This is a genomic window from Nitrosophilus labii (assembly GCF_014466985.1).
GTDB lineage: Bacteria > Campylobacterota > Campylobacteria > Campylobacterales > Nitratiruptoraceae > Nitrosophilus_A > Nitrosophilus_A labii.
The window spans coordinates 1787815-1845485 of record NZ_AP022826.1; the positions used below are offsets into that span (position 1 = coordinate 1787815).

60 protein-coding genes and 1 pseudogene (2 of these 61 only partly in view) are annotated in these 57671 nt (G+C 33.8%); 16 read left to right on the forward strand and 45 right to left on the reverse strand.

Annotated elements, in window-relative coordinates:
- Nucleotides 1-334: the start of an aspartate aminotransferase family protein gene (locus NIL_RS09000; protein ID WP_187647442.1), read on the reverse strand. 494 nt of this gene lie to the left of the window's left edge; the window shows 334 of its 828 coding nt (coding positions 1-334); its start codon is at nt 332-334; the stop codon falls past the left edge of the window.
- A 109-nt stretch (nt 335-443) separates the two neighbouring features.
- Here NIL_RS09000 and topA point away from each other — a divergent pair.
- From topA to NIL_RS09020, 4 genes and pseudogenes are all read left to right on the forward strand, one after another.
- Nucleotides 444-2656: pseudogene (gene topA / locus NIL_RS09005) on the forward strand (type I DNA topoisomerase).
- Between the two features lie 28 nt (nt 2657-2684).
- The gene (locus NIL_RS09010; protein ID WP_187647443.1) at nt 2685-3179 is read left to right on the forward strand and encodes a YfcE family phosphodiesterase; all 495 of its coding nucleotides are present in this window, start codon (nt 2685-2687) and stop codon (nt 3177-3179) included.
- A gap of 37 nt (nt 3180-3216) precedes the next feature.
- On the forward strand, nt 3217-4056 hold the full coding sequence (locus NIL_RS09015) for a biotin synthase (protein ID WP_187647444.1): 840 nt from the start codon (nt 3217-3219) through the stop codon (nt 4054-4056).
- The gene (locus NIL_RS09020; RefSeq protein WP_187647445.1) at nt 4049-5206 is read left to right on the forward strand and encodes a cation:proton antiporter; all 1158 of its coding nucleotides are present in this window, start codon (nt 4049-4051) and stop codon (nt 5204-5206) included. The genes NIL_RS09015 and NIL_RS09020 overlap by 8 nt, the downstream gene beginning before the upstream one ends.
- Here the strand turns inward: NIL_RS09020 and NIL_RS09025 are convergent.
- The 4 genes from NIL_RS09025 to recA form a co-directional block, all read right to left on the reverse strand.
- Nucleotides 5193-5642: an AMIN domain-containing protein gene (locus tag NIL_RS09025; protein ID WP_187647446.1), complete on the reverse strand. Its 450-nt coding sequence runs from the start codon at nt 5640-5642 to the stop codon at nt 5193-5195. The two genes, NIL_RS09020 and NIL_RS09025, sit on opposite strands and share 14 nt — an antisense overlap.
- The gene (locus NIL_RS09030) at nt 5639-5908 is read right to left on the reverse strand and encodes a phosphopyruvate hydratase (RefSeq protein ID WP_197972079.1); all 270 of its coding nucleotides are present in this window, start codon (nt 5906-5908) and stop codon (nt 5639-5641) included. Before NIL_RS09030 ends, NIL_RS09025 begins: the two co-directional genes overlap by 4 nt.
- 10 nt (nt 5909-5918) lie before the next feature.
- Nucleotides 5919-7184 (reverse strand): phosphopyruvate hydratase, encoded by a 1266-nt coding sequence (gene eno, locus NIL_RS09035; RefSeq protein WP_187647447.1) that lies wholly within the window; start codon nt 7182-7184, stop codon nt 5919-5921.
- Between the two features lie 112 nt (nt 7185-7296).
- Nucleotides 7297-8331 carry a recombinase RecA gene (gene recA / locus NIL_RS09040; protein WP_187647448.1) on the reverse strand — a complete coding sequence of 345 codons (1035 nt, stop codon included), beginning with the start codon at nt 8329-8331 and terminating at the stop codon, nt 7297-7299.
- A gap of 154 nt (nt 8332-8485) precedes the next feature.
- Here recA and NIL_RS09045 point away from each other — a divergent pair, with 154 nt between their 5' ends.
- Together NIL_RS09045 and NIL_RS09050 are read left to right on the forward strand one after the other, a co-directional pair.
- Complete coding sequence (locus NIL_RS09045; protein ID WP_187647449.1) at nt 8486-9349, forward strand: menaquinone biosynthesis family protein; 864 nt, start codon at nt 8486-8488, stop codon at nt 9347-9349.
- Nucleotides 9350-10126, forward strand: a complete 777-nt coding sequence (locus tag NIL_RS09050) for a UDP-N-acetylmuramate dehydrogenase (RefSeq protein ID WP_187647450.1) — start codon at nt 9350-9352, stop codon at nt 10124-10126.
- A gap of 54 nt (nt 10127-10180) precedes the next feature.
- Here NIL_RS09050 and tpx read toward each other — a convergent pair whose 3' ends face one another.
- The 9 genes from tpx to NIL_RS09095 form a co-directional block, all read right to left on the reverse strand.
- Nucleotides 10181-10696, reverse strand: a complete 516-nt coding sequence (gene tpx / locus NIL_RS09055; protein WP_187647451.1) for a thiol peroxidase — start codon at nt 10694-10696, stop codon at nt 10181-10183.
- Between the two features lie 136 nt (nt 10697-10832).
- Nucleotides 10833-11822: a tRNA (adenosine(37)-N6)-threonylcarbamoyltransferase complex transferase subunit TsaD gene (gene tsaD / locus NIL_RS09060; RefSeq protein ID WP_187648632.1), complete on the reverse strand. Its 990-nt coding sequence runs from the start codon at nt 11820-11822 to the stop codon at nt 10833-10835.
- A 5-nt stretch (nt 11823-11827) separates the two neighbouring features.
- Complete coding sequence (locus NIL_RS09065; RefSeq protein WP_187647452.1) at nt 11828-12373, reverse strand: RBBP9/YdeN family alpha/beta hydrolase; 546 nt, start codon at nt 12371-12373, stop codon at nt 11828-11830.
- Entirely contained in the window at nt 12366-13097 is a 732-nt protein-coding gene (locus NIL_RS09070) for a hypothetical protein (protein ID WP_187647453.1), read from the reverse strand. Before NIL_RS09070 ends, NIL_RS09065 begins: the two co-directional genes overlap by 8 nt.
- 389 nt (nt 13098-13486) lie before the next feature.
- Nucleotides 13487-14581, reverse strand: a complete 1095-nt coding sequence (gene dxr / locus NIL_RS09075; protein WP_187648633.1) for a 1-deoxy-D-xylulose-5-phosphate reductoisomerase — start codon at nt 14579-14581, stop codon at nt 13487-13489.
- A gap of 53 nt (nt 14582-14634) precedes the next feature.
- Nucleotides 14635-15396: a phosphatidate cytidylyltransferase gene (locus NIL_RS09080; RefSeq protein ID WP_187647454.1), complete on the reverse strand. Its 762-nt coding sequence runs from the start codon at nt 15394-15396 to the stop codon at nt 14635-14637.
- Nucleotides 15397-15537: 141 nt separating this feature from the next.
- Nucleotides 15538-16866 (reverse strand): NFACT RNA binding domain-containing protein, encoded by a 1329-nt coding sequence (locus tag NIL_RS09085; RefSeq protein WP_187647455.1) that lies wholly within the window; start codon nt 16864-16866, stop codon nt 15538-15540.
- Complete coding sequence (locus NIL_RS09090; RefSeq protein ID WP_187647456.1) at nt 16853-17185, reverse strand: type II toxin-antitoxin system PemK/MazF family toxin; 333 nt, start codon at nt 17183-17185, stop codon at nt 16853-16855. Before NIL_RS09090 ends, NIL_RS09085 begins: the two co-directional genes overlap by 14 nt.
- Nucleotides 17175-17423: a hypothetical protein gene (locus tag NIL_RS09095; RefSeq protein WP_187647457.1), complete on the reverse strand. Its 249-nt coding sequence runs from the start codon at nt 17421-17423 to the stop codon at nt 17175-17177. The genes NIL_RS09090 and NIL_RS09095 overlap by 11 nt, the downstream gene beginning before the upstream one ends.
- An 89-nt stretch (nt 17424-17512) precedes the next feature.
- Here NIL_RS09095 and leuC point away from each other — a divergent pair, with 89 nt between their 5' ends.
- The 3 genes from leuC (at nt 17513) to mobA (ending at nt 20140) form a co-directional block, all read left to right on the forward strand.
- The gene (gene leuC / locus NIL_RS09100; protein ID WP_187647458.1) at nt 17513-18781 is read left to right on the forward strand and encodes a 3-isopropylmalate dehydratase large subunit; all 1269 of its coding nucleotides are present in this window, start codon (nt 17513-17515) and stop codon (nt 18779-18781) included.
- A 73-nt stretch (nt 18782-18854) separates the two neighbouring features.
- On the forward strand, nt 18855-19544 hold the full coding sequence (gene sfsA, locus NIL_RS09105) for a DNA/RNA nuclease SfsA (RefSeq protein WP_187647459.1): 690 nt from the start codon (nt 18855-18857) through the stop codon (nt 19542-19544).
- Nucleotides 19529-20140, forward strand: a complete 612-nt coding sequence (gene mobA / locus NIL_RS09110; RefSeq protein WP_197972080.1) for a molybdenum cofactor guanylyltransferase MobA — start codon at nt 19529-19531, stop codon at nt 20138-20140. Before sfsA ends, mobA begins: the two co-directional genes overlap by 16 nt.
- A gap of 49 nt (nt 20141-20189) precedes the next feature.
- Here mobA and NIL_RS09115 read toward each other — a convergent pair whose 3' ends face one another.
- Both NIL_RS09115 and NIL_RS09120 read right to left on the reverse strand, forming a co-directional pair.
- Complete coding sequence (locus NIL_RS09115) at nt 20190-20570, reverse strand: Uma2 family endonuclease (RefSeq protein WP_187647460.1); 381 nt, start codon at nt 20568-20570, stop codon at nt 20190-20192.
- Between the two features lie 2 nt (nt 20571-20572).
- Entirely contained in the window at nt 20573-21031 is a 459-nt protein-coding gene (locus NIL_RS09120; RefSeq protein WP_187647461.1) for a hypothetical protein, read from the reverse strand.
- A 22-nt stretch (nt 21032-21053) separates the two neighbouring features.
- On the opposite strand from NIL_RS09120, the gene NIL_RS09125 reads away from it, so the two are divergent.
- Nucleotides 21054-21335: a Dabb family protein gene (locus tag NIL_RS09125; protein WP_187647462.1), complete on the forward strand. Its 282-nt coding sequence runs from the start codon at nt 21054-21056 to the stop codon at nt 21333-21335.
- Nucleotides 21325-21804, forward strand: coding sequence for a cyclic pyranopterin monophosphate synthase MoaC (gene moaC, locus NIL_RS09130; protein ID WP_187647463.1), 480 nt, complete (start codon nt 21325-21327; stop codon nt 21802-21804). Before NIL_RS09125 ends, moaC begins: the two co-directional genes overlap by 11 nt.
- A 58-nt stretch (nt 21805-21862) precedes the next feature.
- Here the strand turns inward: moaC and NIL_RS09135 are convergent, their stop codons facing one another.
- Nucleotides 21863-22132, reverse strand: a complete 270-nt coding sequence (locus tag NIL_RS09135; protein ID WP_187647464.1) for an HP0495 family protein — start codon at nt 22130-22132, stop codon at nt 21863-21865.
- Between the two features lie 250 nt (nt 22133-22382).
- Between NIL_RS09135 and NIL_RS09140 the strand changes: the two genes are divergently transcribed.
- The 3 genes from NIL_RS09140 to NIL_RS09150 all read left to right on the forward strand — a co-directional run bounded on the left by NIL_RS09140 (nt 22383) and on the right by NIL_RS09150 (nt 25362).
- Nucleotides 22383-23789 carry a DEAD/DEAH box helicase gene (locus NIL_RS09140; protein ID WP_187647465.1) on the forward strand — a complete coding sequence of 469 codons (1407 nt, stop codon included), beginning with the start codon at nt 22383-22385 and terminating at the stop codon, nt 23787-23789.
- Nucleotides 23790-23936: 147 nt separating this feature from the next.
- Nucleotides 23937-24899 (forward strand): DUF6781 family protein, encoded by a 963-nt coding sequence (locus NIL_RS09145; protein ID WP_187647466.1) that lies wholly within the window; start codon nt 23937-23939, stop codon nt 24897-24899.
- Nucleotides 24889-25362: a BON domain-containing protein gene (locus NIL_RS09150; protein WP_187647467.1), complete on the forward strand. Its 474-nt coding sequence runs from the start codon at nt 24889-24891 to the stop codon at nt 25360-25362. The genes NIL_RS09145 and NIL_RS09150 overlap by 11 nt, the downstream gene beginning before the upstream one ends.
- Here NIL_RS09150 and NIL_RS09155 read toward each other — a convergent pair.
- On the reverse strand, nt 25331-25528 hold the full coding sequence (locus NIL_RS09155) for an EAL domain-containing protein (protein ID WP_187647468.1): 198 nt from the start codon (nt 25526-25528) through the stop codon (nt 25331-25333). The two genes, NIL_RS09150 and NIL_RS09155, sit on opposite strands and share 32 nt — an antisense overlap.
- A 685-nt stretch (nt 25529-26213) precedes the next feature.
- On the opposite strand from NIL_RS09155, the gene NIL_RS09160 reads away from it, so the two are divergent.
- A complete protein-coding gene (locus NIL_RS09160) occupies nt 26214-27380 on the forward strand; it encodes an IS256 family transposase (protein ID WP_187647469.1) in 1167 nt (388 codons plus the stop codon).
- A gap of 246 nt (nt 27381-27626) precedes the next feature.
- On the opposite strand, the gene NIL_RS09165 is transcribed toward NIL_RS09160, so the two are convergent.
- From NIL_RS09165 to NIL_RS09215, 11 genes are read right to left on the reverse strand one after another with little or no spacing between them, the layout of a single operon-like run.
- A complete protein-coding gene (locus tag NIL_RS09165; RefSeq protein WP_187647470.1) occupies nt 27627-28358 on the reverse strand; it encodes a polysaccharide lyase family 7 protein in 732 nt (243 codons plus the stop codon).
- Nucleotides 28346-30661, reverse strand: a complete 2316-nt coding sequence (locus tag NIL_RS09170; protein ID WP_187647471.1) for an SEL1-like repeat protein — start codon at nt 30659-30661, stop codon at nt 28346-28348. Before NIL_RS09170 ends, NIL_RS09165 begins: the two co-directional genes overlap by 13 nt.
- On the reverse strand, nt 30597-32837 hold the full coding sequence (locus NIL_RS09175) for a hypothetical protein (protein ID WP_187647472.1): 2241 nt from the start codon (nt 32835-32837) through the stop codon (nt 30597-30599). The genes NIL_RS09170 and NIL_RS09175 overlap by 65 nt, the downstream gene beginning before the upstream one ends.
- A complete protein-coding gene (locus NIL_RS09180) occupies nt 32827-35478 on the reverse strand; it encodes a right-handed parallel beta-helix repeat-containing protein (RefSeq protein WP_187647473.1) in 2652 nt (883 codons plus the stop codon). The genes NIL_RS09175 and NIL_RS09180 overlap by 11 nt, the downstream gene beginning before the upstream one ends.
- A gap of 9 nt (nt 35479-35487) precedes the next feature.
- Nucleotides 35488-36582: an HlyD family secretion protein gene (locus NIL_RS09185; protein WP_187647474.1), complete on the reverse strand. Its 1095-nt coding sequence runs from the start codon at nt 36580-36582 to the stop codon at nt 35488-35490.
- Nucleotides 36579-38150 carry a glycosyltransferase gene (locus NIL_RS09190; protein ID WP_246434488.1) on the reverse strand — a complete coding sequence of 524 codons (1572 nt, stop codon included), beginning with the start codon at nt 38148-38150 and terminating at the stop codon, nt 36579-36581. Before NIL_RS09190 ends, NIL_RS09185 begins: the two co-directional genes overlap by 4 nt.
- A 2-nt stretch (nt 38151-38152) precedes the next feature.
- The gene (locus NIL_RS09195) at nt 38153-39463 is read right to left on the reverse strand and encodes a nucleotide sugar dehydrogenase (RefSeq protein ID WP_187647475.1); all 1311 of its coding nucleotides are present in this window, start codon (nt 39461-39463) and stop codon (nt 38153-38155) included.
- Nucleotides 39454-40215 (reverse strand): PP2C family protein-serine/threonine phosphatase, encoded by a 762-nt coding sequence (locus tag NIL_RS09200; RefSeq protein ID WP_187647476.1) that lies wholly within the window; start codon nt 40213-40215, stop codon nt 39454-39456. The genes NIL_RS09195 and NIL_RS09200 overlap by 10 nt, the downstream gene beginning before the upstream one ends.
- Nucleotides 40216-40224: 9 nt before the next feature.
- On the reverse strand, nt 40225-43227 hold the full coding sequence (locus tag NIL_RS09205; protein ID WP_187647477.1) for a protein kinase domain-containing protein: 3003 nt from the start codon (nt 43225-43227) through the stop codon (nt 40225-40227).
- Between the two features lie 8 nt (nt 43228-43235).
- Complete coding sequence (locus tag NIL_RS09210) at nt 43236-45053, reverse strand: AAA family ATPase (protein WP_187647478.1); 1818 nt, start codon at nt 45051-45053, stop codon at nt 43236-43238.
- On the reverse strand, nt 44983-46416 hold the full coding sequence (locus tag NIL_RS09215; RefSeq protein WP_187647479.1) for a mannose-1-phosphate guanylyltransferase/mannose-6-phosphate isomerase: 1434 nt from the start codon (nt 46414-46416) through the stop codon (nt 44983-44985). The genes NIL_RS09210 and NIL_RS09215 overlap by 71 nt, the downstream gene beginning before the upstream one ends.
- Before the next feature lie 335 nt (nt 46417-46751).
- On the opposite strand from NIL_RS09215, the gene NIL_RS09220 reads away from it, so the two are divergent.
- Nucleotides 46752-47075 (forward strand): hypothetical protein, encoded by a 324-nt coding sequence (locus NIL_RS09220; protein ID WP_187647480.1) that lies wholly within the window; start codon nt 46752-46754, stop codon nt 47073-47075.
- A 47-nt stretch (nt 47076-47122) separates the two neighbouring features.
- Here the strand turns inward: NIL_RS09220 and tkt are convergent, their stop codons facing one another.
- From tkt to map, 16 genes are all read right to left on the reverse strand, one after another.
- A complete protein-coding gene (gene tkt, locus NIL_RS09225; protein WP_187647481.1) occupies nt 47123-49066 on the reverse strand; it encodes a transketolase in 1944 nt (647 codons plus the stop codon).
- Between the two features lie 61 nt (nt 49067-49127).
- Nucleotides 49128-49988, reverse strand: coding sequence for a polyprenyl synthetase family protein (locus tag NIL_RS09230; protein ID WP_187647482.1), 861 nt, complete (start codon nt 49986-49988; stop codon nt 49128-49130).
- Nucleotides 49989-49994: 6 nt separating this feature from the next.
- Nucleotides 49995-50306: a YbaB/EbfC family nucleoid-associated protein gene (locus tag NIL_RS09235; protein ID WP_187647483.1), complete on the reverse strand. Its 312-nt coding sequence runs from the start codon at nt 50304-50306 to the stop codon at nt 49995-49997.
- A 72-nt stretch (nt 50307-50378) separates the two neighbouring features.
- Nucleotides 50379-50744, reverse strand: coding sequence for an aspartate 1-decarboxylase (panD, locus tag NIL_RS09240; RefSeq protein WP_187647484.1), 366 nt, complete (start codon nt 50742-50744; stop codon nt 50379-50381).
- 1 nt (nt 50745) lies between these two features.
- Nucleotides 50746-51132 (reverse strand): (2Fe-2S) ferredoxin domain-containing protein, encoded by a 387-nt coding sequence (locus tag NIL_RS09245; RefSeq protein ID WP_187647485.1) that lies wholly within the window; start codon nt 51130-51132, stop codon nt 50746-50748.
- A 156-nt stretch (nt 51133-51288) separates the two neighbouring features.
- A complete protein-coding gene (locus NIL_RS09250) occupies nt 51289-52575 on the reverse strand; it encodes a UDP-N-acetylmuramoyl-L-alanyl-D-glutamate--2,6-diaminopimelate ligase (protein ID WP_187647486.1) in 1287 nt (428 codons plus the stop codon).
- Nucleotides 52565-53155, reverse strand: a complete 591-nt coding sequence (locus tag NIL_RS09255; protein WP_197972081.1) for a hypothetical protein — start codon at nt 53153-53155, stop codon at nt 52565-52567. The genes NIL_RS09250 and NIL_RS09255 overlap by 11 nt, the downstream gene beginning before the upstream one ends.
- Entirely contained in the window at nt 53152-53457 is a 306-nt protein-coding gene (locus tag NIL_RS09260; RefSeq protein ID WP_187647487.1) for a NifU family protein, read from the reverse strand. Before NIL_RS09260 ends, NIL_RS09255 begins: the two co-directional genes overlap by 4 nt.
- A gap of 152 nt (nt 53458-53609) precedes the next feature.
- On the reverse strand, nt 53610-53960 hold the full coding sequence (gene rplQ / locus NIL_RS09265; protein ID WP_187647488.1) for a 50S ribosomal protein L17: 351 nt from the start codon (nt 53958-53960) through the stop codon (nt 53610-53612).
- A 10-nt stretch (nt 53961-53970) separates the two neighbouring features.
- Nucleotides 53971-54966 carry a DNA-directed RNA polymerase subunit alpha gene (locus NIL_RS09270; RefSeq protein WP_187647489.1) on the reverse strand — a complete coding sequence of 332 codons (996 nt, stop codon included), beginning with the start codon at nt 54964-54966 and terminating at the stop codon, nt 53971-53973.
- 87 nt (nt 54967-55053) lie between these two features.
- Nucleotides 55054-55680, reverse strand: a complete 627-nt coding sequence (rpsD, locus tag NIL_RS09275) for a 30S ribosomal protein S4 (protein WP_187647490.1) — start codon at nt 55678-55680, stop codon at nt 55054-55056.
- Between the two features lie 55 nt (nt 55681-55735).
- Entirely contained in the window at nt 55736-56125 is a 390-nt protein-coding gene (gene rpsK / locus NIL_RS09280) for a 30S ribosomal protein S11 (protein WP_187647491.1), read from the reverse strand.
- 11 nt (nt 56126-56136) lie between these two features.
- Entirely contained in the window at nt 56137-56499 is a 363-nt protein-coding gene (rpsM, locus tag NIL_RS09285) for a 30S ribosomal protein S13 (RefSeq protein WP_187647492.1), read from the reverse strand.
- 3 nt (nt 56500-56502) lie between these two features.
- Nucleotides 56503-56616 carry a 50S ribosomal protein L36 gene (rpmJ, locus tag NIL_RS09290; RefSeq protein ID WP_187647493.1) on the reverse strand — a complete coding sequence of 38 codons (114 nt, stop codon included), beginning with the start codon at nt 56614-56616 and terminating at the stop codon, nt 56503-56505.
- A gap of 312 nt (nt 56617-56928) precedes the next feature.
- Nucleotides 56929-57147: a translation initiation factor IF-1 gene (infA, locus tag NIL_RS09295; RefSeq protein ID WP_187647494.1), complete on the reverse strand. Its 219-nt coding sequence runs from the start codon at nt 57145-57147 to the stop codon at nt 56929-56931.
- Nucleotides 57148-57208: 61 nt separating this feature from the next.
- On the reverse strand, nt 57209-57671 hold the 3' portion of the coding sequence (gene map, locus NIL_RS09300; RefSeq protein ID WP_187647495.1) for a type I methionyl aminopeptidase. It continues 296 nt past the right edge of the window; the window shows 463 of its 759 coding nt (coding positions 297-759); its start codon lies beyond the right edge, outside the window; its stop codon occupies nt 57209-57211.

Here is a 57671-nt window from a genome sequence, read left to right on the forward strand (position 1 = left end):
CAACTGCGCAAAAATTTTCGGCTTCTAGCAAAGAGACTTTAAACTCCCCTAAAACCTCGCCAAAATTTTGATATCCGATTATCCCTTGTTTTGGTTCAAAACTCTCAAAAAAGAGATTTTGGATATCACTTTTTGAAGAAAAATCTAGATTGATATCTTTTAGCTCAATATCTATTCCCAAAAATTTGGGTATAGTTGCAAACCAAAATGGAGCGTTAGCTGGTATAGAGATTTTTTTTATATCCATAACCCTCAAAAGAGCCAAAAAAGCAAGCTGCGAATTAAGAATAAAAACAGACTCTCTTTTTAAATATTTTTCAATCAGCTTTTGCAAAATCACTCCTATACTCTTTTGGTAAATTATACAAAAATAATCAAATATGTTAGAATTGCAACCAAAAGTGTTCATAATGTATAGATAAACAAATTTAAAAGGCAAAAAAGTGGCTAACCAAAAGAGTCTAATCATAGTAGAATCACCAGCAAAAGCAAGAACTATAAAAAATTTTTTGGGTAAAAATTATGAAGTTATAGCTTCAAAAGGACATATAAGAGATCTTCCCAAAAGCAGTTTCGGAATCAAAATAGAAGATGGGCGTTTTGAACCTCAATATAGAGTAGACAAAGAGCATTCAAACATCGTAAAAGAGATAAAAGATCTTGCAAAAAAGAGCTCTACAGTCTATATAGCCACAGACGAGGATAGAGAGGGAGAGGCTATCGGATACCATATAGCAAAAGCCATAGGAAAAGAGCCCGAAAAACTTCCTAGAATCGTCTTTCACGAAATCACAAAAAACGCTATAAAAAAAGCTTTGGAAAATCCTAGAACTATCGATATGGATAGAGTTAACGCCCAACAGGCGAGAAGACTTCTTGATAGAATAGTAGGTTATAAACTATCTCCTCTTTTATCTTCTAAAATCCAAAGGGGATTGAGTGCCGGTAGAGTCCAAAGTGCCGCACTAAAACTGGTAGTAGATAGAGAAAGGGAGATAAAAGCTTTCGTTCCTGAAGAATACTGGAGTATTGAAGCAGTTTTCAACGAAAATATTGAGAGTCAACTTGTAGAGTTCCAAGGAGAAAAGATAGAAAAACTCTCAATCAAAAAACAAGAAGAGGCTAAAAAGATTGTCGAAACCCTAAAAGGTGAAGAGTTCAGAGTAGCAAAAATAGAAAAAAAACAGAGAATCACCAAATCACCTCCTCCTTTTATGACATCTACTTTGCAACAGAGTGCCTCTACACAACTTGGCTTTAGTCCCAAAAAGACAATGATGATCGCTCAAAAACTTTATGAGGGAGTTCAAACCGACAAAGGAATTACCGGAATCATCACATATATGAGAACCGATAGCCTAAATATAGCAAAAGAGGCAGTAGAAGCCGCAAGAGAAAAGATAGAAAAAAGCTTTTCGAAAGAGTATTTGCCGGAAAAACCTAAAATCTATACAACAAAAAGTAAAGGAGCGCAAGAGGCTCATGAAGCCATTAGACCTACGATGATAGATTTTACTCCACAGATTGCGGCACAGTTTCTTAATAAAGATGAACTCAAACTATATACTCTAATCTATAACAGATTTCTTGCTTCTCAGGCAAAAGACGCTATTTTTGAAACTCAAACAATATACTTTGCTTCAGATGACGGAGTTTTTAAAGCAAGCGGCAGAAGGCTTGTTTTTGACGGTTTTTACAAGATTTTGGGAGGAGCAGAAAAAGAGAAACTTCTTCCTAAGCTAAAAGAGGGTGAAAAAGTAAGTTTAACAAAGTTAGAGGCTATTCAGCATTTTACGGAGCCTCCAAGCAGATACTCCGAAGCTAGTCTCATTAAAAAACTAGAATCACTAGGTATAGGAAGACCAAGTACCTACGCTCCAACAATTGCTCTGCTTCAGGCTAGAAACTATATAGAGATAGAAAAAAAACAGCTCAAACCAACAGATATTGCCTTTAAAGTTATAGAGGTTTTAGAAGAGCATTTTCCAAATATAGTCGATAGCTCATTTACTGCAAAGATGGAAGAAGAGTTGGACGAAATCGCCGAAGCCAAAAAGGATTGGCAAAAAGTTTTAGCCGAATTTTACGAGCCATTCATAGCTCAGATAGAAAAAGGAAAAAAAGAGATAAAAAGCCAAAAAATAGCTATACCGGTAGGCAGAAACTGCCCTGAATGCGGAGCAGAACTTATAAAAAGAAATGGGAGATTTGGCGAATTTATAGCATGCAGTGCCTTTCCAAAGTGCAAATATACCGAACAGATTGAAGATGATAAAAAAGTGAGGAGAAAAGTGAAGAAAAAAGTGAAGAGATATGCGATAAATGCGGCTCATCTATGGTTATAAAAAGTGGCCCTAGAGGAAAATTTTTAGCATGTAGCGCATACCCAAAATGTAAAAATACAAAACCTCTAACTCAGCCTAAAAAACTTGATGTAAAATGTCCCGAGTGCGGAGGAGAAATAGTTGAGAGATATTCAAAAAGAGGGAAATTTTTTGGATGCTCCAACTATCCAAAATGTACTTTTATATCCAAATTTGAACCAGCCACAACAAAATGTCCTAAATGCGGATATATGATGGCTAAAAGAACATACAGAAACAAAGAGGTATTTGAGTGTATAAAATGTAAACATAGAGAGGAGATTAGTCATTAGTAATTAGTAATTAGTCATTGGAGAAAAGATGAAAATAGGAATAATCTCTGATACTCACAATAAAGTAGAATATACAAAAGAAGCCATAGAGTTTCTTAAATCGCAAGATATCAAATACCTTCTGCATGCCGGAGATATTGGAAAAGATGTGCTGGATTTTTTAATAAAAGAAAATCTAAACTTTATTGCGGTTTTAGGTAACACCGATACCAATATACCAATACATCAATACACCAATTTTCCAATATACAAAGAGCCTTACTATTTCAAAATTGAAAATAAAAGTTTTAAATTAATGCACCATCCTTACTATTTAACAGCAGATACTGATGTTATAATCTACGGACATCTACATAAGTTTAAGTGCGATAGAAAAAAGAGTCTATACATAAATCCCGGAGAAGTATGCGCTAGAGAAAAGCCATTAAGCGAGTGCGCAATACTAGATACAGAAGATTTAAACGTTTATTACTGTTTTAGGAAATTAAGAACTAGTAATTGGGAATTAGTAAAAAAGTGCTAAAATTACCAATCTCCAATTATTAAGTGGAAGGTTGTATATGAAAGTATATCTTTGCGCCATATCAAATATCTCAAGCGGCGTGTGTGCCGAGGATTGTGCTTTTTGTACTCAAAGTACTAAATATAAAGCCGATATAGAAAGATACAAATACAAATCGATAAAAAAAATAGTGCAAGAGGCTAAAAAAGCCAAGTCTTCAAAAGCTATCGGCTTTTGTCTTGTCACCGCGGGAAAAGGTATAGATGATAAGATACTAGATTTTATATGCGAAGCTGCCATGGCAGTAAAAAAAGAGGTTCCAGATATATCGTTGATTGGCTGCAACGGAACTGCAAGCGTAGAGCAGCTAAAAGAGTTAAAAAAAGCGGGCATAGAAAATTACAACCATAATCTTGAGAGCGCCAAAAGTTTTTACAAAAATATCTGCACTACCCATACTTGGGAAGAAAGATACCAAACATGCCTTAATGCAAAAGAGGCCGGGCTTAATCTCTGTACAGGCGGAATTTTTGGTCTTGGAGAGAGTAAAGAACAAAGAGAAGAGCTTTTAAAACAGATAGCTTCACTAAATCCTATGAGTGTGCCTATAAACTTTTTCCACCCTAATCCGGCTCTTCCTCTTCCAAAACATATTATGAAAAAGAGTGAAGCTTTAGAGATCATAAAAAAAGCTAGAGAACTGATGAGTAATGCTATGATAATGGTTGCCGGTGGAAGAGAACTAGTCTTTAAAGATGAATGGCCTCTTATCTTAAAAGCCGGAGCAAACTCTATAGTAGTTGGAGACTATCTTACAACAAAAGGTGAAGAAGCCTCCAAAGATATAGATATATTAACGAAATTGGGATATGAGATAGCCCAAAGTTGTCATGAGTAATGAGTTAATTATCATCGTCACCCTTTCTCTCTTGATTTTTGCAACACCTTTTTTGGCAAAAATCACTAGACTTCCTACAAGCGTTCTGGAGATAATATTTGGCTCCGTAGCTGGAACAGTAGGACTTTTACATCATATAGAACTTTTTGAACTCGTAGCTGAGTTCGGGTTTTTGTATCTAATGTTTTTAGCCGGCCTTGAAGTAGATTTAAAAAAAGTTATCAATACTGATAAAAAACTTCTAAAAAGAGGAATGTTTTATATACTAAGTCTTTATATACTCTCATTCTTAACGGTAAAATACCTCAATTTAAGCAATATTTTTATTGCTATCTTACCCCTTATATCCGTAGGACTAATAGCTGCTCTTATAAAAGAGTTTGGGAAAAAGGTTAAATGGTTAGAACTATCCATGACTATAGGTTCTTTAGGAGAAGTTGTTTCCATAGCAGTACTAACTATAATAAGCGCCGGTTTCGAGTTTGGATATGGAGGCAAATTTTATGAAACGATTTTTTATCTATCTATATTTTTACTTCTTATTTTAGGTATTTTCAAATTTTTACAAATCCTTTTTTGGTGGTATCCGGAAATCAAAACCACCCTGATGCCTAGGATCGATAAAGAAGAACAAGATATAAGGCTCTCTATGGCTATATTTTTTATTTTCATAGCCATTATGGTATATCTAAAGCTTGAAGTGGCGTTTGGCGCTTTTATAGCAGGAATTTTCATTGCTACCTTTTTTGAACACAAAAAGGCACTGCCGCATAAACTTTCCTCATTCGGTTTTGGTTTTTTCGTTCCAATATTTTTTATATATACAGGAAGCTCTTTTAAACTTAGTGCTTTACTAATGGACGGTTTAGTACAAAAAGCTTTAATGATAACTTTTTTGATGATCTTTATTAGAGTTGCCTCCTCTTTTGTATTTATAAAAATTTTAGGATTTAAAAACTCTTTGCTTTTTGGGCTTTCTCACTCTATGCCGTTAACGCTTTTAGTGGCTATAGCTACATTGGCTTATCACGCAAAAAGTATCGATAATTTTTACTATCTCGCATTTATTTTGGCAAGTCTATTTGAAGTATTGATTGTTATGACATCTATCAAAATCATAATGAAGCTAAAACGAACTAATGCCGTTTAAAAGTAAGTTTGTAGCCATCTTTCTTTTTAGAAAGCTTATAAGAGCAATCTTTTTTAAATGTTAGAGCGATTCTATAATAGCCTTTATGTGCTCCCAGCGCTATTTCATTTATACATTGGTTATTTTTAATTTTTGCTCTTTTTGTTTTGAAGCTTCTGTTTGATTTAAAATCCAAAACAACCTTTTTCGGATTCTCTATAGTAAAATTTCTAATGAGTCCATCTTTAGTTTTTAAAAAAATATACTTTTTTGCAACACTAAGACTTAGCCATCTAAAAAGTTTTATAACCTCTTTTTCCTCTTTTTTAGACGATGCTTTTTTTAAAGTACTCTTATGGGGCAAGGTTTTTAGAGTCTTCGTTTTTGCAGGCTCGAAAGGATTCTCTCTAGCAACAATCATACTAAAAGCTACAATTAAAAAAACTATATATCTCACTCCGGCTCCAACTGTTTTAATTCAAAATACTCTTTTTGCAATCTGGCATTTTCCTCTTTCAGTCTTTGAACCTCTCTTTTTAAAGCTCTCTCTTTGTTTTGAATCTCTATCAAAACCTCCACTGAATCTTTTCCAAAAAGAAGATTTCCTATATAGACACCTATAGCTATTATCAAAACGAGTGCGGCCAAAACTTTGACCGCATATAAAACTAGATATTTTTTACCGGCTCCTAAACCTATGAGATCATCGATAATCTCTCTCATAAAATTTCACTTAAAAAAGCTCTTTGCCGATATATTCACCATATAAAAGATCTCTTTCTATCTCTATAAGTCTATTGTATTTAGCAGTTCTTTCACCTCTAGCCGGTGCGCCAGTTTTTATCTGAGCAGTATTTAACGCAACAGCAAAATCGGCTATAAAAGCATCTTCGCTCTCACCACTTCTGTGACTCATAACGCAATTGTAACCGTTTCTTTGAGCTAGTCTCACTGTCTGCATAGTCTCACTTACGGTTCCTATCTGATTAGGCTTAATTAAAATTGCGTTTGCTATGCTTTTTTCGATACCCTCTTTCAAAATCTTTTTATTTGTAACAAAAAGGTCATCCCCTACAAGTTGAATTTTATCTCCAAGTTTATCAGTAAGCACCTTCCATCCTTCCCAATCATCTTCAGCCATCCCGTCTTCTATAGAGACTATAGGAAACTTACTTACAAGCTCAACATAATAGTCTGCCAACTCTTCAGCGCTTAAAACTCTATTTTCGCCTTTTAGATTATATTTACCCTCTTCATATAGTTCGCTACTTGCCACATCCAAAGCTATTGTAACCTCCTCGCCAGGTTTATAACCAGCTTTTTCTATTGCTCTTAAAATATACTCGATAGGCTCGGCATTATTTTTCAGATTTGGAGCAAAACCACCCTCGTCTCCTAAAGCTGTAGAGTGACCATCGTTGTTAATCAGTTTTTTAAGCGTATGGTATATTTCGCTGCTAGCTCTTAGAGCCTCTTTAAAATCATCAAATCCTGTAGGCATTATCATATACTCTTGGAAATCCACACTGTTATCTGCATGTGCTCCGCCGTTGATGATATTTAACATTGGAGTAGGTAAAATTACTCCGTTAGCTCCCCCAAGATACCTGTAAAGAGGTAGATTAAGACTCTTAGCGGCCGCTCTTGCCACGGCCATAGATACTCCCAAAACCGCATTTGCGCCAAGTTTTGAGTAATTTTCCGTACCGTCAAGCTCTTTCATAATAGCATCAATCTCAGTTTGATTGTATGGGCTTAAACCTACAAGTTCATCCGCAATAGCAACATCAACATTTTCACAAGCTTTTAAAACGCCTTTACCCAAAAATCTCTCATCGCCGTCTCTAAGTTCCAAAGCCTCTCTTTTTCCAGTACTAGCACCACTTGGTACTATAGCACTAGCTACTGTTCCATCACTTAAAACTACAGTAGCTTTTACGGTAGGATTTCCCCTGCTATCAAGAACCTCCTGGGCAAAAACATTATCTATATATACCATCAAATCTCCTTGTTTAATTCGTAATTTTTAATTTAAATCGCGACAAGCGATTTGAAAAATTTTATTTTATACCACTCCTACTAATGACTCAATAACAAAAAAATAAACTATTCTAATCTTCATTCATCTCTTCATCGGGTACCATCATAACGCTATCGTTTATACCCATAGCATTTTTTATCTCGTTTTCAATCTCAGCCGCAACTTCAGGATGCTCTTTTAGATATGCTTTAACGTTTTCTCTTCCTTGGCCAAGTTTAATGTCTTTATAACTAAACCAGCTGCCGCTTTTATCGACAATATCAAGCTTTACTCCGTAATCTACAATCTCTCCCTCTTTGCTTATTCCTTCACCAAACATTATGTCAAATTCCGCTTGTCTAAATGGAGGAGCTACTTTGTTTTTCACAACTTTTGCCCTAACTCTATTCCCTATCTGATTTTCACCCTGTTTTAAAGTGGCAATTCTTCGTACGTCTATTCTAACTGAAGCATAAAACTTCAAAGCATTCCCACCTGTAGTGGTTTCAGGCGTACCATAACCCATTGCACCTATTTTCATACGAATTTGGTTTATAAAAATTACGGTGGTATTCATTTTATGTAGAACACCCGTTAATTTTCTCAGAGCCTGACTCATAAGCCTTGCTTGAAGTCCCATGTGACTATCGCCCATCTCTCCTTCTATCTCGGCTTTTGGAGTAAGTGCGGCTACGGAGTCAATAACTATAACATCAACTGCGCCGCTTCTAGCAATAGTTTCAACAATATCTAAAGCCTGCTCACCAAAATCTGGCTGTGAAACAAGTAAGTTTTCAACATCTACTCCCAAATTTTTGGCATATAAAACATCTAAAGCGTGTTCTGCATCTATAAAAGCGCAGACTCCCCCATCTTTTTGTGCTTCAGCTATAATTTGAAGAGCCAAAGTGGTTTTTCCCGAACTCTCCGGTCCATAAATCTCTATAATTCTTCCCTTTGGAACTCCTCCTATTCCAAGGGCAAGATCAAGTCCTAAAGAACCTGTACTTATAGCTGCAATAGGTTCAATCTCTTTTTCGCCAAGCTTTACTAAAGCCCCTTTTCCGAAAGCTTTATCAATCTGTTTAATAGCGAGTTCCAGCGCTTTTGCTTTATTTGAATCCATTCAAAACCTCTCATCATAGAAATTAATAATATTTTATCTTTTTTTAAGTAAAATATCCATAAATATTAATATTAGTAATTGGGAATTTGGAATTAGTACACATTAACTTTTCGCCAATTCCCCATTCCTAATCCCCAATTCCAAAAGGAAACAGATGTCAACATATACTGTCGCCCACTCTCCGGATGCAGACGATGTTTTTATGTTTTATGCTATTAAATTTGGATGGGTTAGTTCCAAATATATAAGATTTGAAAACATCGCACTAGATATAGAAACTCTAAATGAGAAAGCTTTACAAAACTACTACGATATAACCGCAATCAGTTTCGCGCTATATCCTTACATAAAAAACGATTATGCACTTTTAAAAACTGCAGTCAGTTTTGGAAAAGGATATGGCCCAAAACTTATTAAAAAAAGAGATAAAAGGCTCAAAAAAAACTTTAAAGTTGCATTAAGTGGACAATATACAACAAATGCTATGCTATTTCGTATAGCCTATCCCAATGCAAGGTTTGTATATATGAACTTTTTGGAGATAGAAAAAGCCGTAGTTGAAGGAAGAGTTGATGCGGGGGTTTTGATACATGAATCTATTTTAAATTTTGACGAATCTTTGGAAGTTGAAAAAGAGATTTGGGATATATGGATAGAATTAGCAAAAAAAGAGCTTCCTTTGCCTCTTGGCGGAATGGCTCTTAGACGCTCCATCCCACTTTTGAAAGCTATAGAGTCTGAAAATATGTTGATAAAAGCAGTCCAAGTAGCAAACAAACATAAAGATGCTATATCAAAAATGCTTATTGAGAGAAACCTTGTTAGAATAGATGACGAAAAACTAAAAATCTATCTAAATATGTATGCAAACGAAGACTCTTCTTTAATGAATGAAGAGCATTACGAAGCGCTAGATAGACTCTTTGAGATAGGTTTTGAGCATGGTTTTTACGACACACCTATAAAAGCGAAAGAGTATCTTATACCTTCTGAATACAAAAACGTAAGATTTTGCTAAATGAAAGAAAAGATAGATCTTAAAAAATACTCCTCTATCAAAATAGGACCCGTAGTAGATGTAGAGATTATTACAGAGATAGATAAAAAAAATGAAACCTTTTTTTTAATAGGCGGAGCCAACAATATTTTAGTATCTCCTTATCCTCCTCCTCTTGCTAAGCTCTCAAAAAAATTCGATTATATCAAGATAGAAAACGGTGAGCTTATTATAGGAGGAGCTACGCCAACAGGAAAAGTTGTCTCTTTTTGCAAAAAAAATAATATTGCGGGATTTGAGTTTTTAAGCAGACTTCCGGGAACCATAGGCGGCGCTATAAAGATGAATGCAGGAGTCAAAGAGTATGAGATAAAAAATGTTTTAAAATGGATTAAAACCTATAAAGGCAAGATCTACAAAGAAAACCTAAACTTCGGATATAGAAAAACAGATATTAAAAATATCATTTATGAGGCCGGATTTGAGTTAAAAGAGGGTTACAATGAAATTTTACGGCAAAAACTTCTGTCTCTTAGAGAAAACCAACCAAAAGAGCCAAGTGCTGGAAGCGTTTTTAAAAATCCCCCCGGAAACTTTGCCGGAAAATTGATAGAAGATGTGGGGTTGAAGGGATATAGAGTAGGAGATATGGCTTTTAGCAAAATCCACGCAAATTTTTTAGTAAATTTAGGAGCCGGTACCTTTGAAGAAGCATTAAATCTAATAGAGTTAGCAAAAAAAATGGTATATGAGAAGTATAAAATAGCGCTTGAAGAAGAGATTATAATAGTAAAATGAGGCACAAAAGTGCCCCTCCCCCTATGTAGCAGTGGGGCAAAAGCCCCATAAAATTTATGCGTTAGCAGCTTTTTTAGCAGCTTCCAATGCCTCTTCGTAATTAGGCTCTTCAGTAATCTCAGGAACTAGTTGCTTATAAACTACATTTCCATCTTTATCGATGATGAAAATTGCTCTTGCTAGAATTCCACTAAGTGGTCCCTCAGCTATTACTACGCCATATTTTTCGCCGAAATCTCTGTTTCTATAATCGCTTGCTACAGTTAAGTTTTCAACACCTTCAGTAGAGCAAAATCTTTTGCTAGCAAATGGAAGGTCCATAGAAACTACAGTTACGTCAACACCCTCAATATTTGCAGCCTCTTCGTTAAACTTTCTTGTCTCAGTAGCACATACTGGAGTATCAAGAGAAGGAACAACTACGATCATTTGAACATTACCCTGAGCCCCTCCAACTTTTTTCTCTTGCAAGTCAGTAGTAACTACAGTAGCCTCTGGAGCTTTATCTCCAACATTTACCTCGTTTCCGCTCAATTTTACTTCGTTACCTTTCAACGTTACAGTTGCCATGTTTTCTCCTTTTTTGATTTTTAAATTGTTTAGTAATTTAATCTGTTTTTTCGTTTACTAAACTTGTAACAAAATTATAACTAATTAGGATAAATTTTGTCTTAATTAAATTTCAAGCATTTTTTATAAGTTTTTTTTAAGTTATGCTAGATTTTGGATTTACTTTTAATCCCAATGGATCACTAAACTCTCCTAGCTTGTAAGCCTCTATAGCAGCTCGACCTATCATAGCCGCATTATCGCTACAATACTCCATTTTGGCAAAATCTATAAAAATTCCTCTCTTTTCACACTCCTTTTCAAACGCCTCTCTTAAAGCTAGATTTGCGCTAGCCCCTCCAACAATAGCAAAATTTTTAGGTTTAAAGATATCAAAAACCTTTTTCGTTTTTTGCAAAAGATGTTCGATAGCCGCCTTTTGAAAAGAGGCAGCTATGTCAGCTCTATCTTGCTCGCTTAATTCTCCCAGCTCCTCTATGGCAACTCGAACCGCGTTTTTAAGACCTGAGTAGCTAAAAGCGATTTTAGGGGAGTTTTTAAGAGGTATAGGAAAAGAGAATCTATGTGGATCTCCTTTTTGTGCCAATTTTTCTATAATTGGGCCTCCTGGATATCCTAATCCAAGCATCTTCGCCACCTTGTCAAAACTCTCGCCAAAACTGTCATCCATACTTTTTGCTTCCACCCTCATAACCTTGTAACTCTCAACCTGTATGATCATAGTATGTCCGCCAGAAACCAGAAGAATACTCTTTGGAAAGAAGGCCTCTTTTTCTATAAACAAAGAGTATATATGTCCTACTAAATGGTTTATCCCTATCAAAGGAAGATTTAAAGATAGGCTAAGAGCTTTTGCCATCATGACCCCTTCCATAAGAGTCACGGAAAGTCCTGGTTCATTCGTCACGGCTATTGCCTTTAAATTTGGGAAAAACTCTTTTGTCTGTTTCAAGATTTTTGGCAATGCCACTGCGTGGAGTCTACTGGCAAGTTCTGGAACAACTCCTCCATAAATTGAGTGCTCCCTCTCTTGAGAAATCTTTTTGTGAAAAATCAGTTTATAATCGTTAATATCTGTTATAGCTATAGAGCTGTCATCACAGCTGCTCTCTATACTCAAAATCAGATTTTTCATACTACCTCGCTATCTCTTTTTGCCCACTTCAATACCCAAGGCCATGTTCCGTATCCGCTTTTATCGTTAATATGTCCCGCATTTTCTAAAAAAAGCATATCTACCCCTAACTCTTCACCAAATCGATGAGCCTCCTCTAAACTTAAATAAGGATCATTGGTAGAGACTACCAGTTTTGCCTCTTTTGCAAAAAGATTATTTGGCAAAGATGAGGGGAAAAAAGATTTTAGAAGTTCTATATCGGTCTCAAGACCGGGAGGTGCTACTAAAAGCAACCTCTCTACCTCATCTATTTCACCCTCTTCACACAATGCAAACCAAACCGTACAAGCAAGAGAGTGACATATAACGGTAGTTGGTCTAAACTCATTTAGATGTTTTTTGAACTGGCTCATCCACTTTTTTCTGTTTGGATGGTGAGGATGATGTATCAATGGAAAAGAGACGATTCCATAATCTTTGGCAAGTTCTGAAGCAAGCCAGCTTTGCCAATGGGGATAATCACTACCTCCCCACCCATGAAAAAGAAGATATTTATCCATCTTTTTTATCCTCTTTATCTTCTAATTCGGCAACTATGGTCTCATTATCTTTTATATCTTTTGGAAGCTCTTTTTTATCTATATTTCCCGGAGATTTCAAAACGGATATCAATCTTTGTTCTTGTTCAGGAGATAGTTTGCCCGAAGCTATAGTATCTATGATTTTATTTGCAATTGCTATTTTGGATTCATTCTCCTTTAATCTAAAATATTTTTCAAGATTGTCATGGTAGGCAAGGATTTTATCTTTTCTCTTTTTATATATATACAAAACTATCCCTATAAACATCAAAAGAATCAAAAAAGCCCCTATAAGTAGCAGATATAACTGCTCTTTGGCTTTTAGCTCCTCTTTCGCTATAAGTTTTTGGTTCTCCATCTCAAGGCGCATCCTCTCTTTTTGGATCTCTAACTCTTTTAGTTTTAACTCTTTTTGAATCTTTTGGATCTCCAGCTCTTTTTGCGCCTCTATCTGAGCTAGTCTTTGCTGAAGCTCGGCTTTTTTTATATTCTGCTTAAGCGCTAGTTCCTCCAGCTCTTTTTTCATTTTAGTTAGAGCTAGTTCTCTTTTTTTATCGGCTTCTAGCCTAGCTTTTTGAATCTCTTCATCAAGCTTAGCCTTTTTTTCTTGTAAAATACCCTGCTCACTATTTTTGATCTTTTGGCTATCAAAGCATCCGGTAAAAAGAAAAATTGCAACTATCAACAAAACTCTTGCAAACAACACTCACCCTTTTGAAGTATAATAATTGAGACCTCTGAAAAATTACAAATTGAGCGAAAGCTTTGCAATTTTAGCTTTAAAATTTTATGTTCGCCATAAAGCGAAAAAAGTACGCTTGCTTAGTACTTTTTAATAAAATTTTCAAGCGTTCCTAAAAGGAAAAATTGCAACTAGCCCCAGCGAAATTTAGTAATTTTTCAGAGCATTCAATTAAAATTATATCCAATGGAAAAAATTTTTAAAAACAGTCACGATATAGAAGCATATAAAATATTTTTATAACAAAAATCTTTCATCAACGCTATCTTAAAATACAACTCTTAATAATATTAGTATATCAGACACGATAAAAGAAAAAAACCAAATAAATAGATATTTTTGCCAAAAATTTAGATTAAATTTTCGGCAAAAAACCTCACCTCTTTGTCTGCAGTGAATATATCATCCAAATTTTTCAGCTCTATATTTTCAAACGCTGCAACAGAGTCCAATATGATTTTAGAAATCTTTAAAAAAGAGATTTTTTTTCTCAAAAAGGCCTCAACAGCCACCTCATTGGCAGCATTTACTACCACTCCCAAGTCGGCCCTATTTAAAAGCTTGTCTTTGATTTGCCAAACCGGATATCTAGACTCTTCTATCTTTTTAAACTCCAAACTTTTAATATCTGTAAAATCAATCTTTTTAACTATCTCTTTTTTCACACTTTTTAAAAGGGCAAAAGCTATAGGCAGTCTCATATCGGCATAAGCCGCGTGCAAAAGTGAAGTTCCGTCAACAAAATCTACAATAGCGTGAATAATCGATTTTGTCTCAATGATAGCATCCAATCTTGTCGTATCAAAAAGCCATTTAGCCTCCAAAAGCTCAAAAAGTTTATTAACCATAGTCGCACTATCTACTGTAATTTTCTTACCCATAGACCAGTTTGGATGATTGAGAGCATCTTCTACCGTTGCGTTTTTTAATCTTTCGACCGGCCAATCTCTGAAAGCTCCGCCGCTAGCAGTAATAATTAGGCGATCTATTGATGAAGTCAGACTATGTTCTTTTGTTCCTTTTAAAAGATACCATAATCCAAAATGTTCGCTATCTATAGGATGAATTTTTGAAATATCGATAAATTTACCGGCAACAACCAAAGACTCTTTATTTGCCAAAGCCACTTTTTTACCGCACTCTATCGCTTTTAAAGTGGGTTTTAGTCCCAAGAAACCGACAAGTGCGTTTACAACTGTTTGGGATTTGCATTTCTCTATCGCCTCTAAAATACCTTCTTCGCCATATAAAACGTTTTTATGAAGAATTTTTCTTGCAAGCTCTTTTTTACCAACAACGACTATTTCAGGTTTAAACTCATCTATCTGCTTTTGTAAAAGTTTAACGTTATTGCCGGCTACCAAAACCTCTATCCCTATATCAAACTCTCTAGCGATATTTAGCGTATTAACCCCAATAGAGCCGGTAGAACCTAAAACAACAATCTTTTTTGAGGAGTTTTTAGCCCTATTATCTATACTCACCTTTGCGCCTTAATTTATAAAAGTCCTCTAAGAAGTACAACCATAGCAGGAGCAGCGAACAGATACCCATCTACTCTGTCTAGCACTCCACCGTGTCCGGGCAAGATATTTCCGCTATCTTTCACTTCTGCTCTTCTTTTTAGATAGCTCTCAAAAAGATCACCAAACACACTAGCTACAGATGTCAAAAAAGAGATAATAAGCGCATAGGGGATATCCACCAAAACCAAAGCATAATAACTCCCAAAAGAGGTTGCCAACACAACCCCTCCTACGACACCTTCTAAAGTTTTATTTGGGGAAGTTTCGCAAAATTTAGTTTTACCGAACATTTTTCCTGCAAAAAAGGCTCCAATATCAGTGGAAGCCACCACTATCAAAAGCCATATAAGAGCATTCATCCCAAAATCGTGATAGAGTGCTAAAAGAAAAAGAAAACTAGAAGCCGGATACAAAAATGGAATAAAGTTTCTTGTATCGTAATCTTTATGATATGCCAAAAAAGAGGCAAAGATTATAGCTACTATGAAAAAAAGATCATCGGGGTTGGGATAAAAATAGGCTGTAAGCCAAAGCATCAGTGCCCAAAAAAATAGGTTGTTATGACTATCCATCTTTAAGAGTTTCAATGTTTCGTAAAAAGCAAACATAAAAACTATACCAAAAAAGAGCCACGTCAGAAAATAGTTATCAATCAGCCCAACAGCCAAAACAACTGCAAGAAGTATCGAGCCTGTTACAAACCTTTGAGAGTTGTCTTTTATAATATTAAACATATATATCCTTGAAATTGGGTATTAGGAATTGGGAATTGGAAATTGAAAAAAAAGAGTTTCTCTTTTAATCATTCTTTTTAAAGGGCACCTCTAAACTACAAAATTCCACTAATTCCTAATTCCCAATTCCTAATTTTAAAATTATACCTTCCTCACCTTTACAGTTTTATAATTTACATAATTCACAAAAGCTCTATCTTTTATTTTTACATTTCTTCTTTGAGTATAATCAACCAAATAATCACCTGAACTATCTACGCTAAAATCTACACAAAGTTTTGCCGCTTCGTTTAGTATATGAGATGGGATATTTTGTTTGTTTGTCTGGATAATCACGTGAGCCGAAGGAGTATCTTTTATATGCATCCATATATCGCTCGCTTTCGCCCTTTTTAAAAGCTCTTCATTTCCTTTTTCGTTTTTTCCAACATATACATTGAAACCGTCAATTACAAACTTTTCAAAATTTTGCTGTTTTGCCCTTTTTGCTTTAAAACTCTCTTTTTTGGGAAACAAAATCTCTATCTCTTCTATATTTTTAGCTTTTTCGATTCTATTTGCCATTCTTTCTAAAAACTTTATTTTAGAGGCTAGGTTTTCTCTCTCAATATGTATATTTTTAGCCTTTTGCCTAAATCTTTTAGCTTTTGCGAAAAAGATATCCGCCATATTGGATACGCTTTTAGCTTCTAAAGGTAACTCTACTTTTATACTCTTTCCTTCAAAATCTTTTAGCTCCACCTCTTTGTCATAGGGCTTTATTTTATGCATATTGGCTAAAATCAGGTTTGCTTTAAGCTCTTCTTGTGAAGCTTTTTTTAAGAGATCCTCCTCTTTTTCTAAAGAGTATAAAATCTCTTTTAACTTCTCTATTTGCTTATTTAAAGAGAAAATTTTAACAGATTTAAGTGAGCGAAGTTTTGCCTCTTTCTCTTTTTCATATACTTCATAAAGGTACTTTTGGATATCTTCTATCCTGTTTTCCTCTTTTTTAATCTTTTTCAAAGGAGGAAGGGGTAGAAGTTTTTTACCTGGTTTTACCTCTCTAAAAGATGTAGATATGTCAATATGCCTTAAAGCTTCTAAAACTGTCTCATCTTCATCTAAAATGATGGCATTCGTATTTCTTCCGGTAAATTCTAGTTGCAAAAGAGAAATCTCTTTTTTATATGAAGAGCTGGTTTGTACTTTTATCCTTAAAATTTTGTCGTTTGGAAGAAGATTGATATCTACGATTTTAGCTTTTTTAAACCTTTTTTGCAAAACTACGTCAAATGGAGCATTATATCTTTTTGTCTTTACGAAATCTTCTCTTTTGTATATTTTGGAGTTTCCTTTTGTTAGGTCAAAATATATCGGCTCTTTATCGAAAACTATCTTTATAACATTGTCGTCAACTCTGTAAATATCGCTTATGGTTCTAAATTTTTTTAAGAAATCTACAATTTGATTTAACTCATAATATTTCACATATCGCCTTTTTTAAAATATCCATCTCTTCATCTTTTAATTTTGCAATTTTTTTGATAACTCGTTTCTTACTCACAGCTCTTAAATGGTATATCAAAATATCGCTATCTTGCTCTAAATTCTCTCTTTTTTTCGCTCTTATTCTATAAGGATAAGCTTTATCGACAAGTTTTGTTGACAAAGGAACAACCAAAATCACATCAAGCTCGCTATTTAAAATATCTTCGCTCATTACAACGGCGGGTCTAATTTTACCAATCTCCTCGCCTTTTTTAGGGTTTAGATCTACTAAAACAATATCTCCTTTTTTAAACTCCATCGCCAACTACCTCATCCCATGAGCTCATATCATCATCTACTTCTTTTATCTTTTTTAAAATCTTTAATTTTTCCTCTTTTTCTATCTTCTCTAAGATTAAATTAAAATATTTCTCATACTTTTTAGGGATAAAGATACCTATTTCTTTATTGTCTCTTTTATCTACAATATCCAAAATCTCCTCATTTTTAAAAATTGATGGTTTTTTTTGGATTTGACTTATACTTACTTTAATCATAATAAACCTTTTATATAAAAAATTTATATAAAAGTATATCATAAATTAATATTATGCTAAAATATCAAAAATTTTTCAAAAGGAAAAAGATGAAACAAACTATTACTGAAAAAATTTTTAGCGATCATGTAGGACGTGAAGTAAAAGCCGGGGAGATAGTTAGATGTGAAATAGATATGATTATAGGAAACGACATCACAACTCCTATCTCCATAAAAGCATTCAGAGAATCAGGCGCTAAAAAACTTGCAAAGCCGGATAACTTCGCTATCGTTATGGATCACTTTATTCCGGCAAAAGATATAGCAAGCGCAAATCAGGCAAAAATCAGTAGAGAGTTTGCGTATGAACACGATCTTAAATACTTTTTCGACGAAAAAGATATGGGAATTGAGCATGCACTTTTGCCTGAAAAAGGACTCATAGTTCCGGGAGACGTGATAATTGGTGCAGACTCTCATACTTGTACACACGGAGCCTTGGGAGCTTTTGCAACGGGAATGGGTTCAACTGACCTTGCATTTGCTATGATCACTGGAACAAACTGGTTTAAAGTTCCAGAATCTATAAAAGTTATATTGAAAGGAAAGCCCGGTGACTTTATATACGGAAAAGATATTATTTTAGAACTCATCAGAAGAATAGGCGTTGACGGTGCATTATACAAAGCTTTGGAGTTTACAGGAGATACAGTAGTCTATCTAAGTATGGATGATAGATTTAGTCTATGCAATATGGCTATAGAAGCGGGAGCTAAAAACGGTATTATCGCAGTTGACAAGGTAACAAAAGAGTTTTTGGCCGATAAAAACTTAAAACATGAACCAAAGTTCCACTACTCAGATGAAGATGCAAACTATGTACAAACAATAGAGATTGATGTGGAAAAATTAGAACCTGTTATAGCTTTCCCTCATCTTCCTAGCAATGGAAGACCTATAAGCGAAGCAGCGAAAATGGATCTGAAAGTAGATCAAGTTTTCATTGGAAGCTGCACCAACGGAAGGCTAAGTGACCTTGCTATCGCAGCCGAAATAGTAAAAGGCAAAAAAGTAGCGCGCCATACAAGAATGATAGTTACCCCAGCAACTCAAAAAATACTAAAAGAGGCAGAAAAGCTCGGGATTATAGATACTTTGATAGATGCTGGCGCGGTTGTTAGCAATCCAACTTGCGGCGCATGTCTTGGAGGCTATATGGGGATTTTGGCCGATAACGAAAGATGCGTCTCCACTACAAATAGAAACTTTGTAGGAAGAATGGGTGCTAGAACTAGTGAAATTTACTTGGCAAACTCTGCCGTCGCTGCTGCAAGTGCGATTGCAGGAAAGATTGCAGATCCAAGAGAGATAAATTAGTTAGTATCGGTATATTTAGTATATTGGGACTCTTTTTTCCCCAATATACTAATAACAAATAGACTAATAAACAATGATACTATTTGACCTCAAATCATTAGGACAACTAACTACAGGCTTTTTAATAGTAAGAAAAAACCGTTTCTTAGCTACCGTAAACGTAAAAGACAAAACCAAAAAAGTTCATATCGCAGATACGGGAAGACTTGAAGAGATACTTACTCCTTCCCGAGAACTTCTTTTACTAAAAAATAGAGAAGGATTAAAAACCCACTACACTCTTTTGGCCGCGAAAATGGAAGAGGGGTGGGTTTTGATAAACACTAAACTTCACTCTCAAATAGCGTATGAAGCCATAAAAAACGGCATTTTGGGTTTTGTCCCACAGGATATAAAAAAAGAGGTTTCGTATAAAAAGAGTAGATTCGACTATCTAGTTGATAATGCCTTGGTCGAACTAAAAGGATGCTCTTTGGTTGAAAAAAATATATGTCTCTTTCCAAACGCTCCAACTTCAAGGGGCGTTAAACACTTAAAAGAGCTTATAGAAGCCAAAAATGAAGGATATAACGCTTTTTTGCTCATTATGGCGGTTAGAAAATGTAACTGCTTTCAACCGCATCCATTTCGCGACGAAGAGTTTAAAAAAGTTTTTTGGGAAGCTTTGCAAAAAGGAATCGAGTTTAAAGGATTTTTTGTTAAAATAGATGAAAACCTAAACGTAATTTATAATGGGGAGTTAAGTCTTTGCAAAAAATTTTAGATATACCTTGCGTTATATTTGCCGGTGGCAAAAGTTCTCGAATGGGCAAAGATAAATCTTTGCTCCCATTTGAAGATAGCTCTCTCGTAAAATTTCAATATGAAAGACTAAAAGAGATTTTCAGCGAAGTTTGCATATCTACTAAAATAGACAAATTTGATTTTAAAGCTCCTATGATTTTTGACAAAAGTGACATTTTTGCTCCGACGGTCGCTTTTAAAGCGATATTTGAAAAGTTTGATAATTTTTTTGCAATCAGCGTAGATACTCCTTTTGTAGACGAAGAAGTAATTAAAAAGTTAATAAACGTGTATAAAGATAACAAAACTATAGACGCTGTTATCGCTAAAACCAAATTTCCTCATCCGCTTATAGGAATCTACCAAAAATCTATCTTACCTATTATAAAAAGAGAGATAGAAAAAGAAAACTACAAACTAGGCTATATTTTAAAGAGTTCAAACACTATTTTTGTTGAATTTGAAGAAGAGGAGAAGTTTTTCAACATAAACTATCCCGATGATTATAAAAACGCCCTGCTAAAATCTACTCAAATATCGCATAAATCAAATCGAAACTCGCTATTTCTTTCATAAATTTTTTTGTAACTATAATCTTTCAGTTTAATTTTAAAATCTGGATACGCTAAAATATATAATATTTAACACCCTCTTTTGCATAAAGTTCAAATTTTATATCTTCATCTTTAGTAGCGCTAGATTTTGATACTATTTCAATAATAATTTTTGGAGTAGTTTTTGGATATTCTTCAATATCTTCGCAATATATTGCCAAATCCGGCCTTACAACATTTTTTTCGTCCACTATCCAATCAAGCTTAGGATAAACATCACATTCACAATTTTCTAACTCTTCATCAAATACTCTTAAAAGTTTTGACATTAATTTTTGATGTTTTCCGCTGGGACTTAGAGACATTGCAAAAGGATAACCCTCAATCAACTCCCAATCTCCTTGCCAAAGCTTATAATCTTCATATGCATATTTTGGAGGATTTATACTCATAATTAATCCTTTAAAATCCTTTTAGCCTCTTTTTCATTAAACTCCTTATATATTTTATCTAAAACTTTGAAGTTTCTATCTATAAAAAAATCTACATTTTTCACACTCTTTTTAAATTTTTTATAATACTCTTTCGCCTTTTGCTTATCGCCTTTTATAAGATATACGTCCGCAATATACTCATATGCATAATTTTCTTTCATCTTAACGGCCTTTTTGGCGGCTTCAAGGGACTTTTGCGGCTCTAAAGACAAAAGATAGTACCAAGCGGCTTTTCCGTAAACTTTTGTATCGTTAAGATAGTCTGCGTAATCTTTGCAATGCCCTTTTTTCGAAGTATCCCCTTTTTTAGCAACATAGTAGTTACACTGCATCTCCGCTCTATTTAGATTGCATTTTGTGCAAACTTTTGAGGAAGCTAATAAAATAAGTGGTAAAATAGCAATAAATATTTTTTTCATAAATCACTCCTAAAGGGTAAATATGATAAAACATATAGTTTTTATGAAGTTTCCTGATTTTAGTTTAGCAAAAATTGCTAAAGAGAAACTTTTAAGCATGAAAGGAAATATCGAGGTTCTAAAAGATATAGAAGTGGGACTTGATTTTTCAAGAAGTGAGAGAAGTTACGACTTGGCTTTAGTTACGGTTTTTGAAAATAAAGATAATTTAGAAAAATATCGTATTCATCCTTATCATCAAGAAATAGTAAAATGGCTAAAAGAAAATAACACACAAACAAAGGTGGTTGATTATGAAATCTGACCTAACTCATCTTGACGAAAAAAAACGGCCAAAAATGGTTGATGTCGGCGAAAAGAGTGAGACCGAAAGAGTAGCGGTTGCAAGCGGTATAATCCAGATGAGCCTAGAGGCATATCAAGCTATCATAAACCAGACTACTAAAAAAGGTGCAGTTTTGCATACAGCTATCATTGCGGCTATTATAGGCGCTAAAAAAACACCGGATCTTATACCTATGTGCCACCCTCTCCTTCTAACATCTATAAACTGTGATATTGAAGAACTTCCCGAACTTCCTGGATTTAAACTTTATGTAACCTGCAAACTCAAGGGAAGAACCGGCGTGGAAATGGAAGCTTTAACCGGTGTAAGTATCGGACTTTTAACTATTTACGACATGGTAAAAGCTATAGATAAAGGAATGGTTATAAAAAATATTCAACTCGAAAAAAAGAGCGGTGGGAAAAGTGGAGATTTTGTAAGAAGTTAGTTATTGGTATATTGGTTATTTGGAATTAGTAAAAATCCTAATATACCAAATATACCTATTACAACACCATCTTAACATCTTTATGCTCTTTTAGTTCTTTGAAGAGTCTCTCCCTCTCCTCTTCGCTATGAACAAATATATCCGCATTAAAACTTTGATATTTTCCTTTGTTGCTTATTTTTGAAAAGGAGATGGTACAAGTTAAACCTTTTGCTACATCTTCTATCGCTTCTCTCGTTTTTTTGGCATTTTCGCCTATAACTTTATATCTCCAAATAGTTGGATACTCTATCTTCACTTTTTCTTTAAAATCTTTCATTTCTTTCATTTTGACTCCTTAATTAAGTTTATATTTATTTATATTATACCAAATTAGAGAAAAAAACTTAAGAGCATTTAAGTTTTTGGCGCTATAATATCGTAATGCCTTTGATAGGCGCTTTGTTAAACGATTCGATCTCCTTATCACCTCTATTGATACAGCCTCTTGGCAAAAATCATTTGCTTTTAGATGTGACTTTCGATTGAACGTTTAGATTCGCACATCGAAGGTAAATTTTTTTTTACAAAGAGACAAAATGACATTTCAAGATTTCAATCTTAAGCCACAAATTCAAAAAGCTATCGATTTAGCTGGATTCAAAGAACCAAGCCCTATACAAAGAGAATCAATCCCGGTAATTCTTACCGGACGCGATATAGTTGGACAAGCTCATACAGGAACTGGAAAAACTGCCGCATTCGCTCTGCCTATGCTAAATATGCTAGAAATAAACGACGAAGTTGAAGGTTTGATAATCGTACCTACAAGAGAGCTAGCAACTCAAGTAAGCGACGAAGTTTTTAGACTTGGCAAATTTTTAGGCATAAAAACAGCTACAGTTTATGGAGGAAGCTCTTATTCAAGACAGCTTCACCACATAGAGAGCGCTTCTGTAGTAGTTGCGACTCCCGGAAGACTACTTGATCTTTTAAAAAGCGGTAAAATCGAGTTAAATCCAAGCTTTGTAGTTTTGGATGAAGCAGATGAGATGCTCGATATGGGATTTTTGGATGATATCAAAGCGATTTTTGAATTTTTACCTTCAAATAGACAGACAATGCTCTTTAGCGCTACAATGCCAAACGAAATAAAAGAACTAGCTTCTAAGATACTTTACAATCCGGCGTTTATCTCAATAACCAAAAATGAAGTGACGAACGAAAATATAAAACAGTATTACTATGTTGTAGATGAAAGAGAAAGAGACGAAGCACTTATAAGACTTTTGGACTATAAAGCTCCTTCAAAAGCTATTATCTTTTGCAGAATGAAAGTAGAAGTTGATAGACTAAATGAGTTTCTAAACGCTCAGGGAATAAGCGCAAAAGGTCTGCACGGAGATATGCAGCAGCGCCAACGTGAAGATGTTATACAATCATTCAAAAAAGGAAATACAGAAATACTCATAGCTACCGACGTGGCGGCTAGGGGTCTAGATATTAGCGATGTTACGCACGTTTTTAATTATCATATACCTTTTGATCCGCAAAGCTATGTCCACAGAATCGGAAGAACAGGAAGAGCCGGAAGGGAGGGGATTGCCATATCTTTAGTTACTCCCCACGAATTTAAACAGCTTCTTCGTATACAAAAAGCTGTAGGAAGCGCTCTTATAAATAAGGAGATCCCAACAAGTAGTGAACTAAAAGAAAAAAAGCAGAACTCTACCTTAGAAAGAGTTTTAGCAACGCAAATTTCCACCGAAGCTATAGAGCTTATAAATCTGCTTGAAGCTCAAACAGATCTATCTACTATCGCGCTCAAGCTTGCCTCAATGGTTATAGAGGATGAAAAAGTAGCGGGAAGAGAAAAAATCGGCAAAAGCAAAAAAGAGATAGAGAGACTTATCAGACAGTTTGAAAATGAAAAAAGAAGACCAAACAGAGCAAGGAACTCATTCACTAGAGGACAAAGAAAAAGTCCAAGAACTAGAAGACACTAAAAAAATATTTAGTATATTGGTCTATTTGTATATTAGGGTAAAAAATCCAATTTCCCTATACACCAATAACCAATATACTAATTTACTAACATCTCCATCAACTAATAAAATGCTATAATATCTAAAATCTCAAAACAAAGGTTTCCTATGCAAGCAAAAATAGAGAATATATTAAAAGAAGATGATTTAAAAGAGGCGATATCAATACTTATAGAGGAAATCAAAAAAGAGAAAGAAAAACATATACAAGAACTCATTTTAGAGATTGATAGATTAAACAGAGAAATAGAGCATGAAAAAGAGGACCTAAAACTAAAGCTCAAAGAGACATTCGAAATTTTGGAAAATCTAGCCCAAGAGCTTGATGGTGACAAAAAAGAGGAGTTTATAAAAGCAATAGAGGTTAACAAACTCAAAACTCTGGAATTTTTGGGAATACTAAAAGAGACTACAGAAGCAGCAATCATCGCTGCTTTAGAAAAAAACGAAGATATAGAAGAGACTGTAAAAGAGATAACCAAAAATCTGGCTTTTGAAACAATAGATATAAAAGTGGATGCAGCACATATCAAAGATGTCTCCATCGCCATTTTATCTGTAGCAGCAGATATAGCAAGCGTATCCATAAACTATAGCGACGAAATTCTTAGTGGAACAGTACAAGGTGTTAAAACTGGTATCTTAAAATCTATAGAAAAATTTAAAGAGTCTATAGAGTTTACCCCTCTTGAAGCTAGAGAGATAATCATAGACAATTACGATAAAATCATAAAAGATTTAGAAAATGTAGATGATCTTTATATATCTTGCATTAAAGAGGTAGCTCACAATAGCGAAGCAGGCATAAAAGAAAAGCTACTAAAACTTGCCGAAGAACTCCAAAGCACTATGTATAAACTAAAAAATGCGGCACAAGAGACTATAGAGATTTTTAAGACAAAATTTAGCGATCTTGCCAAAGAAGCTGCTTCTACAACATCTATTTTCAAAGAGAAAGCCGAAGAGGCAAAAAAACTTGGAGCTAGAGCTTTCATGATCGCAAAAGCTGCCATAGATGGAGCCATTAAAGGAGCAAAAGATGCTATAACAAAGGAAAAAGATGAAAAGTAGCCTTTTATTTTCAACTATTTTTGTTATTTTTAGTCTTAACTTAGTAGCCAAAGACTCTTATGACCTAAACCAGACAGCAAAAGAGATATTAGATAAAGCCTATAAAATGTTTGAAGAGTCCAAAAAAATAATAGAATCATACTCCAATCCAACTCAAGAGGCTATACCTCAAACAGAAAAAGGTTTCTCGCTTTATTATAAAGTTATCAAAAATAGTGCAAATGTTGAAGAAAGAAATGATTTTTTAATCATAACACAGATAAAATACAAAATAGATCTTGAAAAAGAGCTCTCTATAGGAGATATTTTAGTAAAATCTAACGGTGGCACTGTTGAGCTATACGGCAAAACAGACTTTAAAGAGAAAGCAGATAAAATTATTGACATTGCTCTAAAAACAAAAGGCGCTAAAAAGGTAGTATTCTATCTGATTATTTTTCAACGGGAGGTAATTTCTCTATAGGTAAAGGTTTTCCTATATAGTATCCTTGGGAGTAGTCTACTCCTATATCTTCAACTTTTTGCTGGATATCTTTTTCGCTTACAAATTCCGCTATTGTTTTAATACCCAAATCTTTTGTAAAATGAACAATTGCCTTAACAAGTGCCTCTGATTTTTCATCTTTCATCCCAAATTTCTCATTAGATAATGATAAAATATTAAACCTACCATACAAGCGGAAAAACTAAAGGGAAGAGGGACTAACCAAATAGGTGAATTGAAGATTGGGTATATAGACAAGAATATTGCGCCATTTGGAGGGATGAAAATATTAAACCCAGATTTTGCAATAGAGTTCTTCTTGAATAAGAAAATTTAATGATATTATTTTGAAGTTTATCTTTTTTCTCAACTAAAAAGCGATAAAAGTTATCCAAATCCACCAATAGGAAGAGATAGATTCTTGTTTTTTTCAAAAAGAGAGTTCATCCAAGCTCTTCTTTTTTTGGCTAGAGCCATTTTGAGCACTTTTTGATTGGAGTAGTGATTAGTAATATAACTTCCTATTGCAAAGCAATAGGCTCTGATAGTTGTGAAAGACATTGATTTGATTGTAAAAGAGAGTGTTTAAAAAGAGCTAGGATATTGTACGCCATCATAATTGTCACCTGCAATGCTAAAATGTACCAGATACGCAATATGGATAGTGTACACTAAAGTTCGCAATTTCACTTGAAGACTCTTTTTTAGATTTTGAAATCTTCAAAAGAGTTGGATAGACTTCCCAGTGAGGAATAAAGCAAGCAGGAGGAAACCAATCTAAAAGAAATAATAGCAAAAAAATAGATGAAACAAAAATATTCAAAGAGATAATGACACAGTTTGTAGTTGATGAAGATCCACTTTTATCAATGATGAAATGGATGATGGAACAGTTGATGAAGATAGAGTCCGAGATGAAAGTTGGAGCTAAAAAAGGTGAGCATAATAGTGAGAGAAAAAGCTATTTCAGTGGTTATAGACCAAGAAGGTTCGATACGAGACTAGGGACAGTTTATCTTATGATTCCAAAGATAAGAAAAGGTGGCTACATTCCCTTTTTCATCACCGAAAAGAGAAGAAGTGAACAGGCTCTGATTTCGATGGTGAAAGAGGCATACGTCAATGGAATATCAACAAGAAAGATAGAACGTTTGGCAAAAGAGCTTGGAATCGAGAATATCAGTGCATCACAGGTATCACAAATCAACAAAGGGCTAGATGAACAAGTAGAAGAGTTTCGAAACAGACCACTGCAAAAAGAGTATCCCAACGCAAGGGTTGATGCTTTGTATGAGAAAGTGAGAGACTATGAAGGAAGAGTGGTATCTACCGCTATTATGATAGCTTATGGTGTAACACTAGAAGGCAAAAGAGAGGTATTGGCAATAGAGCCATTTATCAATGAGTCTTATGAAACTTGGAGAAATTTCTTTGAGAGACTCAAAGAAAGAGGATTACAAAAAATAGCATTGCTTATCAGTGATGCTCATCAAGGAATCCAAAAAGCTTTTAAAGAAGCTTTTCTTGGTGCCTCTTGGCAACGGTGCAAAGTACACTTTATGAGAAACATTTTAGCTCATGTTCCACCTAAAGCAAAAGAAAAATTTGCAGCCAAACTTAAAACTATTTGGCTACAAGAGGGCAAAAAAGATGCATTCACAATAGCACAGATGATTATAGAGGAGTTTCGCAAAAAATTCCCTGAAGCAATTGAAGTGCTTCAAGAAGGACTAGAAGATTCACTGCAGTTTTATCACTTCCCGCAAATTGATAAAAGGAGGATAAGTTCGACAAATGTGTTAGAAAGAATCAACAAGGAGATTAGAAGACGCTCTAAAGTAGTATCTGTTTTTCCATCAAGAGAGTCCTATATTAGACTCATTACCACATACTTGATGGAGTACACTGAAGACTGGGAGATTGAGAGAAGTTATATTCATCCACAAAAGCTTCAAGAGGTGATGGAAATCTATGAGGTGCAGCTTAAAGCCGCTTGATATGCAATGAAATATAACTTGCTGGGAAGGAAAATTGCGAACAAAACTTGACAGTATCAAATAGAAAATTTCATTCAAACAAGTTTAATTTTACTTTTAACTACACTTGGATAATTTATTGATATACTGTAAACAATCAAAATTTTTTAGCTTTTTGGCTGTCATAATATTTTCGAGCCAAAATGATAAAATTTTCCTCAATATATTCAGAAGGTCCGACTTTTTAGTTTAGACATAAATCCTAATTTATTGTACACTCAAATTTTCAAATAGAACTTTCGAGCAACCATCCCCCTGAAGATAAACTCCTGCTTTAAAATAGTTCCAATATCCATTCCAATAACTTACATTTTTATCGATTTTTAATTTTTTGTTTAAATAAATTCTCATACGAGAATTTTGCACTTCAATAGAAACGGTAAAAAAATCTTTTGGTCTTTTCCCAAGGTCTATTTTTTCATATAATTGCTCATTTTTCTCTCCACTTAAACGTATCACTGCCCAAAGATGGTCTCGTTTACTCTTTTGTTCTTTCCACCATGTAAGTCGCAAAAGAGGTTTATTTATAATTTTACCATTAATTCCTGTTCTATTTGAATTGGCATGAATTTGCAGGAAAGTAAACTCTTTTTTTTGATCTAAAGGAAAAAGATATAGTTTAGCACGTATAATTTTAGGATATTTTGTTTCCACTCTCCACTCATCTTTAAATCTCAATTCACTACGATTTTTTTTTCCGCACATAAAAAAGACCATAAACTTTGCATCTTGAAGGTAGAAATATCGATTTGAAAAATATCGAAACTCTCCATACTTTACACTATATCTAGGATTATAAGGACTTTTAGGAGCTTGTAGTTTAGAGTTATCCAAAACTTGCCTAAATTTTTGTAATGCATAGGGCGCATCATGAGCAAAAATAATAGAGCTAAAAAAAATTAAAAATAACAATTTTTTAATAAAATTTAATTTTTGCATTTTGGATAGCCTTTTGCTTTTTCATAAATCTGTTTGATAGTTTTTGAGTCATTTATAAGGCGCATCAAATCATAAGTTAATTTCCCACTTGATGGAGTATTGCAAAGATGGGCTCTAAAAGCGTATAAAAGAGCTTTTTTTCTTGATTTTTTAGCGACAGAAGATGCATATTGCAAAAGAAGTCTCCCATTGTTTGTTAAAGAGCCTTGATGTAGATAATAATTTTTTCCGGTAATTTTATAAAGAAGCACTTTTGCTTTTGGATTGTTTAAGTCGTTCAAAAGAAGTTCCTTTGCTTTTTTTATCTCTCCCTTTTTAATAAGAAAATTGGCGTACTGCACTTTGGCATCTTTGACATTACTTAATATCGCTTCAAAATACATATTTTTAATATTATTATCATATTTATTATTTATATTAATTTTTTCATAAAGATTAGCAATCTTAATATACCCACCGCTATCGCCATCATTTATAGCCAACGTATAGTAATACACCGCGGCTTTAGGATCAAAATCGACCCCTTTTCCCTCTGCATAAGCATCGCCTAAAATATTTGCTGCTGCGATATCTCCTTCATGAGCATATCTATCCAACATCTGTTTTATCTCTTTAATATCTTCATCGATGAAGCCATCAAATACTAATGAAGCGTACTCAATCTGCGCCGCTCTGTTGTTTTGAGCTTTAGCTTTTGATAACCAATATCTCTGTAAATCTATCTTACATAACTCTTTATAGATTTGAGACAGTTTGTATTGCGCTTTATCATTGTTTTGCTGAGCATAAAAATGTAAGATAGTAGCTCCTTGAAGAAGTCTGTTTTGTCGCAAGAAAAAATCGGCAAATTTTAAATCTAAAGAACTGCTTAACGGATCGCTCTGACATGCTTTTTTTAATAATCCAATCATATCAATATTTTCTATAAGACCTTTTGAGTATAAAGTATAAAGATAGCTAATCGCATTAAGATCACCTTTTTGAGCCTCCTCAATAAGAAGCCGACGAGAACTTTCTATCTTTTTGCCCTCTAGTAGATTTTGATACGCTTCTATGACAAGTGCGGGTTTAAACTCTCTTTTAATTAAATCTTTTAAATAAGCTTTAGCACGATAATTTTTTGCGCCAATTTTGCTATAAAACTGATAAAGTCTCCATTCTGCTTCGGTTAAATTTTGATCCATGTAGTCTAAATAAATAGATTCAGCTTTTTGAGTTTTATCAAGTTCAGGATATGTAGTATATAAACGCGCCAAAATAAGTTTTGGTTTTTGATCACTAAAACTTAGTAAAAACTTTTCTGCTTCTTGCAAACTCATTTGTGAGTAGCTTTTAGGCGTTCCTAATCTCTTTTGCTCTACATCAAATTTTATAAGCCGCAGCATAGCCTTATTGTATCCCAATCTATAAGCCTTCTGATACCAAGGAACAATACCTTTTTGAAAGTAGAAATCCTGAAGTTTTAAAAGTGTTACTTTCTTAAGATAAAACTGATCTGGCTTTTGAAAAGATGCTGTAATGCAAGGATTATTATAAGTTTTGAGTTTCTTTTGCATTTTTTGATACAAAATATTTCCAATCTCATAAGCAGCCTCCCCGTTACCTAAAGAGACCAAATTAGTTAATATTTCTAATCCCTTCTTCTCTTTGTTAAACTGAAATATATACAAGCGAGCTAGTTTCAAACCTGCTTTAATATTCCCTGAAGCATAAGCTTTTTTATAAAAATACAGTGCCCTTTTAGGATCATAAAATGGGTTTGAAGAATCATCATAAAATCGAGCTAATGAATAAGCTGCAAAGTGGTTATGACGGGCTATATCTTCAAAAGTATATAAAAACTCTTTTTGATCTGCAAAAGAATTGAGAAAATAGCGTACAAGATAGAGATGATTATCAAAATCTTTCTGACTAGAAAGATTAAAATCTCCCTTTTGCATCCAATAAAAAGCTTTTTGAAGATCACCTTGTTTTATATATAAATCTTCAAGCAAAAAGGCTGCTCTTTTTTTACCTTGATAATAGGCTTGTTTGGCAAGTTCAATAAATTTGTCATAATCTTTAATATTGTCAGTTTTATATAAAATATTTACAAGATGAATATTGGCATCAAGATGTCCAGAATCAGCCCATCGCTTCCAAATAACATAGGCTTTTTCAAAATCGCCATTATTGTAAGCTTTTCGAGCCACATCTTTATTGGCACAACCTGCAAACAAAAATATAAATATAAGCGTGCTACCAAAGATATTTAAAATAGATTTGAGCATTAAAACCATCCTTTTTCGATGCTTCGCTATCAAAAGCCTCTCCTCCTAAAAAGTATCCCAAAACAAATCTCCAGTATGTATTTTCAATAATATCGTAATGGAGAATAAAATCTATCTCATTACCCAAGCTTTTCTTCTCCCCGTTAGGATTAAAGGTATAGAAAGTAGCAAAGTATTGGGAAGAAGAGGGTTTGTCTTGCATAAAATTATGATATGCAATAATGGCTGTTTTATTATCATTTCCCCATAAGTGATGCATCAAATACAAAGAGCTTATCCAGATATTTGACAATTCAGGATTGAAAAAAGAGCCGTAATGTCTAAAAGAGATATCTTTGCTAAGATAATTGGTTCGATTATTGGTAAAAGATGGCTGTCTATAAAGATTATCTCCTCCGGAACCATAAGCGATTGAGGCTGCAATTGCGCTATCATATCTATAAAAAGTATATTTACCTCCAATCTCAAATCCAAGCCCTTTAACAGTTCTCTCTTCCTGCATAGGAGCTGGAGTATAGTTTATTGTTTTATATACACCTTCAGCATGTGCTATATCTAACCAATACGCTATTTCATCTAAATTTGTTCGTTTTACTTTTCCTTGCATTCTGACGCCAATCCAATCCACATTTTTGAGATTGCCGTCTTCTTGAATATAAAACCCCTCGATAGTATTATCTTTATAATACTCATAACTTATATGTCCAAACAAAAAATTAGTATTTTTTAGATTAGCTAAAGTCTCATCCTCGCCAGTATATAATACAATACTATCGGTTAAACGGGTCCCTACATAAAACTCATAAAGCAAAAGATCATGTTTGTTGAAAAATCCTACAGTATCTAAATATGTTTTAAAATACCAACTACGATCGTCTTTAAGATATTTTCTACCTATTAAAAAGTTAGATTGATTATCAAATAGCCCGTCACTGCTTATAAACAGTTCCTTGACATCTAATTTTGTTTCTTTTCTATCTTTGGAAATATATAATAAACCTCTATCATCAGTAAAAAAGTACCACTTAGGAAAAAAATAGTATTTGTATTTTAAACCAGTAGTAATCGTAAATGATTGATTGTCTCTTTTGTTTCCGTTTATATCAATTTGTCCCTCATTAATATTTAGTGTTGCGGTGGAATAAAACAGTAGTTTTTCTTTGGATTTAAACAGCATCTTATTTTGTTCAGTTTGTAAAAATAGTCTTTGGGGAGATTTTGGAACCTCGATGTTTGGAACTGTTTTCTGTAATGAAGTATCCACAAAATTCTCTACAGCTTCAAGATCTATATCTTCCCACGGAAAGCTTTTTTTGTCATCCATACACTTGTCCCTACAAGCAACAAGATTCTCCTCTATATCAGTTGAACACCTACTCTCTATATCTTCACTAACAGATACTTTTTTGTAAAAAGATGGTTTTAGCACACTTTTTTTGTTTTTTTGCTGATGGGATATAGTTAAGTTTTGATCTATTTTTTTTTCTGTTTTTTTAAGAATAGGCCCCAACTCCTCTTCTTCAACAACTTCTTGTTTTATAGGGATAATTATCGCCGTTGGAAAATCTTTTTTAAATCTTAACCACTCAGATTTTGCTTTGGTAGCTGACTCAAAACATCCATATCTAGCTATATAGAACCCATTTTCCTTAACAACTTTTACTCCTAAAGGAAGTTTGGTTTTTTTTATAGGTTTTTTACTCTCAAAAAGTTCAATAGTAAAACATGAATTTGTTTTGCTGTAGCTTGTTTGAGCGATTTTTTTTGAAGTAGTAATTGTTTTTAATTTATCTTTAGCAACAATGGTTTTAAAAGGTATACTAGGTTCAACCTCTTCAACAGCTTCAAACTCTTTTAAATGTCTCTTTTTTTTATCAGATTGCAAATATAAATTTTTTTTGAATTTTTTAAGAGAGGTACCATTACCTTTAACACTATCTTGAAATCTAAATCTATATGTAGAAACGATATAGGCTTGAGGAAATTTCTGTTTTAAGCGTTTAAGAGCCGGCTTAGCCTCCTTAACTCTTTCAAAACATCCGTAACGTAAAGTATATATTCCATTTATATGCATAACTTTCGCTTCTTTAGGAAAGGAGCTTTGATATGCAATAGGTTTTACGCTACTTAGAAGCTGAACAGAATAACAAGTATCTTTACTATAAAGAAGTGTTACAAAAAATAGAGAAAAAAAGATTTTATTTCTCATAATCGTGCCCTAATAAAAGATTTTTGACTACTGTTTCATACGAAATCTTTCTAAAACGATAGCGGTTGATATCCTCAAGATATTTTTTGATTTCAGGTTCAACCTGTTTTAAAATATCTTTTTTCTTCATGCGTATAAAAGATAATCCTTGCTGACGTGCTCTTTGCTGATTTTTGAGATAGTCTTTACAAAGCTTATATTTTCTTGCAAGTTTATAGACTCTGCTATAATATCTGTTAAAGCCTGCTTTTATTGCATTTACCTCTTTGATATGTTTTTTGAAGTAGATTTTAACAGGAGTTGTAAATATGGTATATTGTTTGCTGATACTCTTACAATAATCTAAAAATGTTGATGCCTTAGCCATTTTGAACTTATACTGAAAAACTTTCCAAGCGGCTAAAACTTTTCTTTTTTTATAAAGACTATTTTTACAAACTGAGCAGTGTTCATACTTTTTCTGATCAAAAAGTTGACCTTTTTGCATTCGAGCTTTTGCTAATAAAAAAGCCTCTTCAATCAGATAAACTCCATTTGGAATAAAAAATCGAAGATACTCTAATCTATGAAAATCCAAAACATTGTCACTTAAAATCGCATCTTCTATAATATAACTTATCCCTTCAATAATTTTCTCTCTATCATCAAACCCTTTCTTGCGACTCTCCGTTAGATAGTAAAATCCCAAAAAGGTTAAGGCACCTTTTGAGAAAATTGAACTGGCTCTAAGAAGTTCATATTCGGTTAACTCTTTAGATTCCCGATTTATATAAAGACCTGCTAGATGCGTGCCAAAATAGTCATTAGGAGCATTTGCTATATCTTTATATATCTTTTTAGCAACTTTATAGGCGTATGGATTTAACTCTAAAAGATCGCTACTGCGCGCATGAAATGGAAACCCTAACCCATAAAGAGTAAAAGAGCCTCGATTTTGAATAATCCGATCATAAAAAAAGTTAAGATCACCTCCTATCCCAAAATAGTTTGGGATTTTATTTTTATATATCTTAACAGCCGCTCCATTTTTGATCATTATGTTTGTATTGTAATTGGATTCGATAATATTATTTGAAATAACAGCAGATGATGCTTTAAAGTAGGGATCTCGACGCATATCTCTTCCGGGAATATCATCGATATTTTTCTCTATTATCTCTATACCGTTTTTTCCGTTGTAGCGAATAGAGTTGTTGCGAATGCTTACTCTTAAGGAATTTCTTACCATTACTCCGTTGATATTGTTACCAACAACTGTATTGTTAGCTATCAAAATATTTTTGCTCTCTTGGGAAGATATACCCATAAATCCATTAGCTACGGTTAGATTATTGTAAATGATATTATTATTTGATAATCTATCCACCATCAACCCATTTGAGCGGTTATTTAACGCAATGTTATCCACCATATATGAGTACTCGACTCCTCTTGAAACTATAAAACCATGCGCCACTTCGGAATTCATTGCTATATTCTTAGCTATAACCAAATTTATGGAGTAATCATGGGGATCAAAATTGTATATTTGATTATTGTATGTAAAATTACCTAAATAGACCGCATCTTTCGCTCCGTTTGTATAAAAACCCATAGTTGAATTAAGAATATCATTTCCAATATAAGCCCCCGTAGGTGCATTCATGTGGCTTAAAAAGTAATACATAGCCTGAGAATATGGAATGAAGTCATTTTTTTTGGGAGAAAGCAAACCTATCCCGAAAGTAGCAGATGTACTGTGAAAACCTAGTCCATCGAAAATATTATTGACAAAGTAGCTTTTTGAGCCAGAAAGACCTAAAAAGTATGGTCTAGGTTTCTCATAGTTGATATAGAGAATCTTCTCTTTTGGTATATTTTCTCTTGGACAATAGCGATCTCTTTTTGTATCCCAAGTTACAAATCTACTGTTGGCAAGATAAAGCTCTCCATAATAAACTATAAAAATAGGATTAGGTAAAGTTTGCAATCTAACCGTTTTGTTTTTGATAACTAGTTTCGCCGTAGATGATACAAAAATAGAGATATTAATCTCGTATGTTTTATTATCTATTTTTTTTATCAAATTTGGATTATTGAGTCTTTTATAGATGTACTCCAAGCTGTAAACACCATCGTAAAGAACCAAAATTTTTCGATTTTTATGGTTATTAAACATATAAAAAGAGTAAAGATTGATAGAAGGGATAAAGTTGGCTTTATCAAGATCATATAGTTCAATACCTTCTCCATAAAGGTGTTGGGGGAACTGTCGTAAAACATTATGTGGAGTATATTTTCTATAGATTTTTTGAAGATACTTTTTCGCTCTTGTTAAAGAGAGAAAAGAGTTTTGGGGAAATATAACATAAGGAATCCCATCATTAACTTTATGATAAACAATCTTTGGATCTTTAAAATTAAAATTTAGTGTCTCTAAAACCTTTTTCGCATCCTTCTCTTTTTTGTAACATCCCACGTATGCGAGATTTGCTTTACGAAAAAGAGGAGGTTTTATAAAAAGATTGCAACGCTCCTTGGAATATGGGTTATAAAAATAGTTTTCACTTACTGGAGTAGAGCTATCGACTTTGGTCAAAATTGAGTAGCAATACCCCGCAAAAAGTTTTATAGATATTACAAGCAACACAAAAGCTTTCATTGCTTTATCCTATTGCCAAAAGGTATCTATTGTTACAAATACCGTCGTATTAATCAATGAAATATCTAAAGGTTTTAGTGGCTCCAAATAGAGCGTATCGTAATCTCTAGGACGATTATAGATATTTGCCAATATTTTCGCTTTTTCTAGATCAACTGGCTGCGCTGGCTCTATTTTAATGATCCTTGCCTGAAAAACTTGTTCATCTTGTGTGCGTACATCTGCTATATAGCCAACTTTAACTTTTTTAAAAAACTTATGTTCCATTTTTGCTACAATATATGGAAGTGTATCTTTGTGTAAAACCGTAATAATGGGTTCTGCAGTATTTCGAAACTCATTTTCCAAAACATTGACTTTTAAAACTGTCCCACTTAAAGGAGAAACTATCGGTTGCATCTCTCCGTCAATAAACCTAGCTATAGCAATAGTTTCGTTTATATCTATATTGTCTCCTTTTTGCAAATCCCTCGTAAAATGGATATAGGAAAGAAAAGGAGCACGTATAACGGTAATGTTCCCATCTACAAAAGCATTAGTAGTTTGCACGACAAAAGTGCGGTTGTATGCTATATAGCCCAAAAAAGAGAGTAAAATAAAGATAACTGTATAAATCAAAATCAGTATTTTATCTGCTCTTTTTCTGTTAAGTTTCTTCTCCTCCTTTTTAGGATATGTTATCTGTCTTGTAACCGCATAAAGAATATCCTCTTTAGTAATAATATCACCGTTAATATATGCTGTGATAATTTGATTTAAAATTGAGATTTGATAATCCTCTAGATTATGAAATTTTGCTCCTAATAAAGGATAGTGTTCTCCCACAGGCTTTTTACCTGTACAGATAAAATCTAAATTGAGATTGTCTATAACAGTTTCAAAGGTGTCGTACTTAAAAATCATTTTTCCTTTGCGAGACGGCTTTTGACAAAACTCCTTTGGAGCATTTTTTATGGCAAGTCCACCTAACGACCAGTTGTCAACTATATAGATTTTTCCGTCTATTTCAACTTTTGCCGGAATTCTATAACGAGCAAACTGCCTTGTCACCTCAGCCTCGTGCATAATCTGTTTTGCCAATTTCTCTTTTTTTTCGGTGTTCATGTCAACACATCCTTTATGAAGTGAAGATATAGCCAGATATCGTCAAAACTAAGTATCTGAACTAAAAAAGCTATAGTGATCAAGAATAACAGCATTTTGATAACAAGAGTTCCGTTTGAACTCACTCGATAATACCACTCTATATAAGCCTCTTTACTTTTTAGTTTTGTTTTTTGTCTCGTCCAAGACTGTTTATATAGATGCTCCCATATATAGATCTTCGTTAGCGAACCTATAAGCTGATGATAATAAAGCAAAAGCGGCCACATTGGATGTATGTCTCTTCTTGTTATTCTATAAACAAAAATCATAATCAAACGAGAAAAGAGTATCCACCATATATAGGCAAAAAGTATATATATTCCCCAATGAACTGCTCCTATAAGTGCAAGAAAAAAGCCATAAGGTGTCATCCATTTGGTAATCCTTTGATCAACAATAGCATACCATGGAAAATTTCCGATACGTTCTCTTATATTCTTGATTTTTAACTGCTTGAGATTTGTTCTATATTGATTTCCAAACCAACGTACCATTAATTGCAATGAACCTATAAAAAAATTTTTATGTACTAATTCATCGATTGTATGTACCATAACATCAGGTACATATGTAAGATGCCAACCATCTTTCATAACATAGTATAGACTCGATTTATCGTCGCCGGTTAAAAACTCAAAAGTTCCCAACCGCCAATGATGCACATAGTCAAGTTGTACTGTTTTAACAAAAGCAGCCTTTGCTACGATATTTGCCCTAATCATAGACATACGTCCAGTCAAAGTCAAGATCCTATCCGCTAGCGCAACAGAGCACATAGAGATATTGCGTTGTGCCATCCTAAGTCGATACCAGTTAAGATAAAGATATTCCGACACTGTTTTTGGGGGAGTAAGAAGTATAGAGTCTTCATCTGTAGTAAGTCCCCCCAGATTTGGCTCTAATCCAAATAGTCTAGCACATTTGCGAAAAGTCCCTGGAGTAACAATAGAATCGCCATCTATTACAGCTACAACACTTCTATTTAAATTTACTTGGGGCGTATTAGCGACAACTCTGTATCCGGCAGCCAAAGCATCTCTTTTCCCTGTCCCTTTAATCCGTACAATAACAAGCTTTATCCTCTCTGGAGGTTCAAGTTCTAAAAAAATCCTTCTTACAAGACGCTCTTCCGAAATCTCCACAAGGGAAGCTATAATAGTAGTATTATATCCAGAAGCAATTGCGTCTTTAATAGCTTCACGATAAACTTTTACGGTTATGCTAGTTGCAATTTTGTATGTGGTAATAAGAACAAAAAGATGATCTGGATCGATCTCCTCTCCAGCCTCCTCCTCTTTTTTTCTCATTTTTCTAAACTTTGATGTTATATATCGATATGCTCGAATATTATTTAAAAAAAACCAGCTATAGCGATATGCACCAACTACTCCCAATATAAAAATAAGCTGCTTTTGATAAGGATCAAAAAGTTCGCCTGGTAAAGCAAGAGCATAAAGAACAACTACTATGATATAAAAAAGAAAAAAGATAAAGTTGTTGTTGACGCTCTCTTGATACATACTCACCCTTACCAACAGATTCCTTGATAGTTTTCTTTACTTTTTTTATCAACAATTCTCATAAGATCAACAATATATTTGTGAAAATATCTATTGGGTATATCTCGAAACTCCTTAGAGTTATTACCTAAAATTATTATATCAGCTTTTTCTATTGTTTCTTCTAAATTTTCATTAAGTCTTATATTGATATGTTGCAAATCACTCTCCAAAACCGTTTTCAATGCTCCCTCTTTTTTTGCTAGTAAAACGTTTTTATCATAAATGCTCAATTCATACCCTTTTCCTATCAACATCTCAGCAAGCGCTAATTGCGGAGATTCGCGCAAATCATCTGTGTCAGCTTTAAAGCTTATTCCCAAAAATGCGACTTTTTTGGAGGGCAAAGGTTGAATAAAATCGAGATAAACTCTTTTTATCTGCCACTCATTACTTGGCATAATATGTTCCATCATCGGGATAGTTATATCTAACTCCTTGGCTTTATATGTGATCGCTCTTAAGTCTTTCGGTAAACATGAGCCTCCAAAAGCAAATCCGGGTTTGAGATAATATGAAGAGATATTTAGTTTTCTGTCTTCACAAAAAATTCGCATAACTTCATGGGAATCGATTTCTAATTCTTTGCAAATCATCCCTATTTCATTGGCAAATGTTATTTTAGCCGCGTGCCAACTATTGGAAGCATATTTGATCATCTCAGCCACTTCTATTTGGGTTTCAAATAAAGGAGCGTCTAAAAAAGAGTAAAGTTGTTTGAAGATTTCAAAAACTTTTAAGTCTTCTGCACCGACAACGGTAAATGGAGGGTGATAAAAATCCTCTATTGCCGAACTTTCACGTAAAAATTCAGGATTAGAAGCATATCCAAAATCTACGCCATGTTTTTTTCCAGAAATCTTTTCAATTAAAGAGATAACTACATCTTTGCCGGTTTTTGGCAAGACAGTACTACGCATAGTGACAACATGATAACTATTTTTGCTTTGTAGCTCTTTTCCTATAGCTACGGCGGTATCTTGAATATAGCGTAAATCCAAAGAGCCATTTTTTTGACTCGGTGTTCCTACGGCAATTATCGTAAGATCACTATTGGCGATAGCATAATGTAAATCGGTAGTAGCTTTTAGTCTGTTTGCCTCTACGCCCTCTTTTATAAGCTCTCCCAACCCTTTTTCTACAATAGGAGATTTTCCTTTGTTGATAAGTTCTACCTTTACGCTATCTACATCAACTCCAATAACAGTATGTCCCTCTTTGGCAAACGCAGCTGAACAGACACTGCCTACATATCCCAAACCGATCACACTTATTCGCATCTATTTTTCCCCTTTTTTAAAAAATCTAAAACTCTTTTAACAAAAGATAACTTCTGTTCAACAACAATAAAACTAACATTGTCAGAGAGTTTTTTTCTTTTTTTGATTCTTTCAAATATTTTTAAAATATTTGAGCTCATAACTATCTCTTGAATTTCGTTTTCAAATTCTCTCCAAAATCCATCGGAACAAATCAGCAATTTCTCACCTTTTTCTATAGCTGTTGACGAAAAAAAAATTTCAAACTCCTCTATACCAATACCTCCCGATATTGACGAAGTAAGAATATTGCTATTTTGATGTTTTAATCCTATCGACTGTAGTTCATTGACTAATGTATGATCTTTTGTCAATACTTCTATATTTTGTGGAGAAACTTTATACACTCGACAATCTCCTACATTAAATATCAAAGCTTCATTTTTTTTCCAAACAATACCTGCTAAAGCTGTTGCTAGAGAAATAATCTCTTTGGCAGCTATCTCCTCTAGTTCTCTCTTTGCCTCTATCAATGTTGCAACAATCATTTGCCTATTACTAGGCTTTTTTTGTTTTAAACATTCTAACACTGTTCGCGCTGCTTTCATTCCAGCTTTATGTCCTCCTAATCCATCTGCTACTACAGTCAAGAAGTGATCATTTTTTATCTCTTTTTGTGAACATTTTTGGACAATCTCATCATCGATTAAAAGCAAATCTTCGTTTTTTCTACGAACACTTCCTAATTCACAGCAGTAAGAAACATATAACACTTTCTATCCTTAAAAGAGTTTTGCCAAAATTTTACCAACAATAAAGCCAAATTTACGATAACGTTTAGCTTTAGAAACAGAAATATCTGCAGCTTTCCACTCTTTAGCCTCTTCAATATCAAAACCGGCCTTCTTCCACTCTCTAGCCTCTTCCAAACTAAATCCTTGGTCTATCCAAGCTAAAAGTTCATCAATACTAAAACCATCATCCACTAAGTTTTTGGCAACATTTGGCAAGAACCCTATATTTTTCCACTCCAAAACTGATCTAACATCAAACCCGTACTCAATCCACTTTTTTGCTTCATTGGGCAAAAAACCCTCTTTTTTCCACCTAATAGCTTTTTGCGATTCAAAACCTAACTCATGCCACCTTTTTGCTTCTTGCAACGAAAAACCTTTTGTAAACCAACTTAAAAACTCTTTAACCCTAAAACCCTCCTCTTTTATTTTTTGAATTACATCAAAAAGATTAGATGACCAAACCTGTAATTTGCCATTAAGTCCTCCGGCAACAAGAAGGTCTCCTTTTGGATTATAAGCTAACGACAACATAGCGTCTCTATTCAAAGTAATAGAGCTGATCTTTTTTTGCTCATAAAGATTCCAAAGCTCAATAGTTTTGCCTTGTTGAATAGCCAAAACACCATCTTGCATCGGAACAGTTTTCATAAACTCTGTATAATCAAAATTATCGGAAAGTTCAGTAACTTTAGACCTATTTTCTATATCCCAAATGGTTATATCTCCCTCTTCACCAGCAACAGCAACAACCGTACCGCTTGGATTAAAAGCAACAGATTTGATACTTGTATTATGCTGAAAAAGAGTAATTTTCTCTTTACTTTGATAATCCCACAATATAACACTCCCATCTTCAGAACCACTAGCCAAAATGTTTTTTAATGGATGAAAAGTGACCATCCGTACACTAGCCTTATGTTCATCAAAAAAAGCTTTTGCCTCTTTTGTACGAAGCTCCCAAACTATAACATTACCACCCTCTGTTCCACAGGCAAGCAAAGTACCGTTGTGATTAAAATCAATACTATTAATATAGCTTTTGCTATCTTTTAAGACGTAAAATGTCTGTTTTGTTTCTATGTTCCATAGGCGTATCTGCATGTCCCAACTACCGCTAGCGAGTATATTTTCAACTGGACTAAAAGCTACGCACGTTACATAACTTTGATGTCCTTCCAATCTTGCAAGATGCTTTTTTGACGACACATCCCAAAGAGATACTGTTTTATCCTTGCTTGCACTTGCTAAGATCTCACCATCTTTGCTAAATGCAACAGATTGAACACAATCTGTATGCAATTCCAAAATAGCAAACTCTTGATCAGCTTTCTCGCTTAATAATCTAATCGTATAGTCATTGCCGCCGCAAGCAAGCATATCCCCTTGAGGACTGTATCTTATACTTTTAATGGCTCCATTTAGAACTTTTTTATTCTCTAAAAGAGTATAAAAACCTCTCTTTAACTGCTTAATTTCATCAAAAACCAAACCCTCTTTTTGTGCGATTTTAGCTTCTTCAGGTTTTACATTTATCTCTTTTTTAAATAAAAGAGCTTCATGCAACCGAAAACCGGCATCTCTCCACTCTTTTGCTTCTTCTAGATCAAACCCTGCTTCTTGCCAGTTTCTAGCGCTTGTCTCATCGAAATTCTCCAAACCTATTTGCTTACTATTTTGTACCTGGTAATTTTCTCTTTTATTTAAAAATCGATCTATCTCTTCTGCACCCCAACGCTTAGAGCTATCTTTTTGGAGAAGTCCTTCAAGAACCTCTTTAATATCTTGTTCGCTTGTTTCGATAGGTATGGGCTCATGTCCAGCTATCTTAGATAGCAAGCTATTAAATTCAACTCCTTCAAAAGGTTCTTTGCCAAAATATAACAGATATAAGATCATTCCAAGTGACCAGTAATCACTCTTTTTGTTATATTCGTTTGAGAAAGTTTCTGGAGCAGAGTATTTATATGTACCTTTAAAATTTTTAGTAAAAACAGTTGACTCCTCAATACTTTTAGCAATACCAAAATCGCAAAGTACTACTTCAAACCAATCTCTAAGAAGAATATTGGATGGTTTCAGATCTCGGTGATAAATATTGTGACTGTGCAAAACTTTTAAAGCTTCGTTTACCTGTTTTAGAAAATCATAGAAGATCTCTTTTGAAGCAAAACGATCTTTATACTCTTTATTGTGTAAAAGTTCTGAAATACTACCTAGTTTACAATATTCATATATTTCAAAAAAACTTCCTTGCGTCTCTCCAAAATCTATAAGTCTAACCAGATGCTGAGGATGCTCTACGGTAAGTTGTTTGATATTTTTTACTAAATCAAGATCTGGAAAGATATCTTTGCGATATATTTTAAGCACATACTGGGTATCATCTTTTTGTACCAAATATGTATCAGACTCTCCCCCTAAAAAAAGATGTTTTATGATCTCATACCCCTCTATTTGCCGGGGAGTATGTACTAGAGACTCAGCTCTTGCCATAACTATCGTCTTATTAACAGTTTGCCCATCTATAGATGGCTCTTTTTCTGTTTTATCGCAAATATAATTTTCTTTGATCGTTTTATCACTCTCTAAACCATACTGCACCGTCAAAAAGATTTTCTGCGATAAGGAAATAACGTCATTATGTTTTAAAAGAAAATGTTTGTTGGGAGATAGCTTTTGAGCGTTTAGATAAGTCCCGTTAGTACTTCCTAGATCTTGAATGTACCATTGATCATTTTTTTTAAAAATCTTTGCATGTCTTCTTGAGATAGCTTTATCCACAAAGTAAGATTTCGCGATCCCTTCTCTTCCTAAAATAGTAGGTTTAATTATTGTAATAGTAAATCCGTCTCCAAACAATACCAAAGGGATCTCAACTAATTCATCTTCAGTTAAAGAGACGGAAGAGATGTCGGTTGAACAATTTTTACACAAAAGAGAATTTGGCTCATTTTTTGTTTTACAAACAGGACAGATTTTATACGCCATACCCTTCCTTACGTCATATAACCGCTTAATCGCCATCGGCTATCTTGTAATTCTATCTTTTCTATTAATATAGTTTGACCACCTTTTATATCCAATCGCAAGAATAGATCTGATAAAGGATTAATAAAGATATTTTGCAAACATTTTTCGATCTTTATCATATCTAAAGAGTTGCAATGTTTAATACACTCCTCTTCAATTCTCTTTCTAGATATATCATTCATCATTATCGTAATTTTTTGGAAACTTTTTATATTCTCTATAGTTTTATCGATCATTTTTTGGATCCACCATTTTATATCCTCTTCCTTAAGCAAATCAAATATTATTAATTGAAGATTGTCAAGAAGAGATTTTTGGAATTTTTGCTCTAAAATTCGAAATACTTCATTATGATAGTCTTTTTTGTTATCATTAGAAAATGATTCATCATCGAACAATAAAGATGTATTTGTCGTTAATATAATAACCGCTTCGCCAAAATAGAGTATCTCTTGCTCATCGATATTCACTTTTCCTTTTGTAACAATTTGATTAATAAAGTCAAGTATATCAGAAGGAGCAGCATCGAAATTTTCAAACATCACAATACTGTTGGGATTTTCTTGAATAATTCTTATAAGCTTTGATTCTGTTAGCAGTAATCTATCAAGAGCCTTATCTTTGTTTATATACTCTAAAAGATCAAAATGAAAAAAGAGAGATTCTGTTTGAAAAAGATTTTTTGCCAAACTTTGTCCTAGTTTTTTGTGTATCTGTTCATATGGTCCTGCAAACAAAAGTGTAAGACGAGGTCTGTCTATGTTTTCTGGATTTTCTAATCGATTGAGATTGAAATAAGCACTTTGAATGGCCTTAACTATCTTTTCTATTGCTTTTTCTTGACCAAAAATCTCTTTGTTCAATTTTTCTTGCAATTTCATCAGTTGTTTTTTTCCTATTTTACTCCATAAAATTTCTGAAGAGCCAATCTTATATTCTTGAATTGCTTCAAAAATCTTATTTATTTTAGAACGTTTTTGTTTTGCAAGAATAAAGCTATGCAAAATATCTTTACCATAAAAAGAGTTTGTATAAAGAGATAAAAGTTCTAAAAGCTCATTTTGTCTCTCTGGCAATAATGTCTTATACTCTTCAAAAGTAACTATAATCGACTGGATAATCTTTTTTCTAGTTTCGATATCGGGCTTTGGGATAGAAATGGTTCTGATTTTGCTATTGTTGTAGTATAAAGGAAAATCTTTACTTTTGTCTAAAATATAAATTAAAAGATTAAATCTTGATATGTCTCCAACTTTAATCGGATAAGCGTTAAGAGAGTATCGAAAAAAGGTATATAAAAACTTATCTATCTCTTCTTGTGGATATAGTTCTTTAATTCGAGAGCAATGGTTAACTATAAGAGCGCTATTTGTATCGTTTGCTTGCAGAAGATTTTCGACTTTCCAGATAGCCTCGGCTAAAGAGTTAGTTTGTATCATATCTTTATTGTCAAAATCTATACCTAAGACTTGTAACTGTTCTTTATCACCGCTTAAAAGTGAAAAACCAAATAAAGGCTCAAACATAACAATATTCTCATACCCTTCTTGACTTAAAATAGTAGCCAGATAGTTTGGTAAAGACAGGGTAGTATAACCGTATTTTTCATCATAATAGGGATAAAAATCATATATATTTCCATCAATCAAAAATTGTTGGTGAACTGAAGTAAAAGCAAGAAGTTCTTTTGCCCAATTTGGAAGATTTTCTTTTTTAACCATTATCCACCTTTGATTTTTCGATCCTGCCGTAATCATCGGCATATCGAATGATATCATCTTCATCCAAATACTCTCCTACCTGAACTTCAACAATTTCAAGCGCTACTTTCCCAGGATTAGAGAGTCTATGTTTTGCTCCTATAGGAATATATATTGATTCATTGCTTCTAAGCAAAAATTCCTTATCGTCAATTTGTACCAAAGCTGTCCCTTTAACTACAATCCAGTGTTCGCTCCTGTGAAGATGTTTTTGTAAAGAGAGGCGCTTACCTGGTCTAACCACCAACGTTTTTACTTTAAATCGTTTATCTTCGTGAAGATTGGTAAATTTTCCCCAAGGCTTGTAAACTGTCCTTCCGTAACGAACTAACTCTGGATTTTTTTCTTTTAATTTTTTTACAATTTCACGAACCTTTTGAGAAGAACCCTTTTTCCCTATCAAAAGAGCAGAAGGAGTATCTACTATTATCAAATCGTTTACCTCGTTTAAAGCTATAGTTTTGTAACGCCCAAATATAAAGTTATTATGAGAGTTATAAGAGATAAGATTTTTTTGTTTAGTATTTTGATCTTCATCCTTCTCAAAAACTTCGTCTAAACTATCGAAACTACCAATATCGTTCCATTCGATAACACTTTTTACTACTTTGATATTTGAGCTTTTTTCCATAACCGCATAATCTACACTAATATCTGGTATATCAATCATATTGTCACTTTTCAATCTAATAAAATCATCTTTTTGAACATTTTCAAAAGCCGCTTTCGACTTTTCATAAATTTCAGGAGCATGTCGTTGTAACTCTTCTAAATAAAGAGAGGCTTTAAACATAAACATACCAGAGTTCCATAAAAACATCGATGTACTTTTTGGATCGCTATTGGCTTGTAGATAATTTTTTGCGGTTTGCAAATCAGGTTTTTCTTTAAAACTTTTAACGTCTAAAACAGTAGCCTCATCTTTGCTTACTTGTATGTATCCATATCCGGTCTCAGGCTTAATAGGTATTATGCCAAAGGTAACCAAAGAGCCTTTTTTTGCTGCTTCAAGACCATATTTAATCATCTTTGCATAATTATGATCGGCTTTTATTAAATGATCGCTTGGAGTAACAAATAAAATATCTTCTTCTGCTAAAAATGCACCAAAAGCGATAGCAGCCGCAGTGTTACGTCCAATAGCTTCCACTACAAAATACGGATGACATCTATTTAGATGTAACTCTTGTGTTTGATCTTGAGCAAGAAAATATTGAGCCGCATTAGAAACCACAATCGTCTTATCGCTAAAGGGTCTATTACGTAAAAGGGTTAATTGATAAAGCGATCTGTTTTCAAACATTTTTAAAAACTGTTTAGGCATATTTTCTCTACTAATTGGCCAAAGTCTTGTTCCACTACCTCCACATAAGATAATATTCGTCATTGTATGCCCTTTTAATCTTTAATATGATTTAGTTTTAATATGATTATGTTAATCTATTTTTAGTTTAAAATTACAATACTAGCCTTAACTCTATAATTATATAACTAAATAGCAAGAAAAAAAATTAAATTAAACTCATTAATAAATAAGAGATAATATTTTTGCGCTAATCTTACTATAGTCATTGAACTTTTTTGATAAAATAAATCTAAAAAGCATGTTCGATGTCAATTAACAAAGACTTTTTAAAAATTCTTTTGTTTTTTCCGCTTTTAATAATAAACCTTATTTCTTTATCTCTTTTTTCATCGACTTCAAACCTTCTAGAAGAAGCGTTGAAAAAAAAAGAGTTCCTATCAAAAGATAATGTCATAATAACAAATCCTTGCACTAAAAAAAACAGATCTTGTAATACTCCAACGCTTAATACTAACAAAAGCTACGAACTTGATCTACTAGTTCCTCAAAAAAAGATAGCAGAACCGATACATCCTTTAAACAAAAGTATGAGAAAGTTTAAAAAAATGCAAAAAGAAGTTGAAAAAGAGATTAGTAAAGATATAAAAAGGCTCTTTTTTATACCCAAAAAGATAAAGGTTAAATCCCATCTAAAAAAAGACAAAATATATACAAGGTTTATTTATTATCTTGAAGATTGATTTTTGAAGCAAATCTAGTCCCCAGTCATAGGACTGAAGACTATTTGTTATTGATTTAAAAGTTTTTCAACTCTATTTATAACATTTTCTATAGTAAAACCGTACTCTTTAAATATCACATCCGCTTTACCGCTAGCTCCAAATCTGTTTTCAATTGCCAAAACATCATCTGCAAATCTATACCATTCCATACCTGCTGCTGCTTCTATTGCTAAAACTTTCGTTGAAGGATCAATTACGGCTTTTTGATACTCATTTGATTGTTCTAAAAAGAGCTCCATACAAGGCATACTTACTATATTTGCGTTTATTCCTCTCTCTTCGAGATGACACCCCGCCTGCAAAGCAAGCATTACTTCGCTTCCGGTAGCTATAAGAGTAACTGTAGCATTCTCCCTTTTTTTGATGATATAGGCACCTTTGTCTATATCTCCATAGTCTCTGTAAGGTTTTAAGGTTTTAAGTTTTTGACGGCTTAGAACAAACGCACAAGGTTTGTCTAGTTTTAGTGCTACTTTCCAACACTCAACATTTTCACTTGCATCCGCAGGTCTAAATAGATAAAGACCAGGAAGAGCTCTAAACTGGCTTAAATGTTCTATAGGTTGATGTGTAGGTCCATCTTCACCTACACCTATACTATCATGTGTCCAGATAAAAAAGTTTTTCAATTTTGAAAGGGATGCAATTCTTACAGCAGGTTTTTGATAATCGCTAAAAACAAAAAAGGTAGCGTTAAAAGGAATTAACAGTCCATAAGCGGCCATACCGTTGGCTATAGCACCCATAGCGTGCTCTCTAATACCGAAATGAAAATTTTTCCCTTTTGGAAAATCTCCCATATTGTTAAGATATGTCTTGTTCGATGGAGCCAAATCCGCACTTCCACCCACAAATCCAGGTAGTGCTTTAGCAATAGCATTTAAAATCTTACCGTTGCTCTCTCTGGTTGCCACCATAGAACCTGCTTCAAACTCAGGCCATTCGATCGAATCAAAATTAGGATTTTTCAAAATCTCAAGAAGTTCATTTTGTTCTTTGTATGGAAGTTCTAAAAGAAGCTTTTTCCACTCTTTTTCTAAAAGTTCTCCTTTTTCTACTGCACATCTAAATCTTACCAATACATCTTCAGGAACAAAAAACTTCTTATCAGGATCAAACCCGGCTCGCTCTTTTGAGCATCTTATCTCATCTTCTCCTAGAGGGGCTCCGTGAGAGTGAGGATCTCCTTCAAAGTTACAAGCACCCTTAGCAATCACAGTATTTGCTATGATAAGCACAGGTTTTTTTCTATTTTTTGCCCAATTAAGAGCCGCATCTATATCATCATAATTATGGCCATCTATCTCTATAACATCCCAGTTTTGAGCTTCAAATCTAACTTTTACGTTTTCATTCCACGCTATAGAAGTATCTCCTTCTATAGTTATTTGATTGCTATCATATATAAGAATGAGATTGTTTAGTTCAAATCTTCCGGCCAACGAACAAGCTTCATAACTAATACCCTCTTCAAGATCTCCATCGCCACAAAGACAATAAACTTTATGGTCAATTACTTTTGCGGTCTCACTGTTTAGTATATTTTGAAGATATTTTTGGGCCATTGCCATACCCACTGCGTTAGCAACACCTTGTCCAAGAGGTCCTGTTGTTATTTCAACGCCCGGAGTATGTCCATATTCTGGGTGACCTGGAGTTTTAGAGCCGTACTGTCTAAACTCTTTTAAATCCTCTATACTTAAATCGTATCCCCAAAGATACAATAAAGAATAAATTAGGCCTGTTGCATGTCCGCCGCTAAATACAAGTCTGTCTCGATTTAGCCATTTAGGATTTTTAGGATTATGTTTTAAATGCTCACTTAAAACTACCGCAATGTCTGCTAATCCCAAAGGAGCACCTGGATGTCCGCTATTGGCTTCTTGAATCATATCCAAAGCCAAAAATCTTATAGTGTCGGCCATTTTTTTTCTTATCTGGTTATCCATGTCTACCTCTTTTTTGATTCGAATTTTATTTCAATTTTTATAAAAATGTATTTAACCAATATTAACACTTGTGTCTATAGAGATATTTTTGTAAAAGGGATTTAAGAGCATTTTTAAGGTTTTCATCAAAACTATCAAGGTTTAGTTCTAATTTTTTTGCTAGTTCATCAGCCTCTTTTAAAGCTCCTTCAACCCCTAAAAGATTTACAAAACTATTTTTGTGTTCGTCGTTATTTGTGGTTTTTCCCGCCTCTTTTTCATCTGCTAAAACATCTATCAAATCATCTTGAATCTGAAACAGAAGTCCCAAATCTATACCAAACTTATAGAGTTCATCTTTTGTTTTTTCATCCATATCAACTATAATAGCTCCTATTTTCAAACTTGATGCAATAAGCTTTGCAGTTTTGTGTATATGCAAAAATTTTAGCTGTTCTAAATCCAATGGTCTGTTTTCAAAATGGCAGTCACACGCTTGTCCTAAAACCATCCCAAAGATTCCGCCATTTAAAGATAGCTCTTTTATAACCTCGATTTTCACATCATTAGAAAGAGGAGCATTCGCTATAAGAAAAAAAGAGTGAGTGTTTAAAGCATCTCCTATTAGTATAGCCGTTGTTTCGTCATATTTTTTATGAAGCGTCTCAAAACCCCGTCTTAGATCTGCGTTGTCCATAGCAGGAAGATCATCGTGGATTAGCGAGTATGTATGAAGATACTCTATTGCCGCCGCAACTGGCATAGCGTTATTTAGAAGAAGTGGCTCATATACACTTACTACCGTTAAAAGAAGAAGCGGTCTAAATCTTTTGCCGCCGGCATTTAGCATATAATGCAATGAGTCTTCAAAATGGGGATGATAGCTCTCTACACAAGGTAGAGTATTTTGCAGATATTTTTCAAACTCATCTTTTAGATTCATTTAGCTTTACTGTCCAAATGGATTTGTTGAACTCATCAGATTCATAGCCACTCTTTTTTTCTCATCTTCAACCATCTTCAATACGTCATTTATGGCGCTTATTAGAAGTATTTGCATGGAGTCTTTATCTTCCATTAATGAATCATCAATTTCAATATCTACAATTTCACCTTTTCCGTTAGCGCTAACTTTAACAAGCCCGCCACCGCTTTTAGCGGTAAAAATCTTGCTTTCACTCTCTTCTTGAATCTTTTTGGCTTTCTCTTGAATCTCTTCTAAAACTTTCCCTAAATCTCCAAGATTTAGTTTATCGAACATTTTTTTCCTTCTTTTAAGAATTAGTTGAGTGGTAGTTACTTGCTTACTCAACCACTCAACTACTCAACTATATCACATATAATTAAGTATTTCATCTATATCGTTGTTATCATTGACTAAAACTATTGTAGGTTCGTAATTTCCAAGCTCTTCCTCTTTATAAAGAGCGTAAGCTACGATAATAATCTTATCTCCTGGATGCGCTTTTCTTGCTGCAGCACCATTTAGACAAATATCACGTTTACCTCTTTCGCCCTTTATAACATAAGTTGTAAATCTTTCACCGTTATTAATATTCAAAATCTCTACTTTTTGGCCGACTCTAAGTTTTGCAGCTTCAAGTAGTTCCTCATCGATTGTTATAGAGCCAACATAATTTAAGTTGGCATCCGTAACCGTAGCACGATGAATTTTACTAAAAAGCATTTCAATCTGCATTTTATGCTCCACCGCTCATTTTCATCATATCTTCAGCAGAAATTGGCTGATCCCAATACTCTTCAGGGATAAGGAACTCTTTTACCGGATTACCGCCTATAATATGTTCTTCTATAATTCTATCAATTTTTTCCTTATTTAATCCAACATACATATAGTGTCCCGGTTCAACAAGCATAACGGGCCCAAGTTGACATCTGTTTAGGCATCCTGTTCTAACAGGCTGAACAGTCCCTATAATTCCCTTTTCCATTAGTTTTTGAGCAAGATATTGGAAAAGCTGCGCAGATTCAGGATCGTGTTGACTTACACAGCTAGGTTTAGGAAAGCCCGGAGGCGCTGATTGTTCACATTTAAATATATAAAAAGCTGGTTGTGGTATTCCCATTTTATTCTCCTTAATTCATACAATTTTTGTCTGAATTTTAGCAATAAATTTTTAAATTGTAATTAGTAATTGGGGATTTGGAATTAGTAAAGTTTTTTTTAAGCTCTCCAATTCCCAATTCCCAATTCCCAATTCCCAATTCCCGATTCCCAATTCCTAATTCCTAATTCCTAATAACTCTCTTGCAATTTCCCTATCGTCAAAAGATATTTTTTTACCATTTACCTCTTGATAAGTTTCGTCACCTTTTCCCAAAATCAACAATACTTCATCTTCTTTCATATCTTCAATCGCTTTTCTTATTGCCTCTTTTCTGTTTTCTATTAAAATCGCTTTATCTTTTTCCACAACGCCTTCGTAAATCTCTTCCATTATTTTTTTTGGTTTTTCATTTCTTGGATTATCGCTAGTTATATATATTTTTTTACAAAATCTTGATGCAATCTCCCCCATAATCGGTCTTTTTTTTCTATCTCTATCACCACCTGCACCAAATACGCAAACCAGATCTTTTCCGGGGAAAGATTCGAAAACTTTTTTCATCCCATCAGGAGTATGCGCAAAATCTACAATAATGGCTGGTTCGTGGTTTATCACTTCCATTCTTCCACTTACGCCAGCAAAATTTTCTATATTTTCACAAATCTTATCTAACGGTTCATTTTCTAAAATCTTTACAGCTCCAATTGCTGCTGTAAGATTGTATATATTAAAAAGTCCCATTAAACAAGAGTGAAAATCCGCTATCTCATTAGCAAATCTTATTACGGCACTTATTCCTTTCTCAATAGAGTAAGCCATAACTTGAAAAGTCGATGGATTTTCAAGTCCGTATGTATATGCATTTTTTATATTGAATTTTACATAAGAGTCATCTTTGTTGATCAGTTTTGGCGTTTCATCCGCAAAAAATGAATTTTTTGTATCAATATAGTTTTTCATAGTTTTATGAAAATCTAGATGATCTTGAGAAATATTTGTAAAGACTTTCAGTGAAAAATCAATACCTTCCACCCTTTTTTGTGCTATCGCGTGTGAACTTACTTCCATTACAAAATATTCACAATTTTCACTTAAAGCTTGATACATATGTTTTATATTTTTTAAAATCGGTGGAGTGGTTAAAGATTTATCCTCAATTTTCTTATCATCTATAAAAAAACCTCTAGTTCCTTGAAGTGCCGTTTTTTTCCCAAGATCCAAAAGAAGCGAGTAGATAGCGGCCGTTGTAGTTGTTTTTCCGTTTGTACCCGTAACACCTACTACTTTTATTTTTTCTAAACTTAGTTTTTTTATAAGCTCAGATGGTGTAATTATTTTATCTTCATCTATAAAACTATTTTTTAAATATTTTTCGTTTTGATAGGTTTTTAAAAAAAAGAGCCCATTACTCCACTCTTTTGTATTATCCGTAACGATAAATTCTTTAAAATCAACTATCATTATGTAAATCTACCGGTTTTATCTTTTCAAACAGTTCAAAAATTTTACTATCAGAAGGATAAAGCATTGATGCATCTTCCAAATAAGTTAATGCCATTTCATTAAACCCATTGTCAATCAAAGCCTCTAAAAAATCAAAAAAATCTCTTTTATCAGAAATGATTACTTTTGTACTAAACATTATATCTTCAAAAGCTCTTTTAAAACTTCCTCTACTTTTAATAAGCCTTTTAAAATCCTCGTATGAGATTCCTTCCTCCAACTCAATCATATTTTCATTAAAAATATTTGTTATCATATCTATATTACTATCAGTTGTTTCAATCAAATCTTCTATAATTTTTTCTGCTCTTTCATTTTTCTCTTCTTTTAAAATTAAATAATAGTCATATAAGGACAAAGCATCATCATTTCCTTCCATTGCTATATCACTTAAAAGGACGCCTATTTTTGCTTCTTTATTTTGTGGTTCTTGCTTTAATACTAAAGAAAAATAAAAAATAGCCTTTTTATAATCTCCATTTAAAAAGGCTTTATTCGCCTCTTTTAACAACAATTTTTTACTAAAACTTCTTCTCATTTACCTTCTTCACCAATAATTTTTTTTGCTATTTCTTCCCAATTTTCCGCTAAATCTGGTGCTATATTAATAACTTCAATTTCCGGATGTATATCTATTCTTAATTGTCTTTCTACTCCATACTTCAATGTATTTCCGCTAGCACTACAGCCTACGCATGCACCGCCTAGCGATACAAACACTTTTCCCCCTTTTACTCCTAAAAGAGTTATATTACCGCCATCAAGAGCTAGCATAGGTCTAATCTTCTCTATAGACTTTTCAACTGCCGGCATTAGATCTTCATCACTAAAAGGTATCATATAGCTTCTCCTAAAAATATGTTTTAGGAATATATGGAAATTTTACTTAAGGTAAGATTAATTTGGAAGATTAGCGGTATTTTAGTAGTTAAAAAGTAGTCGAGAAGTGGTTAATAAGTTAAAACCACATTTACTCAACTACTTTATTATAATTAAACCAACTCTATAAATGCCATAGGTGCTGCGTCACCTCTTCTTATCCTTGTTCTTACTATTCTAGTATAACCACCTTCTCTATTTTGATAATTAGGCGCTATCTCATTTACAAGTTTTTTAGTCGCTTCTTTATCCTGAAGATAAGCAAACACTTCACGATGAGCGTTAAAATCGCCTTTTTTTGCTTTTGTTATAAGCTTTTCTATATAGCTTCTAAGTGTTTTGGCTTTTGCTACCGTAGTCTCAATTTTTCCGTTCATTATCAATGCAATAGCTAGATTTTTAAGCAAAGCTTTTCTATGAGAGCTTGTTCTCCCTAGTTTTCTATATCCATGTTTATGTCTCATAAACCATCCTTTAAGACTTTATCTTTTCTATTTTCTTTTTTAAAACTTCTAATTCTTTAGCAGAAAGATTTTGCATCTTCTGTGTAATCTCATCTATTTTCTCTTTTATCTCTTCAAGAGATTTTTTTCCGAGATTTTTTATATTTTTTAGCTCATCTTCACTCATTAAAACTAGTTCACCGATATATTCAATACCTGCTCTTTCAAGACAGTTGTGACTTCTAGCGCTTAGGTTTAGAGTATCGATCTTTTGTAAAAGTTTTTTAAGTTCGGCTGAGTTTTCTTCAGAATCATTTTCAGCAATAATCTGAACATTTAATTCGTTATTAAATACGGACATCTGTTTGTACATTACAGATAAGGCATCTTTAAAAGCAGTGATAGGCTCTATTTGTCCATCTGTTTCAATATAAAATACAATCTTTTCAAAATTCGGATTATCTTCTACCAAGACTTTTTCTATATCATAAACCGCTTTTTTCACAGGAGTAAAAAAAGCATCCAATGGAAGATAACCTTCAGGTAATTCATCTCTTATCTCTTCACTAGGCACATAGCCTATACCTTTATGAATAATCAAAGAAAATTGAAGATTCGCATCTTCATTTAATGTTGCTAAAAAGGCATCTGGCGTTACTATCTCTATATCTTCATTCTCTAGATCTTTTCCATAAATCTCTTTTGGGCCGCTAAACTCGTACGTTACCTCTTTTTTATCGCTTTCATCTCTTATTTTAAATCTTATGTTTTTAAGATTTATGATAAAAACAGCCACATCCTCTAACATTCCTCTTATACTATCAAACTCATGAGACACGCCTTCAATCTTTATAGCAACTGGTGAATAACCGATAGAGCTACTAAGAAGAAGTCTTCTTAGAGGATGTGCTAAAGAGATTGCATAACCACTTTCAAACGGATATGCTTCAATTTTTATACTATTTTCTCCAAGTTGTGTAACTTCAACTTCCGAAGGCATAAAAGGTGCTGTTTTGATTTTTTTCATTGCTAACTCTCTCTTTTTGAATTTTTTATAAGGTTGAAGGTTGAAGGTTGAAGGAAATTACTGCTCCTTCCTTCTGCCTTCTACCTATTACTTAGAGTATAGCTCGACTATTAGACGCTCTTCGATTGGGATAGCTATCTCTTCTCTTTCTGGAAGTCTTGTAAATATTCCGAAAACTTTCTCTTTATCAACATCAACCCAAGGAACTATTCCAGTTTGATTAGAAAGTTCAATCGCTCTTTGTATTTGAGGATTATTTTTACTTTTTTCTCTTATCTCAATTTTTTGTCCAGGCTTAACTCTGTAAGAAGGAATATTTACTCTCTTACCGTCAACTAAAACGTGTCCATGATTAACTAATTGTCTTGCAAATCTTCTAGTAGTTGCAAAGCCCATTCTATAAACTACGTTATCTAATCTTCTCTCAAGTAGAATGATAAGATTCTCCCCAGTATTGCCTTCCATTCTACTTGCTTCTTTGAAAAGATTTCTAAACTGTTTTTCGGCTACGCCATACATATATTTAGCTTTTTGTTTCTCTCTAAGCTGCAATCCGTATTCGGAAATTTTCGCTCTTCTTTGTCCATGTTGCCCTGGTGCGTATGGTCTTTTCTCTAATGCGCTCTTACCGGCAAGTCTTCTTTCGCCTTTAAGAGCAAGACTTACACCTAGACGTCTCTCTATTTTTTCAACCGGACCTCTATATCTTGCCATAGTTTCTCCTAATACTTTTTAATTCTCTAAACTTCAGCGTACCGTAATAAATAGATTATACTCTTCTTCTTTTCGGAGGCCTACACCCGTTATGCGGTAAAGGTGTGATATCTTTGAAAAACAAAACTTTTATCCCCTCAATCGCCCCTACAGTCTTTACTGCAGTATCTCTACCGCTTCCAGGACCTTGAACTTTGATACCTACTTCTTTTATGCCGTGCTCTTTAGCTTTAGTCATAGCATCTTCAACAGCTTGTTGAGCAGCAAATGGCGTAGACTTTTTGCTGCCTTTAAAACTAAGGCTTCCGGCACTACTCCATGCTATAACATTACCCATCTCATCGGTAACTGTTACAACAGTATTGTTAAAGGTAGCGTTAATAAACACAATACCTTTTGCAATATTCTTTTTAACTACTTTTTTTCTTGTTTTTCTTTTTGCCATCCATCAATCCTTTACTTAGATCCTACTGTTTTCTTTTTACCTTTTCTAGTTCTGGCATTAGTTTTGGTTCTTTGACCTCTAACTGGAAGACCTCTTCTATGTCTAAGACCTCTATAACAGCCAATATCCATTAGAGCTTTTATATCCATAGCTACTTTACGTCTTAGATCACCCTCTACCATATAGTTATCTCTGATCTCTTTGTTAATTTTAGCCACTTCTTCTTCTGTCAGTTCATGAACTCTTTTGTCATAGCTGATCCCTGTAGCATCCAAAATTTTTCTGGAAGTAGTCAAGCCTATACCGTAAATATAGGTCAATGCATACTCCATTCTTTTGCTTTTCGGTAAATCTACACCTGCAATCCTTGCCATTTACTATCCTTGTCTCTGTTTATGTTTTGGATTTTCGCAAATTACTCTAATAACACCTTTTCGCTTAATGATTTTGCATTTTTCGCACATCTTTTTAACAGATGGTCTAACCTTCATTGTATCTCCTTAAAATTAGGTAGAAGGGTGAAGGGAAGGATGAAGGGCGAAGGATGAAGGGTGAAGGGCGAAGGATGAAGGAACGTTTTCCTTCTACCTTCTGCCTCCTGCCTTCTGCCTTCTACAGCCTTCTACCTTCTACCTTAACCCCCAAACAAACTGCACTGTTTACGGTACGCTTTAGGTTTAATGAGTTTAATTAAACCAATCCTTGTAAGAAGAGTGCTACTTCTTACAAAGATTCTTCGCGCAGTTCCCTAGAAAGGGACAAAATTGTACTAAAATAGAGCTTAATTTAAGATAAATTTTAGATTATTTGTATCTAAAGGTTATCCTACCTTTATCTAAACTATACGGTGTCAACTCAACCTTAACTTTATCACCTGGTAATATTTTAATATAATGCATTCTCATTTTGCCTGCAATATGGCACAATACAACATGTCCATTTTCAAGTTCTACTCTAAATGTTGCATTAGGTAGAGCCTCTTTAACTATACCGTCAACTTCTATTACATCATCCTTAGCCATTTTACCTCCTATTTTTTATTGAGTGGTTTATCTTTAGTATGTAGTAACAAATAAATGCCAATCAAACTTTACTTAAAATTTCGGCTTTCCCTTCTATTATTGCTACAGTATGCTCATAATGAGCACCATTAAGTCCATCTTCACTAACTACTGACCACTTATCTTCTAATATTTTTGGAGTCCCACTTTTTTGGCAGATCATAGGCTCTAAACAAAAAACCATTCCATTTTTGATTTTAGGGCCGCTTTTTGGTGAGCCATGCTCTAGATAGTTAGGAATTTCAGGTTCTTCATGCGGCTTTTTTCCGATACCATGCCCGCAAAACCCATGAAGTGGAACAAAACCACGAGATTTTATAAATTTCTCGATCTCAAAACTAAGTTCTTTAAATCTAAGTCCCGGTTTTATCAGTTCTATAGCGAAATAAAGAGTCTCCTTCGCACATAAAACGAGCTCTTTATCTCTTTCGCTAACATCTCCTACACAAACTGTTATAGCCGCATCTCCATACCAACCATCAAGC

What these genes read in the sequence shown, in the direction of transcription:
- NIL_RS09010 (WP_187647443.1), top strand. Translation starts at nt 2,685, where the DNA reads ATGAAAATAGGAATAATCTCTGATACTCACAATAAAGTAGAATATACA.
- NIL_RS09015 (WP_187647444.1), top strand. Translation starts at nt 3,217, where the DNA reads ATGAAAGTATATCTTTGCGCCATATCAAATATCTCAAGCGGCGTGTGT.
- NIL_RS09020 (WP_187647445.1), top strand. Translation starts at nt 4,049, where the DNA reads ATGAGTAATGAGTTAATTATCATCGTCACCCTTTCTCTCTTGATTTTT.
- NIL_RS09030 (WP_197972079.1), bottom strand. Translation starts at nt 5,908, where the DNA reads ATGAGAGAGATTATCGATGATCTCATAGGTTTAGGAGCCGGTAAAAAA.
- eno (WP_187647447.1), bottom strand. Translation starts at nt 7,184, where the DNA reads ATGGTATATATAGATAATGTTTTTGCCCAGGAGGTTCTTGATAGCAGG.
- recA (WP_187647448.1), bottom strand. Translation starts at nt 8,331, where the DNA reads ATGGATTCAAATAAAGCAAAAGCGCTGGAACTCGCTATTAAACAGATT.
- NIL_RS09045 (WP_187647449.1), top strand. Translation starts at nt 8,486, where the DNA reads ATGTCAACATATACTGTCGCCCACTCTCCGGATGCAGACGATGTTTTT.
- NIL_RS09050 (WP_187647450.1), top strand. Translation starts at nt 9,350, where the DNA reads ATGAAAGAAAAGATAGATCTTAAAAAATACTCCTCTATCAAAATAGGA.
- tpx (WP_187647451.1), bottom strand. Translation starts at nt 10,696, where the DNA reads ATGGCAACTGTAACGTTGAAAGGTAACGAAGTAAAATTGAGCGGAAAC.
- NIL_RS09065 (WP_187647452.1), bottom strand. Translation starts at nt 12,373, where the DNA reads ATGGATAAATATCTTCTTTTTCATGGGTGGGGAGGTAGTGATTATCCC.
- NIL_RS09080 (WP_187647454.1), bottom strand. Translation starts at nt 15,396, where the DNA reads ATGTTTAATATTATAAAAGACAACTCTCAAAGGTTTGTAACAGGCTCG.
- NIL_RS09090 (WP_187647456.1), bottom strand. Translation starts at nt 17,185, where the DNA reads ATGGAGTTTAAAAAAGGAGATATTGTTTTAGTAGATCTAAACCCTAAA.
- NIL_RS09095 (WP_187647457.1), bottom strand. Translation starts at nt 17,423, where the DNA reads ATGATTAAAGTAAGTATAAGTCAAATCCAAAAAAAACCATCAATTTTT.
- leuC (WP_187647458.1), top strand. Translation starts at nt 17,513, where the DNA reads ATGAAACAAACTATTACTGAAAAAATTTTTAGCGATCATGTAGGACGT.
- sfsA (WP_187647459.1), top strand. Translation starts at nt 18,855, where the DNA reads ATGATACTATTTGACCTCAAATCATTAGGACAACTAACTACAGGCTTT.
- NIL_RS09115 (WP_187647460.1), bottom strand. Translation starts at nt 20,570, where the DNA reads ATGAGTATAAATCCTCCAAAATATGCATATGAAGATTATAAGCTTTGG.
- NIL_RS09120 (WP_187647461.1), bottom strand. Translation starts at nt 21,031, where the DNA reads ATGAAAAAAATATTTATTGCTATTTTACCACTTATTTTATTAGCTTCC.
- NIL_RS09125 (WP_187647462.1), top strand. Translation starts at nt 21,054, where the DNA reads ATGATAAAACATATAGTTTTTATGAAGTTTCCTGATTTTAGTTTAGCA.
- moaC (WP_187647463.1), top strand. Translation starts at nt 21,325, where the DNA reads ATGAAATCTGACCTAACTCATCTTGACGAAAAAAAACGGCCAAAAATG.
- NIL_RS09135 (WP_187647464.1), bottom strand. Translation starts at nt 22,132, where the DNA reads ATGAAAGAAATGAAAGATTTTAAAGAAAAAGTGAAGATAGAGTATCCA.
- NIL_RS09140 (WP_187647465.1), top strand. Translation starts at nt 22,383, where the DNA reads ATGACATTTCAAGATTTCAATCTTAAGCCACAAATTCAAAAAGCTATC.
- NIL_RS09145 (WP_187647466.1), top strand. Translation starts at nt 23,937, where the DNA reads ATGCAAGCAAAAATAGAGAATATATTAAAAGAAGATGATTTAAAAGAG.
- NIL_RS09150 (WP_187647467.1), top strand. Translation starts at nt 24,889, where the DNA reads ATGAAAAGTAGCCTTTTATTTTCAACTATTTTTGTTATTTTTAGTCTT.
- NIL_RS09155 (WP_187647468.1), bottom strand. Translation starts at nt 25,528, where the DNA reads ATGAAAGATGAAAAATCAGAGGCACTTGTTAAGGCAATTGTTCATTTT.
- NIL_RS09160 (WP_187647469.1), top strand. Translation starts at nt 26,214, where the DNA reads ATGACACAGTTTGTAGTTGATGAAGATCCACTTTTATCAATGATGAAA.
- NIL_RS09165 (WP_187647470.1), bottom strand. Translation starts at nt 28,358, where the DNA reads ATGCAAAAATTAAATTTTATTAAAAAATTGTTATTTTTAATTTTTTTT.
- NIL_RS09175 (WP_187647472.1), bottom strand. Translation starts at nt 32,837, where the DNA reads ATGAGAAATAAAATCTTTTTTTCTCTATTTTTTGTAACACTTCTTTAT.
- NIL_RS09180 (WP_187647473.1), bottom strand. Translation starts at nt 35,478, where the DNA reads ATGAAAGCTTTTGTGTTGCTTGTAATATCTATAAAACTTTTTGCGGGG.
- NIL_RS09185 (WP_187647474.1), bottom strand. Translation starts at nt 36,582, where the DNA reads ATGAACACCGAAAAAAAAGAGAAATTGGCAAAACAGATTATGCACGAG.
- NIL_RS09195 (WP_187647475.1), bottom strand. Translation starts at nt 39,463, where the DNA reads ATGCGAATAAGTGTGATCGGTTTGGGATATGTAGGCAGTGTCTGTTCA.
- NIL_RS09205 (WP_187647477.1), bottom strand. Translation starts at nt 43,227, where the DNA reads ATGGCGTATAAAATCTGTCCTGTTTGTAAAACAAAAAATGAGCCAAAT.
- NIL_RS09210 (WP_187647478.1), bottom strand. Translation starts at nt 45,053, where the DNA reads ATGAAGATGATATCATTCGATATGCCGATGATTACGGCAGGATCGAAA.
- NIL_RS09215 (WP_187647479.1), bottom strand. Translation starts at nt 46,416, where the DNA reads ATGACGAATATTATCTTATGTGGAGGTAGTGGAACAAGACTTTGGCCA.
- tkt (WP_187647481.1), bottom strand. Translation starts at nt 49,066, where the DNA reads ATGGATAACCAGATAAGAAAAAAAATGGCCGACACTATAAGATTTTTG.
- NIL_RS09230 (WP_187647482.1), bottom strand. Translation starts at nt 49,988, where the DNA reads ATGAATCTAAAAGATGAGTTTGAAAAATATCTGCAAAATACTCTACCT.
- NIL_RS09235 (WP_187647483.1), bottom strand. Translation starts at nt 50,306, where the DNA reads ATGTTCGATAAACTAAATCTTGGAGATTTAGGGAAAGTTTTAGAAGAG.
- panD (WP_187647484.1), bottom strand. Translation starts at nt 50,744, where the DNA reads ATGCAGATTGAAATGCTTTTTAGTAAAATTCATCGTGCTACGGTTACG.
- NIL_RS09245 (WP_187647485.1), bottom strand. Translation starts at nt 51,132, where the DNA reads ATGGGAATACCACAACCAGCTTTTTATATATTTAAATGTGAACAATCA.
- NIL_RS09250 (WP_187647486.1), bottom strand. Translation starts at nt 52,575, where the DNA reads ATGATAGTTGATTTTAAAGAATTTATCGTTACGGATAATACAAAAGAG.
- NIL_RS09255 (WP_197972081.1), bottom strand. Translation starts at nt 53,155, where the DNA reads ATGAGAAGAAGTTTTAGTAAAAAATTGTTGTTAAAAGAGGCGAATAAA.
- NIL_RS09260 (WP_187647487.1), bottom strand. Translation starts at nt 53,457, where the DNA reads ATGATACCTTTTAGTGATGAAGATCTAATGCCGGCAGTTGAAAAGTCT.
- rplQ (WP_187647488.1), bottom strand. Translation starts at nt 53,960, where the DNA reads ATGAGACATAAACATGGATATAGAAAACTAGGGAGAACAAGCTCTCAT.
- NIL_RS09270 (WP_187647489.1), bottom strand. Translation starts at nt 54,966, where the DNA reads ATGAAAAAAATCAAAACAGCACCTTTTATGCCTTCGGAAGTTGAAGTT.
- rpsD (WP_187647490.1), bottom strand. Translation starts at nt 55,680, where the DNA reads ATGGCAAGATATAGAGGTCCGGTTGAAAAAATAGAGAGACGTCTAGGT.
- rpsK (WP_187647491.1), bottom strand. Translation starts at nt 56,125, where the DNA reads ATGGCAAAAAGAAAAACAAGAAAAAAAGTAGTTAAAAAGAATATTGCA.
- rpsM (WP_187647492.1), bottom strand. Translation starts at nt 56,499, where the DNA reads ATGGCAAGGATTGCAGGTGTAGATTTACCGAAAAGCAAAAGAATGGAG.
- rpmJ (WP_187647493.1), bottom strand. Translation starts at nt 56,616, where the DNA reads ATGAAGGTTAGACCATCTGTTAAAAAGATGTGCGAAAAATGCAAAATC.
- infA (WP_187647494.1), bottom strand. Translation starts at nt 57,147, where the DNA reads ATGGCTAAGGATGATGTAATAGAAGTTGACGGTATAGTTAAAGAGGCT.